The sequence below is a fragment of the Pseudoclavibacter sp. CFCC 13611 genome (assembly GCF_008831225.1).
Classification (GTDB): domain Bacteria; phylum Actinomycetota; class Actinomycetes; order Actinomycetales; family Microbacteriaceae; genus Pseudoclavibacter_A.
In genome coordinates this window covers 345,627-400,959 of record NZ_WBKE01000001.1, presented here as the reverse complement: position 1 = coordinate 400,959, position 55,333 = coordinate 345,627, and the positions used below count along the sequence as shown (strand labels likewise).

At 65.1% G+C, this 55,333-nt stretch carries 61 protein-coding genes (2 of these 61 only partly in view); 3 read left to right on the top strand and 58 right to left on the bottom strand.

Features of this window, described 5'->3' with window-relative positions:
- The 19 genes from F8O08_RS01775 to rplM all read right to left on the bottom strand — a co-directional run.
- A protein-coding gene (locus F8O08_RS01775; protein ID WP_158042380.1) for a sugar phosphate isomerase/epimerase family protein crosses the window boundary here: on the bottom strand, positions 1–478 show its 5' portion. Its footprint begins 401 nt before the window's first position; the window shows 478 of its 879 coding nt (coding positions 1–478); its start codon is at positions 476–478; its stop codon lies beyond the left edge, outside the window.
- A complete protein-coding gene (locus F8O08_RS01770; protein WP_158042379.1) occupies positions 475–1,506 on the bottom strand; it encodes a Gfo/Idh/MocA family oxidoreductase in 1,032 nt (343 codons plus the stop codon). The genes F8O08_RS01775 and F8O08_RS01770 overlap by 4 nt, the downstream gene beginning before the upstream one ends.
- Positions 1,503–2,285: an SDR family oxidoreductase gene (locus F8O08_RS01765; protein ID WP_158042378.1), complete on the bottom strand. Its 783-nt coding sequence runs from the start codon at positions 2,283–2,285 to the stop codon at positions 1,503–1,505. Before F8O08_RS01765 ends, F8O08_RS01770 begins: the two co-directional genes overlap by 4 nt.
- Positions 2,282–3,400 (bottom strand): Gfo/Idh/MocA family oxidoreductase, encoded by a 1,119-nt coding sequence (locus tag F8O08_RS01760; RefSeq protein WP_158042377.1) that lies wholly within the window; start codon positions 3,398–3,400, stop codon positions 2,282–2,284. The genes F8O08_RS01765 and F8O08_RS01760 overlap by 4 nt, the downstream gene beginning before the upstream one ends.
- Positions 3,393–4,409: an ATP-binding cassette domain-containing protein gene (locus F8O08_RS01755; RefSeq protein ID WP_158042376.1), complete on the bottom strand. Its 1,017-nt coding sequence runs from the start codon at positions 4,407–4,409 to the stop codon at positions 3,393–3,395. Before F8O08_RS01755 ends, F8O08_RS01760 begins: the two co-directional genes overlap by 8 nt.
- Positions 4,406–5,485 carry an ABC transporter permease gene (locus F8O08_RS01750; protein WP_158030780.1) on the bottom strand — a complete coding sequence of 360 codons (1,080 nt, stop codon included), beginning with the start codon at positions 5,483–5,485 and terminating at the stop codon, positions 4,406–4,408. The genes F8O08_RS01755 and F8O08_RS01750 overlap by 4 nt, the downstream gene beginning before the upstream one ends.
- A gap of 35 nt (positions 5,486–5,520) precedes the next feature.
- Positions 5,521–6,552, bottom strand: coding sequence for a substrate-binding domain-containing protein (locus F8O08_RS01745; RefSeq protein ID WP_158042375.1), 1,032 nt, complete (start codon positions 6,550–6,552; stop codon positions 5,521–5,523).
- Positions 6,553–6,693: 141 nt separating this feature from the next.
- Positions 6,694–7,644, bottom strand: a complete 951-nt coding sequence (locus F8O08_RS01740; protein ID WP_158042374.1) for an NAD(P)-dependent oxidoreductase — start codon at positions 7,642–7,644, stop codon at positions 6,694–6,696.
- Entirely contained in the window at positions 7,637–8,896 is a 1,260-nt protein-coding gene (locus F8O08_RS01735) for a Gfo/Idh/MocA family protein (RefSeq protein ID WP_158038429.1), read from the bottom strand. Before F8O08_RS01735 ends, F8O08_RS01740 begins: the two co-directional genes overlap by 8 nt.
- Positions 8,897–8,959: 63 nt before the next feature.
- Positions 8,960–9,721 (bottom strand): HpcH/HpaI aldolase family protein, encoded by a 762-nt coding sequence (locus tag F8O08_RS01730; RefSeq protein ID WP_225733154.1) that lies wholly within the window; start codon positions 9,719–9,721, stop codon positions 8,960–8,962.
- A gap of 26 nt (positions 9,722–9,747) precedes the next feature.
- Positions 9,748–11,718: a 3D-(3,5/4)-trihydroxycyclohexane-1,2-dione acylhydrolase (decyclizing) gene (iolD, locus tag F8O08_RS01725; RefSeq protein WP_158042373.1), complete on the bottom strand. Its 1,971-nt coding sequence runs from the start codon at positions 11,716–11,718 to the stop codon at positions 9,748–9,750.
- A 129-nt stretch (positions 11,719–11,847) separates the two neighbouring features.
- The gene (locus F8O08_RS01720) at positions 11,848–13,320 is read right to left on the bottom strand and encodes an aldehyde dehydrogenase family protein (protein WP_158042372.1); all 1,473 of its coding nucleotides are present in this window, start codon (positions 13,318–13,320) and stop codon (positions 11,848–11,850) included.
- Positions 13,321–14,228: 908 nt separating this feature from the next.
- Positions 14,229–15,374 carry a LacI family DNA-binding transcriptional regulator gene (locus tag F8O08_RS01715; RefSeq protein ID WP_192497680.1) on the bottom strand — a complete coding sequence of 382 codons (1,146 nt, stop codon included), beginning with the start codon at positions 15,372–15,374 and terminating at the stop codon, positions 14,229–14,231.
- 197 nt (positions 15,375–15,571) lie between these two features.
- Positions 15,572–16,510 (bottom strand): 5-deoxy-glucuronate isomerase, encoded by a 939-nt coding sequence (locus tag F8O08_RS01710; RefSeq protein WP_158042370.1) that lies wholly within the window; start codon positions 16,508–16,510, stop codon positions 15,572–15,574.
- Positions 16,507–17,481 (bottom strand): deoxyribose-phosphate aldolase, encoded by a 975-nt coding sequence (locus tag F8O08_RS01705; protein WP_192497679.1) that lies wholly within the window; start codon positions 17,479–17,481, stop codon positions 16,507–16,509. The genes F8O08_RS01710 and F8O08_RS01705 overlap by 4 nt, the downstream gene beginning before the upstream one ends.
- Positions 17,478–18,617, bottom strand: a complete 1,140-nt coding sequence (gene iolC / locus F8O08_RS01700; protein WP_158042369.1) for a 5-dehydro-2-deoxygluconokinase — start codon at positions 18,615–18,617, stop codon at positions 17,478–17,480. The genes F8O08_RS01705 and iolC overlap by 4 nt, the downstream gene beginning before the upstream one ends.
- A 174-nt stretch (positions 18,618–18,791) precedes the next feature.
- A complete protein-coding gene (glmM, locus tag F8O08_RS01695) occupies positions 18,792–20,153 on the bottom strand; it encodes a phosphoglucosamine mutase (RefSeq protein WP_158038435.1) in 1,362 nt (453 codons plus the stop codon).
- A 21-nt stretch (positions 20,154–20,174) separates the two neighbouring features.
- Positions 20,175–20,654 (bottom strand): 30S ribosomal protein S9, encoded by a 480-nt coding sequence (rpsI, locus tag F8O08_RS01690; protein ID WP_158030769.1) that lies wholly within the window; start codon positions 20,652–20,654, stop codon positions 20,175–20,177.
- 32 nt (positions 20,655–20,686) lie between these two features.
- Positions 20,687–21,133, bottom strand: a complete 447-nt coding sequence (gene rplM, locus F8O08_RS01685) for a 50S ribosomal protein L13 (RefSeq protein WP_158030768.1) — start codon at positions 21,131–21,133, stop codon at positions 20,687–20,689.
- Between the two features lie 434 nt (positions 21,134–21,567).
- On the opposite strand from rplM, the gene F8O08_RS01680 reads away from it, so the two are divergent.
- Together F8O08_RS01680 and F8O08_RS01675 are read left to right on the top strand one after the other, a co-directional pair.
- On the top strand, positions 21,568–23,919 hold the full coding sequence (locus F8O08_RS01680; protein ID WP_158038436.1) for a carbon starvation CstA family protein: 2,352 nt from the start codon (positions 21,568–21,570) through the stop codon (positions 23,917–23,919).
- Positions 23,916–24,131, top strand: coding sequence for a YbdD/YjiX family protein (locus F8O08_RS01675; protein WP_158038437.1), 216 nt, complete (start codon positions 23,916–23,918; stop codon positions 24,129–24,131). The genes F8O08_RS01680 and F8O08_RS01675 overlap by 4 nt, the downstream gene beginning before the upstream one ends.
- Positions 24,132–24,152: 21 nt before the next feature.
- Here the strand turns inward: F8O08_RS01675 and F8O08_RS01670 are convergent, their stop codons facing one another.
- The 31 genes from F8O08_RS01670 to F8O08_RS01520 form a co-directional block, all read right to left on the bottom strand.
- Entirely contained in the window at positions 24,153–25,130 is a 978-nt protein-coding gene (locus tag F8O08_RS01670) for a tRNA pseudouridine synthase A (RefSeq protein ID WP_158042368.1), read from the bottom strand.
- A 160-nt stretch (positions 25,131–25,290) separates the two neighbouring features.
- On the bottom strand, positions 25,291–25,884 hold the full coding sequence (gene rplQ, locus F8O08_RS01665) for a 50S ribosomal protein L17 (RefSeq protein WP_158030765.1): 594 nt from the start codon (positions 25,882–25,884) through the stop codon (positions 25,291–25,293).
- Between the two features lie 41 nt (positions 25,885–25,925).
- The gene (locus tag F8O08_RS01660; protein ID WP_158030764.1) at positions 25,926–26,918 is read right to left on the bottom strand and encodes a DNA-directed RNA polymerase subunit alpha; all 993 of its coding nucleotides are present in this window, start codon (positions 26,916–26,918) and stop codon (positions 25,926–25,928) included.
- 141 nt (positions 26,919–27,059) lie between these two features.
- Positions 27,060–27,461 carry a 30S ribosomal protein S11 gene (gene rpsK, locus F8O08_RS01655; RefSeq protein ID WP_158030763.1) on the bottom strand — a complete coding sequence of 134 codons (402 nt, stop codon included), beginning with the start codon at positions 27,459–27,461 and terminating at the stop codon, positions 27,060–27,062.
- A gap of 30 nt (positions 27,462–27,491) precedes the next feature.
- Positions 27,492–27,860, bottom strand: a complete 369-nt coding sequence (gene rpsM, locus F8O08_RS01650; protein ID WP_158030762.1) for a 30S ribosomal protein S13 — start codon at positions 27,858–27,860, stop codon at positions 27,492–27,494.
- Between the two features lie 144 nt (positions 27,861–28,004).
- Positions 28,005–28,226, bottom strand: coding sequence for a translation initiation factor IF-1 (gene infA, locus F8O08_RS01645; RefSeq protein WP_158030761.1), 222 nt, complete (start codon positions 28,224–28,226; stop codon positions 28,005–28,007).
- Between the two features lie 115 nt (positions 28,227–28,341).
- Positions 28,342–29,175, bottom strand: a complete 834-nt coding sequence (gene map / locus F8O08_RS01640) for a type I methionyl aminopeptidase (RefSeq protein WP_158038440.1) — start codon at positions 29,173–29,175, stop codon at positions 28,342–28,344.
- Positions 29,175–29,747 (bottom strand): adenylate kinase, encoded by a 573-nt coding sequence (locus tag F8O08_RS01635; RefSeq protein ID WP_158038441.1) that lies wholly within the window; start codon positions 29,745–29,747, stop codon positions 29,175–29,177. The genes map and F8O08_RS01635 overlap by 1 nt, the downstream gene beginning before the upstream one ends.
- Positions 29,744–31,060: a preprotein translocase subunit SecY gene (secY, locus tag F8O08_RS01630; protein WP_158038442.1), complete on the bottom strand. Its 1,317-nt coding sequence runs from the start codon at positions 31,058–31,060 to the stop codon at positions 29,744–29,746. Before secY ends, F8O08_RS01635 begins: the two co-directional genes overlap by 4 nt.
- 75 nt (positions 31,061–31,135) lie before the next feature.
- The gene (gene rplO / locus F8O08_RS01625; RefSeq protein WP_158038443.1) at positions 31,136–31,609 is read right to left on the bottom strand and encodes a 50S ribosomal protein L15; all 474 of its coding nucleotides are present in this window, start codon (positions 31,607–31,609) and stop codon (positions 31,136–31,138) included.
- A 2-nt stretch (positions 31,610–31,611) separates the two neighbouring features.
- Positions 31,612–31,794: a 50S ribosomal protein L30 gene (gene rpmD, locus F8O08_RS01620; RefSeq protein ID WP_158030756.1), complete on the bottom strand. Its 183-nt coding sequence runs from the start codon at positions 31,792–31,794 to the stop codon at positions 31,612–31,614.
- On the bottom strand, positions 31,794–32,441 hold the full coding sequence (gene rpsE, locus F8O08_RS01615) for a 30S ribosomal protein S5 (protein ID WP_158038444.1): 648 nt from the start codon (positions 32,439–32,441) through the stop codon (positions 31,794–31,796). Before rpsE ends, rpmD begins: the two co-directional genes overlap by 1 nt.
- 38 nt (positions 32,442–32,479) lie before the next feature.
- The gene (gene rplR / locus F8O08_RS01610; protein WP_158030754.1) at positions 32,480–32,845 is read right to left on the bottom strand and encodes a 50S ribosomal protein L18; all 366 of its coding nucleotides are present in this window, start codon (positions 32,843–32,845) and stop codon (positions 32,480–32,482) included.
- 2 nt (positions 32,846–32,847) lie between these two features.
- Positions 32,848–33,384 (bottom strand): 50S ribosomal protein L6, encoded by a 537-nt coding sequence (gene rplF, locus F8O08_RS01605; RefSeq protein ID WP_158030753.1) that lies wholly within the window; start codon positions 33,382–33,384, stop codon positions 32,848–32,850.
- Positions 33,385–33,390: 6 nt separating this feature from the next.
- Entirely contained in the window at positions 33,391–33,789 is a 399-nt protein-coding gene (gene rpsH, locus F8O08_RS01600) for a 30S ribosomal protein S8 (RefSeq protein ID WP_158038445.1), read from the bottom strand.
- Positions 33,790–33,859: 70 nt separating this feature from the next.
- A complete protein-coding gene (gene rplE, locus F8O08_RS01595; RefSeq protein ID WP_158030751.1) occupies positions 33,860–34,450 on the bottom strand; it encodes a 50S ribosomal protein L5 in 591 nt (196 codons plus the stop codon).
- The gene (gene rplX, locus F8O08_RS01590) at positions 34,450–34,800 is read right to left on the bottom strand and encodes a 50S ribosomal protein L24 (RefSeq protein WP_158030750.1); all 351 of its coding nucleotides are present in this window, start codon (positions 34,798–34,800) and stop codon (positions 34,450–34,452) included. The genes rplE and rplX overlap by 1 nt, the downstream gene beginning before the upstream one ends.
- Before the next feature lies 1 nt (position 34,801).
- Complete coding sequence (rplN, locus tag F8O08_RS01585; protein WP_158030749.1) at positions 34,802–35,170, bottom strand: 50S ribosomal protein L14; 369 nt, start codon at positions 35,168–35,170, stop codon at positions 34,802–34,804.
- Positions 35,171–35,197: 27 nt separating this feature from the next.
- Positions 35,198–35,485 carry a 30S ribosomal protein S17 gene (rpsQ, locus tag F8O08_RS01580; RefSeq protein WP_158030748.1) on the bottom strand — a complete coding sequence of 96 codons (288 nt, stop codon included), beginning with the start codon at positions 35,483–35,485 and terminating at the stop codon, positions 35,198–35,200.
- Complete coding sequence (gene rpmC / locus F8O08_RS01575) at positions 35,482–35,793, bottom strand: 50S ribosomal protein L29 (RefSeq protein ID WP_158030747.1); 312 nt, start codon at positions 35,791–35,793, stop codon at positions 35,482–35,484. The genes rpsQ and rpmC overlap by 4 nt, the downstream gene beginning before the upstream one ends.
- Entirely contained in the window at positions 35,793–36,212 is a 420-nt protein-coding gene (rplP, locus tag F8O08_RS01570) for a 50S ribosomal protein L16 (protein ID WP_158030746.1), read from the bottom strand. Before rplP ends, rpmC begins: the two co-directional genes overlap by 1 nt.
- A gap of 3 nt (positions 36,213–36,215) precedes the next feature.
- The gene (gene rpsC, locus F8O08_RS01565) at positions 36,216–36,974 is read right to left on the bottom strand and encodes a 30S ribosomal protein S3 (protein ID WP_158030745.1); all 759 of its coding nucleotides are present in this window, start codon (positions 36,972–36,974) and stop codon (positions 36,216–36,218) included.
- Positions 36,974–37,372, bottom strand: coding sequence for a 50S ribosomal protein L22 (gene rplV / locus F8O08_RS01560; protein WP_158031768.1), 399 nt, complete (start codon positions 37,370–37,372; stop codon positions 36,974–36,976). The genes rpsC and rplV overlap by 1 nt, the downstream gene beginning before the upstream one ends.
- Before the next feature lie 31 nt (positions 37,373–37,403).
- On the bottom strand, positions 37,404–37,685 hold the full coding sequence (gene rpsS, locus F8O08_RS01555) for a 30S ribosomal protein S19 (protein ID WP_158030744.1): 282 nt from the start codon (positions 37,683–37,685) through the stop codon (positions 37,404–37,406).
- Between the two features lie 13 nt (positions 37,686–37,698).
- The gene (rplB, locus tag F8O08_RS01550) at positions 37,699–38,538 is read right to left on the bottom strand and encodes a 50S ribosomal protein L2 (protein WP_158030743.1); all 840 of its coding nucleotides are present in this window, start codon (positions 38,536–38,538) and stop codon (positions 37,699–37,701) included.
- Positions 38,539–38,559: 21 nt separating this feature from the next.
- Complete coding sequence (rplW, locus tag F8O08_RS01545) at positions 38,560–38,859, bottom strand: 50S ribosomal protein L23 (protein ID WP_158030742.1); 300 nt, start codon at positions 38,857–38,859, stop codon at positions 38,560–38,562.
- The gene (gene rplD / locus F8O08_RS01540; protein WP_158042367.1) at positions 38,856–39,506 is read right to left on the bottom strand and encodes a 50S ribosomal protein L4; all 651 of its coding nucleotides are present in this window, start codon (positions 39,504–39,506) and stop codon (positions 38,856–38,858) included. Before rplD ends, rplW begins: the two co-directional genes overlap by 4 nt.
- Before the next feature lie 2 nt (positions 39,507–39,508).
- Positions 39,509–40,162, bottom strand: coding sequence for a 50S ribosomal protein L3 (gene rplC / locus F8O08_RS01535; protein WP_158030740.1), 654 nt, complete (start codon positions 40,160–40,162; stop codon positions 39,509–39,511).
- 13 nt (positions 40,163–40,175) lie between these two features.
- Positions 40,176–40,484, bottom strand: a complete 309-nt coding sequence (gene rpsJ, locus F8O08_RS01530) for a 30S ribosomal protein S10 (RefSeq protein ID WP_028245927.1) — start codon at positions 40,482–40,484, stop codon at positions 40,176–40,178.
- 544 nt (positions 40,485–41,028) lie between these two features.
- On the bottom strand, positions 41,029–41,811 hold the full coding sequence (gene hemQ / locus F8O08_RS01525; protein WP_158030739.1) for a hydrogen peroxide-dependent heme synthase: 783 nt from the start codon (positions 41,809–41,811) through the stop codon (positions 41,029–41,031).
- A 65-nt stretch (positions 41,812–41,876) separates the two neighbouring features.
- Positions 41,877–43,019, bottom strand: coding sequence for a ferrochelatase (locus tag F8O08_RS01520; RefSeq protein WP_225733528.1), 1,143 nt, complete (start codon positions 43,017–43,019; stop codon positions 41,877–41,879).
- Positions 43,020–43,155: 136 nt separating this feature from the next.
- Between F8O08_RS01520 and adhP the strand changes: the two genes are divergently transcribed.
- Positions 43,156–44,202, top strand: coding sequence for an alcohol dehydrogenase AdhP (gene adhP / locus F8O08_RS01515; protein ID WP_192496617.1), 1,047 nt, complete (start codon positions 43,156–43,158; stop codon positions 44,200–44,202).
- 167 nt (positions 44,203–44,369) lie between these two features.
- Here adhP and F8O08_RS01510 read toward each other — a convergent pair whose 3' ends face one another.
- The 8 genes from F8O08_RS01510 to F8O08_RS01475 all read right to left on the bottom strand — a co-directional run.
- Entirely contained in the window at positions 44,370–44,606 is a 237-nt protein-coding gene (locus tag F8O08_RS01510) for an antitoxin (protein WP_158038449.1), read from the bottom strand.
- 126 nt (positions 44,607–44,732) lie between these two features.
- Positions 44,733–45,923: an elongation factor Tu gene (tuf, locus tag F8O08_RS01505; protein ID WP_158030736.1), complete on the bottom strand. Its 1,191-nt coding sequence runs from the start codon at positions 45,921–45,923 to the stop codon at positions 44,733–44,735.
- Between the two features lie 147 nt (positions 45,924–46,070).
- Positions 46,071–48,173, bottom strand: a complete 2,103-nt coding sequence (gene fusA / locus F8O08_RS01500; protein WP_158042365.1) for an elongation factor G — start codon at positions 48,171–48,173, stop codon at positions 46,071–46,073.
- 99 nt (positions 48,174–48,272) lie between these two features.
- Entirely contained in the window at positions 48,273–48,743 is a 471-nt protein-coding gene (gene rpsG / locus F8O08_RS01495; protein ID WP_158030734.1) for a 30S ribosomal protein S7, read from the bottom strand.
- Entirely contained in the window at positions 48,743–49,117 is a 375-nt protein-coding gene (rpsL, locus tag F8O08_RS01490; RefSeq protein WP_158030733.1) for a 30S ribosomal protein S12, read from the bottom strand. Before rpsL ends, rpsG begins: the two co-directional genes overlap by 1 nt.
- 194 nt (positions 49,118–49,311) lie before the next feature.
- Positions 49,312–50,160 carry a polyphosphate kinase 2 gene (gene ppk2 / locus F8O08_RS01485; protein ID WP_158038451.1) on the bottom strand — a complete coding sequence of 283 codons (849 nt, stop codon included), beginning with the start codon at positions 50,158–50,160 and terminating at the stop codon, positions 49,312–49,314.
- Positions 50,161–50,280: 120 nt separating this feature from the next.
- Positions 50,281–52,347, bottom strand: coding sequence for an acyltransferase family protein (locus F8O08_RS01480; RefSeq protein WP_225733527.1), 2,067 nt, complete (start codon positions 52,345–52,347; stop codon positions 50,281–50,283).
- 982 nt (positions 52,348–53,329) lie between these two features.
- Positions 53,330–55,333 carry the 3' portion of a DNA-directed RNA polymerase subunit beta' gene (locus tag F8O08_RS01475; RefSeq protein WP_158038453.1) on the bottom strand. Its footprint extends 1,869 nt past the window's final position, so only the last 2,004 of its 3,873 coding nucleotides appear in the window; its start codon lies beyond the right edge, outside the window — the gene reads right to left on this strand; it ends in the stop codon at positions 53,330–53,332.

Here is a 55,333-nt window from a genome sequence, read left to right as displayed (position 1 = left end):
TCTCGATCAGCGTGCCGACGTGCGGATGCAGCGTCGCCGTGATGCCGCGCGACTCGGCGGCCTCACGAGCGCGGTCGAGGTTCGCGAAGAAGACGTCCCACTGATCGTCGTCGAGCTGCACGCGCTCGTCATAGCCGTCTTCGCCGCTCACCGCACTGTAGATGACGGTGGTGGCGCCGGCGGCGACGTAGGCGTCGAGCTCGGCCTCGATCTCGGGCAGCGGGTCGTGGTCGGCTTTGTGCAGCACCAGCGGGAAGAACCCGCCGACGGCCTTCAGCCCGCAGCCGCTCAACACCTGAGCCCGCTCTGCGGGAGCCTGCGGCAGAAAGCCCTCGGGGCCGAACTCAGTCGCTGCGACGCCCAGACGACGCATGTCGCCGAGCACTTGATCGGGGTTAAGCTGGTAGCCCCAGTCGGGCACTTCGCATACTCCCCATGAGATCGGGGCTGCGGCGATGCGGTCGGTGATGGTCGTCATTCTGGGTCTCCTGATTCGGGGGATGCTGTGGTGGCTGTAGTGGGGACGGCCTGCCAGCCGCCGGTTTCGCGCGAGCGCAGCACCGCTTCGGTGAGCCGAGCCGCGACGAGCCCGTCAGAGCTGCCGGGGCCGGCGACGGGGTGCTCCGGAGCGTCGCGAATCGCGTTCGCCCAGTGCTGCAGTTCGATGCGGTAGGCCTCGGCGAAACGGGGGCGCCAGTCTGCGGCGAGGTCATGCCGCACCCCGCCGCCTCGACGCTGCACTGCGGTGACCGGCGTGGTGAGTTCGAGGGTGCCGAGTTCGCCGACCGCTTCGCAGCGCACCTCGTAGCCGTAGACGGCGTTGGCCGTCACCTCGACGGTGACCAGTGCGCCGTTGCGCAGACGCAGCAGGGTCACCTGCGGGTCTGCGTAGTGCACTCTCGTCGATTCCCGCGCCGCGAGCCAGAGCACCTCGACAACCGGTGAGTCGAGCAGCCAGGGCATCACGTCGAGTTCGTGCACCAGCGAGTTCACGATGGTTGCGGTGGCGTCCCATCCCGCAGGCATCGACACGTTGCGGTGCACGGCGTGCGCGAGCAGGGCCGCCCCGATCTCGCCAGCGGCGATGCGCCGACGCAGGTCGGTGTATGACGGATCGAACCGTCGCATGAACCCCACCTGCACGAGGGGTCGTCCGGCCGCCTGCTCGGCAGCGACGATCGCCTCGCATTCGGCGACGGTCGGCGCCAGCGGCTTCTCGCAGAGCACCGGCAGCCCAGCGGCGATGGCCGCGAGCGTGAGCTCTGCATGGGTGCGATCGGCGGATGCGATGATGACCCCGTCAAGAGTTCCGCCTGCGATGAGGTCGAGTGCGTCGCCGCTCGCAACGGCTCCGATGGGTTCGGCCACCGCACTGGCGCGGTCGAGGTCGATGTCGGCGACCGCGGCGATGCGTGCCCCCGACACTGATTCGGTGATGGTCTTCACGTGATCGGCGCCCATGACCCCGGTTCCGATCACGCCGATTCGTAGTTGCTGATCGCTCATTCGTAGCCTCCGATGACGTTCTGATCCCAGTCGATGACCGACCCGGTCACGACCCCGCTGCGTTCGCTCAGCAGAAACACGATCGCATCTGCGATCTCGTCCGGCTGGCCGAGACGGCCCATCGGCTGCGCGGCTGCGGCACTCTTCTGCCAGCCCTCCTCACCACCGTGAAAGGCGCGCTGAATGGCGTCTTCGCCCGGAGTCTGCGCCCAGCCGATGTTCAGCCCGTTGATGCGAATGCGGTCGAACCGATGCGCGAACGCAGCGTTCTTCGTCGCCGCAGCCAGACCGCCCTTCGAAGCCACGTAGGGCGCGAGATAGGGCTGCCCCGCGTGGCTCGAGATCGAGATCACGTTCACGATCGTGCCTGGTTCGCCACGTCGACGCAGGTCGTCGATGGTGCGGGCCATCGCGAAGAACGGCGAGGCGAGGTTGAGCTGCAGATGCTGCTGCAGCAGCTCGTGTGTGGTGTCGGTGATCGTGCCGCGGGTGGTGAGCCCGGCTGCGTTCACCAGACTGTCGATCCGGCCCCAGCGTTCGATGGTCTCGGCCACCGAGCGCTCGGCTTCGCCCGGCTGCAGCAGATCTGCCGAAATCATCAGCGCCTCCGCGCCATGCCGTTCGATCTCGTCCAGCACTGGTTTGGCCTTCTCAGCGTGACGGCCCACGATGGCGACCCCGCGCGCTCCTTCGCGAGCGGCAGCCACGGCGGTCGCGCCGCCGATGCCCTGTGTGCCGCCGGTGACGAGGACGACTCTGTCCTGCAGCAGATTCTTCATACGTGTGCCTCTCTGGTGAGTGGGATGGGCCCGGCAGCATCAAGTTCAGAGGGGGCATCGACCTCAGCGGCGGGGTCCACTTCGTTGACGGTGACCACGCGGCCCTCTTCCAGGCTGCGCTGAGCGGCGACTGCGAGCGCGAGCGCCTGGCGTCCGTCGTCGAAGCCGGGCGAGAACGGCAGCCCCTCGCGTGCTGCGGTGACGAAGCTCTGCAGCTCGGCACGGTAGGCGGACTCATACCGAGTCAGAAAGAACTCCTCCCACGCCGAGCCCTGGTCGGTGCCCGCTGCAGTGTCGAGGCGCACCCGTGAGGTGCGGTGGTTCTCGACCCGAAGCGTGCCGTCTTGGCCGAAGACCTCGATGCGCTGGTCGTAGCCCGAGGCGCTGTGTCTCGAGTTCACGATCAGCACCTGCACGCCGCTGGCCGAGGTCAGTGTGGTCATCGCCGTGTCCAGATCACCGACCGCACGAGCGCCGTCGTCGAAGAGCGCACCTCCCGATGCACTGACCGAGACGATCTCACCCACCAGGTTCCGGGCCATGTCGAAGTCATGGATCGTCATGTCGCGAAAGATGCCTCCCGAAACCGCCAAGTACTCCTGCGGCGGCGGCGCAGGGTCGCGACTGGTGATCACGACCTGTTCGATGCGACCGATCTCTCCTGCTTCGGCACCCCCCATGCGGCGCCGAAGCTCGGCGAAGTCGGGGTCGAAGCGCCGGTTGAACCCGACCATCACACGGGCCGCAGCCGGCCCCAGGCGGCGCGCAGCGGCATCCACCGAGGCCAAATCGAGATGCAGCGGCTTCTCGCAGAGCACACGGCGACCGGTCTCGACCACACGCTCGATGAACTCCAGGTGCGTCGGCGTCGGCGTGCCGACCACGACCGCGTCGACGCCGTCGTCGGCCAGCACCTCTTCGAGAGTGCCCGCGGCACGGGCGCCGTTCGCCGCAGCGACCCGCTCGGCCGCGGCGGGCACGGCATCCTGCACCCACCGCAGCTCGATGTCGGGCAGGGCCGCCGCCGCTGCGGCGTGCACCTGACCGATGCGGCCGGCCCCGAGCACGGCCAGGCCGAGCGGTCGGCCCTGCTCGATGGCACGGGCCTCACCCATGACGACCGCCTTCTGCGCCGTGGCCGTGGTCGGCCGCAGCGGTCTGCGACTCGTCGATGATCGTCGTCGGGCGGGTCACGGTGAGATGCGGCACGTCGACCGTCGAGTCCTCTTCAATGTCGTCGCGAATCGTGCGCAGCACACCGGTGTCGGTGTCGGTCTGCGCCAGCTCGTGCACCAGCTCTTCGAGCTCGGCGCCGCCGGCCATCATGCTGGTCAGCTCGTCGAGGGTGACCTCGTTCTTGCGGTAGTAGCCGATGCTGCGGCCGCGCTTGAGCAGCAGGAACCGGTCGCCGACCGGGTAGGCGTGGTGCGGGTTGTGCGTGATGAAGACCACGCCAAGCCCGCGCTCGCGCGCCTGGATGATGTAGCGCAGCACCACACCCGACTGCTTGACGCCCAGGGCGGCCGTCGGCTCGTCGAGAATGAGCACCTTCGCACCGAAGTGCACGGCGCGGGCGATCGCGACGCACTGACGCTCGCCACCCGAAAGCGTGCCGATCGGCTGGTCGACGTCGCGCAGGTCGATGCCCATGTCGAGCAGCTCCTGCTTCGTCGTGCGCTTCATGTGCTCGACGTCGAGGCGGCGGAACGGCCCCCACCCCTTCGTGACCTCCGACCCGAGAAAGAAGTTGCGCCACACCGGCATGAGCGGCGCGACGGCCAGATCCTGGTAGACCGTGGCGATGCCGAGGTCGAGCGCTTGGCGCGGTGACGCCAAGTGCACCGGGTCACCTTCGACCGAGAAGACGCCGTCGTCGTGCTTGTGCAGCCCGGCGATGATCTTGATCAGCGTCGATTTGCCTGCGCCGTTGTCGCCCAGCACGCAGGTCACCTCGCCTGCGCCGACTTCGAGGTCGATGCCCTGCAGCGCGATGATGTTGCCATAGCGTTTGCCGACGTCTTCGAGCTTCACGAGCGGCGTGTGCCCGCCCGCCTGAGCGCGCGTGCCTGTCGCGGACGCGGTGGTCGCCGTGGTCGAGGCCGTGGTGGTTGCGGTCGTGTTCATTTCTTTCCTCCGCCTTTCGCAGCGCGACGCTGCAGCATGAGGTTCAGCACGGTGGCGCCGAGCAGCATGGCGCCGAGGAAGAACTTCAGCCAGTCTGGATTCCATTCGGCATACACGACGCCTTTGAGCGCCATGCCGTAGATCAGTGCGCCGATGGCGCCGCCGATGGCGCTGCCCGCACCACCGGTCATCAGGCAGCCGCCGACGACGGCCGCAATGATGTAGAGAAACTCGTTGCCGATGCCCTCACCCGACTGCACGGTCTTGAACGCGAACAGCTGGTGCATGCCCAGCAGCCAGGCGCAGAAGCCGACGCCCATGTAGAGCATGATCTTCGTGCGAGCGACCGGAACGCCGACCGCACGAGAGGCATCAGGTGCGCCACCGCTCGAGAAGATCCAGTTGCCGCCCTTGGTGCGCTTCAGCAGCCACGTGGCGACGACGACCAGCAGAATCCAGTAGAAGACCGTGATCTTCACGTTCACGCCGAAGACCGGAATGTCAGAGGCGAAGACCGCCTCGGCCGAGTCGAACCCCGGCAGGCCCTGCACCGACGGAGTGGCGACTCCGCCGGTGATGAGCCTGGTGACACCGAGGTTCAGACCGGTCAGCATGAAGAACGTGGCCAGCGTGATGATGAAGCTGGCCAGCTTCGTCTTGGTCAGCAGCCACCCGTTCAGGGCACCCACCGCCAGTGAGAAGACGAGGCCGAAGACGACGCCCAGCCAGACATTCGTGCCGAACCAGTAGGTGAACAGCGAGGCGCTGAGCGCACTGCTGATCACGCCGACGCCGGCCGACAGGTCGACCTCGCCGCCGATCATCAGCAGCGAGACTCCGACGGCCATGATGCCGACCGTCGAGGCGCCGTAGAGCACCGTGGCGATCGACGACGGCTGCGTGAACGTCTGAGAGACCGAGGCGAACAGGATGAACAGTACGACGGCTGCCGATCCGGCCCCGAACTCAGGCTTCGAGAAAATGCGTACGAACACGCTTGATCGGGCGACACGTTCGTCTTTGCCCGGGGTGGGGCCGGTCTTCGCCGGCCCCACCGCAGTGGTCGAGGTGGTCATGATGTGCTCCTCAGCTTCAGAATGAATCGGGCAGACTAGCGTGTGCCGTTCTTGGCGAACTCTGCGACTGCGTCGGCATCGTCCTTCGTCAGGATGTTCGGGCCGGTGTAGACCGGTTTGCCGCCGCCGATCGTGTTGCCATTGGTCTTCTGCAGCCAGATGTTCTCAACGCTCAAGTACCCCTGCAGGTACGGCTGCTGATCGACGATGAAGGCGAGTCGGCCGTCCTGCAGCGCGGTGATGGCGTCGGCGCTCATGTCGAAGGTCGCGACTTTGGCACTGCTGCCTGCGCTCTGCACGGAGTCCAGTGTGCTCATGGCGATCGGAGCGGCCAGGGCCATCACGTAGTCGATGTCGGTCGTGGTCTGCAGCTTCGAGGTGATGGTCGACGCAGAGCTGGCCATGTCGGCGATGTTCACGTAGATCTGTTCGACCTGCCCGGTGAACGTCGACTTCACGCCCTCACAGCGCTGTTCGAGAGCGATCTGCCCCTGCTCGTGCACGATGCAGAGCACCTTCTTGGCGCCGACCTCGTTGAGCTGCTTGCCCGCCGACTCACCAGCGAGAGTCTCGTTCTGCCCGAAGTGAGCCGAGATGCCCAGATCTGCGAACTGGTTCTCGCCCGCGTTGATCGACACCACGGGGATGCCTGCGGCCACAGCCTCTTTCACTGCGCCGCCCACAGCGTCTGGCTTCGACAGTGCCACGACGATGCCGTCAACTTTCTGGTCGACGGCCTGCTGCACCAGCTGGGCCTGTCGGCTGCCGTCAGGGTCTGACGAGTAGAGCAGTTCGACGTTGTCTTTCGCTGCGGCGGTGTCGCCGCCCTTGCGGACGATGTCCCAGAAGGTATCGCCGGGAGCGGCTGACGTCACCATGGCGATCTTCAGACGGGGTGTGTCGACGTTCGCGCTCTTGGCCCCTGCCGGGCCGGAACACGCCGCTAGGGACACACCGGCGATCACGGCGATCAGCAGCGCGAGCATCCTGCGGATGCCACTGCGTCGCCGACGAGGTGCGGTTGCAGTCGCGCCGGAACTGCCCGGCGTCGTTGTCGTGGTGTTCATGTTGTCCTCACTTCGTTGTGATTCGGTTTCTGTTGCGATTCGATATTCGATTGGTACTGCGGAGTTTCTGGTGTTTCTCGGTTCTGTGATGTCTCTCGGTTCCGTGCGGTGGTTCAGATGCCGTGTCTCACGTTCATGCGTTCACCGGCTGGCATCCACCAGTTCTGCGGCGTTCACCGCGAATTCCGGGCGACCGCCCGCGATCACGGCGGCGACGGCCTGCGCAGCCATGCGGAAGGTCGCTTCGCTGGCCGCGACCGAGAGGCCGGTGACGTGCGGGCTGACCAGCACGTTGTCGCGGTCGAAGACTGGATGATGCGGTGCCGGTTCGCTGGCGAAGACGTCGAGCCCGACGCCGCCGAGCACACCGGCTTCGAGAGCCTCGTCAAGCAGATCGATGTCGACCAGCCCGGCACGTGAGCAGTTGATCAGCACCTGCCCGGGCTTCGCGCTCCACAGCAGATCGCGGTCGAGCAGCGGCCGATCGGTCTCGGGCACATGCAGCGTGAGCACGTCGCTCTCGGCGACCAGCTCGGCGAGCGACCGGTTGGGCAGGTCGTCGGCCTGAATGTACGGGTCGTGCACGCTCACCTCAAAGCCGAGCGCCTGACCGAGCTGTGCGACGATGCGGCCGATACGACCGTAGCCGACCACGCCGAGGCGGCTGCCGAGCAGATCGCCGGGAGTCGGAATGGGTGCGGTGCCCCACTGTCCTGTGCTCACCAGGCGGTGCTCCTGCGGCACACGCTTGACGAGTGCGGCGGCAAGCGTGATCGCTCCCTCGGCCACTGCGCGGGCGTTGCTGCCCGGGGTGATCGCGACCGGGATGCCACGCTCGGTGGCCGCCGCGACATCCACCCGATCGACGCCGACGCCGGTGCGCGCGATGACCTTGAGCGCCGGCATCGCATCCAGCGCCGCACGGTCGACCACGTAGGCCGCACGCACGATCGCACCCTGCGCCTCGGCCAGATCGGCTGCGCTCGGATCGGTCACCAGGCGCACGTCGTCGCCCAGCCATTCGGTCACCAGCGCCGGATCGACCGGGCCGAGGCCCACGACGACCGGCTGCCCACCGTTGATGTCAGCCATGTCGCACCTGCTCTGGAGCGTTCGCGCGAACCGCGACGGTGGTGCTGCCCGCCTCGTCGGGAATCTGCTGCCAGCGGCCGTCGGCGGCGCTCTGCTCGGCGGCTGTGACGACCGAGTTCGCCGCGACCGCATCGTGGATGTTCGAGTTGGCCTGGCCTGCTCCGGTGACGGCCTCGAGGAACTTGCGCGCCTCGATCACTTTGAGGTCGTCGTAGCCCATGGCCGTGCCCGCGCCGGGCTGAAAGTGGCCGAAGTCGCCATAGCCGTCACCGGCGTAGACGGTGGTGTAGCCGAACTCTGCGGCACTACGCCCCAGAGCGACCTCGAGCTCGTTCATGCGCTGGAAGTCCCAGCGCACCGATCCCTCGGTGCCGTAGATCTCAAGGCCGTAGCTGGCGCGCGGACCGACGGCCACGCGAGAGGCCTCGAGTGTGCCGACCGCGTCTGCACCGGCCGCATCGCCGGCGAGGCGAATCAGCATGCCGGCGTAGTCCTCGTTCTCGACGGGCTTCATGACGCCGCCTTCGATCACGGCGAAATGCGTGGCCGAGCCCATCGGCAGCTCCGGGCGCTCTGTGTAGACCGTCTTGGTGACGGCGCTGACCTCGGCGACGGGGCCGACGGTGTAGTGCACCAGGTCGATGAGGTGCCCCATCAGGTCGCCGAGTACGCCCGAGCCGGCGAGACTGCGAATGAACCGCCACGACAGCGCGCCGTTGGGCTCGGCCGAGTAGTCGGCGAACATGCGACCGCGCACGTTGGTGATGCGGCCGAGGGTGCCGTCGGCGACCAGCTGGCGGATGTGCTCGACCACCGGTGCGTGACGGTAGTTGAAGCCGACCGAGGTCACGACGCCGGCGGCGTCTGCGGCCTCGGCCACGCTGCGGGTCTCGTCGACGTTGCGGCCGACCGGCTTCTCGATCCAGAACGGCTTGCCTGCCTTGGCCGCGGCGATGCCCATCTCGGCGTGCAAGAAGTTCGGCGCGCAGATCGAGACCACGTCGACCTCGGGATCGTTGAGCACGTCGTGATAGTCGGTGGTGAACTTCTCGTAGCCCAGCACGTCGTGTGCGTAGGCGGCGCGGTCGGCGGCGGTGTCTGCGGCGTGCACCAGGCGTGGCGAGATGCCGAGCTCCGGGTAGACCAGCGGCAGGTTGCGGTAGGCACGGCTGTGCAGCTTGCCCATCCATCCCACCGAGATCAGGCCGACGCCGATCTGTCGCGGAGGGTTCGTCGTTGGTGTGTCGGTCATTGGTGTGCTCCTCGTCTCTGAGTGCTCAGTGTTCGTCAAAACTGGGGGGGTGCGGGGGTCGGTTCAGCTCTGCTCCCGCAGCCCGGTCACGGTGTCGTGCACCGCTTGGGCCAGCAGAGTCGAGTCAGAGCCGATGGTCAGAAAGGTGAAACCGCGCCGCTGGTAGGCCCGCGCAGCTTCGAGATTCGCAGCGAGGATGCCGACCGAGACGCCGTGCTGTCGACCGGCCTCGAGCACCCGGTCGAGCGCCTCTTGAAACACCGGGGCGTCGAACTGACGCGGCACCCCGAGTGCGTAGCTGAGATCGAGCGGCCCGACGAAGAGCACGTCGACTCCGGGCTGCGCGGCGATCTCATCGACCGTCTCCAGCGCAGCGAGCGTCTCGATCTGCACCACCGTGATGGTGTCGTCGTTGGCGCGATCGAGCGCCTCGCGGTCCTGCCCCCAGCGGGCGGCCCGGTTGTACGAGGCCACCCCGCGAATTCCCTCAGGTGGGTAGAGCTGGCCGCGACGAGCCTCGGCGACCTGCTCGGCAGAGGTGATGCGCGGCAGCATCACGCCCGCCGCCCCCGAGTCGAGCACGCGACCGACGCGGATGCGCTCCGGTGTCTCGACCCGCACCAGGGTGGGCACGCCGTAGGCGGCCGCAGCGGTCACGATGTCGCCGATCTGCGACTCGTCGCCGCCACCGTGCTCGAGGTCGGCCAGCAGCCAGTCTGCGCCCGACGCGGCGACCACTTCGGCGGCCATCGTCGACCCCAGGCCGATGAACAGCCCGACGGTCGTCTCGCCGCGTGCGAAGCGCTGCTTGAGCTCTGCGTTCACCGTGAGGGGTGATACCCGAGCGGCGCTCATCCGTGCCACTTCTGATCTGCGCGGCCCTCGAGGTACTCGTCGTAGAGTTCCTCGACCACTTTGTCACCGCTGACCTCGGCGGGCGAGACGTCCCACCAGACCTCGGCACCCGGCAGGTCGACCTGCGGCACGGTGGCCACCACGATCACGACCGGGTGCGTGGCTCCGCGGGTGCTGTCAAGCGCCGCACGAAACTCGTCGGCGGTCTCGACATAGTGCGTCTCGGCACCGAGGCCGTGCGCGATCTCGATCAGGTCGATCTTCAGGTAGTCGCCCTCGAGTCGGCCCGGCTTGGTCTCGCCGACCTCTGTGACGGCCTGGTGCAGCGAGGCTCCGGACTCGTCGCGATAGCGAAACTCGTTGGCGAAGTGACGGCCGGTCTTGCCCATCTGCAGACGACGGATCACCTGGAAGCCGTGGTTCTCAGAGACCACCAGTGTGAACCCGATGCCCTCGGCGGCTGCCGTGACGATCTCGGTGGGCTGCATCAGGAAGGTGCCGTCGCCGATGAACGCGGTCACCCGGTGCTCCGGGTTCGGGTCGGCCAGGCGCACGCCGATCGCCGCAGGCAGCTCGTAGCCCATGCACGAGAAGCCGAACTCGAGGTGCGCATGGCGGCCGTCGGTCGCATCCCACACCTTCTGCAGGTCTCCCGGAGGGCTGCCCGCCGCCGCGATGATGGTGTCGCCGCTGCGTGCGTGCTCTTGCAGCACGCCGATCAGCTGCCCCTGCGTGATCACGGCGTTCGTGACCGGCGCATCCGGGTGATCGGCGCGAACGAACGCCCGATCGGGGTCGAGAGCCGCTGCTCGCTTCGGTGCCCAGGCATCCTGCTCACGGGCGATCTCTTCACGCCACGCCGCAGGGATGCTGTAGTCGCCCAGCTCGTCGGCCAGCGCCCGCAGCGCGAGCTGCGCGTCAGCGACCGCGGCGACCGCGCCCTCTTTGATCGCGTCGAACTCGCTGACGTTCACCGAGGCGAAACGCGCGTCAGCCGCGAAGAGCGACTGCGAGGCGGTGGCGAAGTCGGTCAGGCGGGTGCCGACGTGCACGATCAGGTCGGCATGCTGCGCCAGGTGATTCGTCGCCGGGGTGCCCTCGAGTCCGATGCCGCCGACCTGGAAGGGGCCCGGCTCGAGCACGGCGCCCTTGCCGCCGAAGGTCTCAGAGATCGGCAGGTCGGTCGAACGTCCGAGATCGGTGATCTCGCGCTGGGCGTCGGAGTAGATCACACCGCCGCCGGCGATCACCAGAGGGCGCTCGGCCCGACGAATCAGCTCGGCGATCTCGCCGATCTCGGCGGGGTCGGGCAGCGGACGACGGATCTTCCAGTCACGCGGTTCGAACATCTCGACGGGCCAGTCGTGTGCATGCGACTGGACGTCCTGCGGCAGCGAGAGAACGACGGCACCCGTCTCGACCGGGTTCGCCAGCACGCGGAACGCCTGCGGCAGCGCCGTCATCAGGTGCTCGGGGCGGCTGATGCGGTCGAAGAAGCGCGAAACGGGGCGGAAGGCGTCGTTCACCGTGGTGTCGGGCGCCGCGGGATTCTCGAGCTGCTGCAGCACCGGCCCCTGGCGACGGGTCGCGTAGGTGTCGCCGAGCAGCAGCAGCAGCGGCAGTCGGTTGACCGTGGCGAGGCCCGCTGCGGTGAGCGTGTTGGTCGCTCCCGGACCGATGGATGCGGTGACCGCGAGCGCCTGACGCCGCTTGGCCGCTTTGGCGTAGCCGACGGCGATGTGCCCGAGTGACTGTTCGTTGCGGCCCTGGATGAAGGGCAGCTGATCGAGGTTGGCGGCGAAGGCCTGCCCCAGCCCGGCGACATTGCCGTGGCCGAAGATGCCCAGAGCCGCGGGGATGAAGCGCTGCCGCTCGCCGTCGACCACGCTGTGCTGCGCGGTGATGTAGCGAACGATGGCCTGCGCGACGGTGAGCCGCACCGTCTTGCCGGATGCTCCGTGAACCATGTCGGGTTCCTCTCTGCGGGTTTCGTGTTTCTGAAGTCGTCTCGTTTCGAGCGGTGTCGAAGCGCGACGCTGGTCTGTTGGGGTGTGTGCGGGCGTCTGCCGTGCAGCCTGGTCAGCTGCGCAGCCTGGTCAGCCGTGCAGCACGATGGTTTTGACCTCGGTCATCTCGGCGACCGCGGCGCGTGGCCCCTCTTTGCCGATGCCGCTGGCTTTGAGCCCGCCGTAGGGCATCAGGTCTGCGCGCCACAGCGGCGTCCAGTTGATGTGCACCGAGCCCGCGTCGACCTCGCGAATGACCTTCGTGATCGTCGAGACGCTGCCGGTGAAGACGCCCGCTGCCAGGCCGTACGGGGTGCCGTTCGCCACAGCGAGGGCGTCGTCGAGGTCAGAGGCCTCGGTGATCGCGACTGCCGGGCCGAAGAGCTCCTGCTGCGAGAGCGGGTCTTCGAGCCGCACACCGTCCACGATCGCCGGCTGCACGACCGCACCGTCACGGTCGCCGCCGGTGACCAGTCGGGCGCCGTGTGAGACCGCATCCCGAATGCTGTCGTGCACGCGCTCGGCCTCGCCCTCGGTGATCAGCGTGCCGATGTCTGTCGACGCGCTCGACGGGTCGCCGGCCCGCAGCTGCGAGACCTTCGCGGCCAGGGCATCCACGAAATCGGCGTGCACGTCACGGTGCACGACCACGCGCTGCACCGAGATGCAGACCTGGCCCGCGTTCGCGTAGCCGCCCTTTGCGACTGCCTCGGCAGCACGCTCGAGGTCGGCATCCGGCAGCACCACGGTCGGCGACGAGGCTCCGAGTTCGAGCGAGAGCTTCTTGACACCGGCGATCTGAGTGATGCGCTCGCCCACTCCGGTCGAGCCGGTGAATGAGATCTTTCGGATGCGCGGGTCGCTCACGAGCAGGTCGCCGATCAGCGAGCCGGCACCGGTGAGCACGGAGAGCACGCCCTCGGGAAGCCCTGCGTCGACGAAGCACTGGGCCAATGCGAGCGCGGTGAGCGGTGTGGTGCGGGCGGGTTTGAGGATCACAGCGTTGCCCGCTGCGAGCGCCGGGGCGATCTTGTGCAGCACGAGCAGCGACGGGTAGTTGAAGGGGGTGATCGCGGCGACGATGCCGACGGGCTGGCGGACGGTAAATCCCACCTTCTCGAGGCCGGTGCCGGGATTCGCGTCGAGTGGCAGCGTCTCGCCGTAGAGCTGGGTGCCTTCGAAGGTGGCCAGGCGGATCAGCTCGCCGCTGCGCGAGCACTCGGCGGTGGCCTCGGCGAGCGTCTTGCCGTTCTCAGCCGAGAGGATCGCCGCAATGCGGTCGACGCGCTCATCGGCGAGCTCGGCAGCGCGAAACAGGATGCCCGAGCGCTCGTGTGCTGGAGTGCGACGCCAACGGGCGGCACCGGCTTCTGCGGCGCGGACGGCTTCTTCGACGTCTTCGGCTGCAGCGGCGGTGATCTCGGCTACGGTCTGGCCGGTGTAGGGATTGGTGACGGCCTCGACCGCGCTCTGAGCGCTCGCCGGCTGCCACTGGCTGCCGATGAGCAGCTGCCCTGCGTGTGCGAGTTCTGCCGCGCCCTGCGGGTTGTCTGCTGACGCCATTGTCACGATTCCTTCGCTTCACCGTTCGTTTCGAGCTTGTGGCCGCTGAAGGCCTTGCTGTCGGCTCTTCTGACGCCGGTGCTCGCGGCCTCGTCCGAAAGCAGTCTCGTCTGAAACTCGTTCATCTCGGTTTCTTCAGAGGCCGGGGCCGCTCAGCTTCATGCGGTCGTACTCGATTCGAGCCCAACCTCAGTGTTGGACCGGTCCAACTTTAGGCATAAGACCCAGGTGACTGACAAGTGCTGCGGCCCAGATATACGATCTGCGTCTCTCGTCGTGCGCCGGGCTGAACTTCTGTACCTGTACCGAGCCAGGCTTTGTTCTTGCGCCGACCTGGACTTCTGTACCTGTACCGAGCCAGGCTTTGTTCTTGCGCCGACCTAGGCTTCTGTACCTGTACCGACCTGGGTTTCTATTCGCGCGCCGGGACACTGACCCCCACTCTCAGCAAATCCTCGGCGAGACTGCCGTTGACTCACGTCGGCGCTCACTCTGGCTGCCCTGCGCATCGACTTCGCTGCACGCGGTTGCGCTGGCAGGTGCACGGTTCCGCTAAAATCCCCCTGATCTCAGCAGAACCGTGCACATCTCAGCAGAACCGTGCACACCTACAGAGCTGTCCACAGCCAGCGCCGCTCGGCACTCGATCACCGCCCCTAAGCCCCGCACATGACCCTGCGCACAGAATCTGGGCACGAGCCCTGCACACGAACCATGCACACAAAACCTACACATGCGCCCTGCACACGAAATCTGGACCTGAGCACCGCCCCTTAAACCCTGCACACGAGCCCTGCACACCGACCACTCCATATGGGCTCTTAAGTTCACGCCAACAGCAGATCAGCAGCTCTCCGCGCCGTCGCCTTCGCGCCGAGCGAGGCCGCTTCGCCGCGGTCAGGCAGGGGTCACGCAGCAGTCGAACCGCGCACGACAAGTCGCGGAATCACCAGCCGCTCGCGATGCCCCTCGAACGGCCCGTCGGCGTCGAGCAGCAGACGCACGGTCTCGTGCGAGATCTCCTCGTTGCGTGGATCGACCGTGGTGAGCGAGATGCGATCGATGCCCGAGAGCGCCGTGTCGTCATATCCGGTGACCGCGATGTCTTCGGGCACGCGCAGGCCGAGCTGTTCCACTGCGGTGATCACGCCGAGCGCCGCCAGATCGTTCACCGCCACGATCGCGGTGGGGCGTTCCCCAGCAGGGCGCAGAGTCAGATTCTCAATCGCCGAGGGGCGCACATCATCAGGATGCAGGGCCTGGGTCCCGATCGCAGCTCCCGTCCCAGCGGCTGTCGGCGCAGCATTCCTCACCGCAGCATCCCCCACCGCACCGGCTCGCCCGCCGGGATCTCCCGGCGAACGCGTCAGCAGACGACGCGTCGCCTCGATCGCGCGCTCCGTCGTGTAGTCAGAGAGTTCGATCTCGATGTGCTCGGCCAGTCGATGGCGACGCATCGCGCCTTCGTACGCGTCACGCCGATTGACAGCTGCGCCGCCGCCGGCGCCGCCGACGTGGGCGATGCGTCTATGCCCGCGCTCGACGAGATGATCGACGATCAGATCGATGCCGATGACGTCGTCGTTGCGCACCACATAGACGTGCTCGAGGTCATCGGCCGTACCGCTGGCCACCACCGTCGGAATGCGTTCCATGAGCGGCTGCACGATGTCGAGCGAGGGCACCGATCCGATGACCACCAGGCTGCTCGGGTGCATGTCACGCAGCACTGGCAGCACACGATCGTCGAACTCCCGGTTGCCACCGGCGTCGGTGAACAGTGCGCTCGACACGAGTGTGCGCTGCCCTGCACCGCGCAGCTCGGCGCGAATTCCCTCCAGAATCTCGGCGAAGATCGGGTTCGCGAGGTCGGGCACCATCACTCCAACGAAGTCTCCGTCGCCAGCCGCCAACGAACGCGCCATCCAGTTCGGTGAGAAGCCGAGCCGCTGCGCCGCATCGAGCACGAGCTTTCGACGCACATCGCTGACCCGCGGATCGTCATTGAACACCATCGAGACGAGAGACTTCGACACGCCGGCTTCGGCCGCCACGTCTCTGATCGTCGGCCCACTTCTTCGACCTTGCCCCATGATTCCCCCTTTGGTGCCACACTCATCATCGCAGCATTCGCCGCGCGTCGTGGCCCGCTCGATCTGCTCGATCTGCCCGCTTTACCCGGCACGCTCAATCCGCCCGATCTGCCCACTCTGCCCGCTCGGCCCGCTCGGCGCACTCGCGGCGTATCCCTTCACCCGCCGAAGGGCAGCCTCGCATCGATCTGCCCGGCATCCCAGGTCTCACGCAGCCATCCGTGCGCCGGGTCGTCCTGGATGAGCCACTCGCGGTCGCCCGCCCCGGCCATCACGTTCAGGTAGTACGCGTCGTAGCCTGGCGCGGCCGCCACCGGTCCGTGATAGCCGTACGGCACCAAGGCGATGTCGCCGGTGCGCACCATGGCGCTGATCTCGATCGGCCGACGATCTGACGGATACGTCGCGAACAGCGCGAACGGATCGGCTTCGTGGCCCGCCGGCTCCACTCCAGCGTCGACAGCCCGAGCTGAGGCATCGGCGACCCCGCCCAGCCCGCGCTCGACTTCGACCTCGAAGTAGTAGATCTCTTCGAGCGCCGTCTCGACGCCGGGCACGTCGCGGTCGTGCTTGTGCGTCGGGTACGACGACCAGCAGCCGCCGGGGGTGAGCACCTCGCACGCGATGATCGCCCCGGCACGCAGCCGGGCCGGCGTGCCGAAGTTGTGCACCTGTCGACTCATGTTGCCGCTGCCGCGCAGCTCGACCGGCACGCTCTCACGCCGAATCACCTCGACCGGCAGCCGCAGATCGGTGTACGCCTGCGACACCGACACCCGACCGTGCCCCGTGAGTGTGTACTCGGCGTCGATGGGCAGATAGAGCGCATCGGCCGGCCCGTCGAACACCGACGCCCGCCCGCGCAGCTCCACCGCCGCATCCGGCGCCGCGCCGGGCACGCTGTAGCGCACCTCGCACTCACCCGTCAGCGGCAGGATGATCGACTCACGCCCGCTCGCCCGCTCGCTGACCGGCCCCCGGTCGAGATCGGCGATGCGCAGCGCGGTGTGACGCCAGCCCGGAACACCGCGGTCGACCACGTCGCCCCAGCCGTCACGAGCGAGTTCGCCGGGTCGATAGGTCCATTTTCGGGTCATGCGGATGCTCCCCTCACGCCCGCGGCGTCAGCCGCCTCGGCAGGTGTCTCGCCGACAGGATTGCCGTGCACCAGTTCGACGGCACGAGCGACCGCACCATCGACATCGCCGTCGGGTGGGTAGAGCAGCGAGCGCCCCACGACCAAGCCGCGCACGCCCGGCAGCGCCAACGCGTCGGCCCAGCTTCGGAACGCCCCCTCTGGGTCGGCGCTGGTGTCGCCACCGAGCAGAAGCATCGGCAGAGTCGTCGCCGCCGCTACCGCGGCCATATCGTCGACCACCGGCACTTTGAGCCAGGTGCTGCGCGAAGACCCGCCGAGCCCAGATGCGATCGCCACCGAGCGCACGACGGCCTCGGTGCTGAGGTCGTTGACGACGCGCGTGCGCTGTCCCTGGGGCACGCGCCGGCTGATGAACGGCTCCAACAGGATCGGCACGTCTGCCTGCGCGAAGGCGCTCACCTCAGCCGCGATCGTCTCAAGGGTGCGCACGGTTCCCGGGTCGTCAAGGTCGATGCGCACGAGTGCCTTGCCCATGTCGAGTCGGTCGCGCAGAACATCGGCCAGTCGGTGTGCGGTGAGCCGGTCGTCCATTTCGAAGGATGCGCCCGCGAGCCCGCCTCGATTCAGCGACGCGATCGCCACGCGGCCGTCGAGCAGCCCGAGCAACGCGAGGTCGTCGAGCACATCGGGGGTGCCGAGCACTCCGTCGACTTCGTCGTTCTCGAGTGCAGCCGCCAGACGCCGCAGCAGGTCGTCTCGGCTCGACATGGCCATGGGGTCGTCGCCGATGCCGAGCGCTCCACGTGCCGGGTGATCGGCTGCCACGATGAGCAGACGGCCGTCATCCTGCAGCAGCGGCCGGCGAACGCGATCTGCATGTGACATGTCGATGCGGTGCGGCTCGCAGGCGCGCACCTCGCGGAGCTCGGCGAGCACTGCGGCGAAGTCGTCGTCAGGGATCGTACTCATGCGCGTACCTCACTGTGTGCGTCGTCTGCATGGTTCGCGGCACCCGCATGACCGGTCGAGCCGAGCATCGCATCCACCTCGAACTCGGTCGGCATCGCGGTCGAGCATTCGCGGCGCGATGCCACGATCGCTCCGGCGGCGTTCGCGAAGCGCAGAGTCCGTTCGAGCGGCCAGTCATTGAGCAGCCCGTGGATGAGTGCCCCGCCGAACGCGTCGCCGGCACCCAGCCCGTTCACCACCACGACCGGCGTCGGCGGAACCTCGACGCGTTCGGTCGCAGTGCGTGCGAGCACGCCTTTCGGGCCCTGTTTCACGATCGCGAGCCGCACACCGGTCGCCAGCAGCGCCTCCGCGGCGCGATCGGGATCGGTCTCTCCGACGGCGACTTCGCACTCTTCGCGATTGCCGACGGCCACGGTGACCTGCGGCAGGATCTGCGCGATGCGTTCGTGCGCCACGGCCGAGCTGGGCCAGAACTGCGCACGGTAGTCGAGGTCGAGCACGACAGTCGGCTCGTCCCCGCCGCCGCCTGCCCGTCGCAGGGCCTCGAGATGGGTGTCGAAGCTCGGCTGCTCACTGAGCCCGGTGGCGGTGAGCCAGACCAGACGTGGTCGCTTCAGCGATGTCGACTTCGACGACGCCTCGGGCAGCACTTCGACGAGCTGTTCGGGCAGCAGGCAGAGGTCGGGGGCTTTAGGCTCTCGGTAGAAGTAGAGGGGAAAGTCGTCGGGCGGAAAGATCTCGCAGAATGTGACTGGAGTCTGGTACTCAGCCACTGTGCGCACACCGGTCGAGTCGACGCCCAGGCGCTGAAGCTCGTGCCGCAGATATCGGCCGAAGGGGTCGTCGCCGACTCCCGAGATCAGCGCTGGGTGGTGCCCGTATCTGGCCGCCGCAACGGTGACGTTCGCGGCCGAGCCGCCGAGGTATTTGCCGAAACTGGTGACCTCTTCGAGACCCAGGCCGTTCTGCAGCGGGTAGACGTCGACGCCGAGGCGCCCGAGTGCGACGACGTCGGGAGTTGACGAGGCTGAGCCAGCTGGACGCGTTGTGCCGGCGCCGGTGTCTGCATCTGTGCCTCTGTGAGGGCTCGTGGGGGGAGCCGAGTCTCCGACCGAACTATTGGACCGTTCCAATTCTGTCTCCTTCAGTGCGCCTTTGCAGTGAGTAAGGGGTACTGACGAGACTAGCCCACCGAGACGACCGGCGTCGAACGTGACGGGCGATTCCGTGGAGGGCGAAGGTGCTCAGGAGGTGAGCTGGAGTGACGATCGGCTCGGCACGACGTGCTCTGCGATCTGCCTGCGGCGTTAGGCGGCTGCGACAGTGAGCTGCTCGCGCACGACGGCCGCAAGCTTCTCTGCCCAGTCGTGTGCGACACGCTCTGACGTCGCCTCGACCATCACGCGAACGAGCGGCTCAGTGCCGCTCGGCCGCAGCAGCACGCGACCTTGGTCACCCAGCTGGGCTTCGGCATCCGTCACCGCGTCTTTGATCACGGCGTTCGACGACAGTGCGGTCTTGTCGACGCCGCGCACGTTGATCAGGGTCTGCGGATACACCGTCATCGCCTCGTCGGCAAGAACCGAGAGCGGCTTGCCCGTCTCGGCCATAACCGAGAGCAGCTGCAGGCCGGTCAGCAGGCCGTCGCCTGTGGTGGCGTAGCGGCGAAAGATGACGTGCCCGGACTGCTCGCCGCCGAGACCGAGGTTCGACCGGTTGAGCTCTTCGAGCACGTAGCGGTCGCCCACTGCGGTCTGACGAACCTCGATGCCCGCCTTCTGCATGGCGAGGTGCAGGCCGAGGTTGCTCATCACAGTGCAGACGAGCGTGTTGCCGGGCAGCTGGCGCCGACGGTGCAGCGCAGTGGCGAGGATGGCCATGATCTGATCGCCGTCGATCACACGGCCGTTCTCGTCGACGGCCAGGCAGCGGTCTGCATCGCCGTCGTGGGCGATGCCGACCTGTGCACGATCTGCGATGACCGCCTCTCGCAGCTTCTCGAGATGCGTCGAACCGACGCCGTCGTTGATGTTGACCCCGTTGGGATCTGCACCGATGAGTCTGACGAGCTTGGCACCGGCGTCGGTGAACGCCTGGGGCGAGACACCGGCTGCTGCTCCGTTCGCGCAGTCGAGCGCCAGACGAATGCCGCCAAGTGAGTTGGGCACAGTGCCGAGCAGGTGCAGCAGGTACCGGTCTTCTGCGTCTGCGAACGTGGAGATGCGCCCCACGTCGACACCGGTTGGGGCAAGCTTCGGCTGGTCGAGTTCGACCTCGATCTTGTCTTCGACCTCGTCAGGCAGTTTGAGACCGCCCTTGGCGAAGAACTTGATGCCGTTGTCTGCCGCGGGGTTGTGCGATGCAGAGATCATCACGCCGAAGTCGGCCTGCAGATCCTGCACGAGGAACGCCGTCGCCGGCGTGGGCAGCACGCCCGCGTCATGCACGTCGACTCCCCCGCTGGCCAGCCCCGCCGCGACCGCAGCGCCGATGAACTCACCGGAGATGCGGGGGTCGCGACCGAGGACGGCCATGGGACGACGACCCGCCGCCCGCGCCTCAGCGCCGAGCACCCGCGCAGCGGCCTGAGCCAGCTGCAGCGAGAGTTCGACGGTGAGGTCGCGGTTGGCGAGTCCTCGCACCCCATCGGTGCCAAAAAGTCGAGGCATGACGTTCCCAGTTCGAGCGGTTTAGCGCTTCGAGTACTGAGGAGCCTTACGGGCTTTCTTGAGACCGGCCTTCTTGCGCTCTTTGATTCGGGCGTCACGGCTCAGGAAGCCGGCCTTCTTGAGCTCGGGTCGGTTGTTGTCGGCATCGATGCCGTTGAGTGCGCGGGCGATGGCCAGACGCAGTGCGCCTGCCTGGCCCGAGGGACCGCCGCCGTTGATGGTCGCGGTGATGTCATACGCGCTCTCGAGCCCGAGGAGCGTGAGCGGATCCTTGATCAGCTGCTGGTGCAGCTTGTTCGGGAAGTAGACATCGAGGGTACGGCCGTTGACCGTGATCTCGCCGCTGCCCGGAACCAGGCGCACGCGAGCGATGGCCTCTTTGCGACGGCCGACTGCGGCACCCGGCACGCTGAGGTTGCGCGGTGCGCGCTCTTCAACGGCCTCTGCGCCCTCAGGCGTCGAGGTGCTGTACGAAGTGAGGTTTTCTGTGTTCTCTGCCACGGTGTTCTCCTGTGAAAGTCTCTCGGCGCCGGTCACTGGGCGATCTGGCTGAAGGTGTACGGCACCGGCTTCTGCGCGGCGTGCGGGTGCTCGGCACCCTTGTAGACCTTGAGCTTGCCAAGCTGCTCGCGGCCGATGGTGTTCTTGGGAAGCATGCCGCGAACGGCCTTCTCGATGGCGCGCTCAGGGTTCTCGCGCAGCAGATCGCTGTACTTGACTCCCTTGATGCCGCCCGGGTAGTTCGAGTGGCGCCAGGCGATCTTCTTGTCGGCCTTGCCGTTGCTCAGCACGACCTTCTCGGCGTTGATGATGATGACGTAGTCGCCTGTGTCCAGGTGAGGAACGAAGGTGGGCTTGTTCTTGCCGCGCAGGATGGCGGCAGCGTGGCTGGCCAGTCGGCCGAGCACCACGTCGGTGGCGTCGATGATGACCCAGTTGCGCTTGATTTCGCCGGCTTTCGGCGAGTATGTGCGTGTCACTAGCTTCTCTCTCTCGATTTGAGGTGTTCGTGAATCCCACTCCGATGCGATTCCCGCGCGTCGAATGCACCCTCGCGCCCCCGCAGTCGACATCGTCCACGCGATGCGTGACCAGTCGAACGAGACGTTTGGAGCATCCTCAGTCGTGTGAATACAGACGGTGGAGGGCTCAAGTCGGGCAGCACAGCTGTTGCACAAGGCTCAGCCGCGCATACCAAAGAGAGATTCTAGTCGAATGCGCGCAGCCACAGCAACCTGTGTGGCGCTGGGTCCAGGGTGCGGCCGTCGATGCCGCCAGACCCCCGCCCGACGCGCCCACGCTGTCACAACCAGCTGTGAATGTCCGAGGAATCCCCTATCATTCTGCGTACCGGTGGCACGGCATGTGCTCGCGTGACATTGGTACCACTGAGACATTCAAAGGAGAATGCCCCATGTCCACGACGACACCCTCAGGACGGCCGACTGCAGGCGGGCAGCCTGCGGCATCCGCCGCAACACCGCCCCCAGAGTGGGATGAGTCGAAGCTCGTCTCAGACCCTGCACTGCCGCCCACGGCGGTAGACCCCAAACTTCTCGACAAACCGAAGTGGACCCCAGCCAAGGTCATCACCTGGATTCTCATCGCTGCCGTCGGCGCGATCGGGTGGACGATTCTCGCGGTCAGCCGCGGTGAGACCATCAACGGCATCTGGTTCGTCTTCGCCGGCGTCGCCTCATACCTCATCGCCTACCGGTTCTACAGCAAATACGTCGAGCGCAAGCTGCTGCGTCCGAACGACCGCCGCGCCACACCCGCCGAGTACTCGGCGAACGGCAAAGACTACGTCGCGACCGACCGCCGTGTGCTCTTCGGCCACCACTTCGCCGCGATCGCCGGCGCCGGCCCGCTGGTCGGCCCCGTTCTCGCCGCGCAGATGGGCTACCTGCCGGGCACGCTCTGGATCATTCTCGGAGTGATCTTCGCCGGAGCCGTCCAGGACTACGTCGTGCTCTTCGTCTCGACACGTCGGAACGGCCGTTCGCTCGGCCAGATGGCTCGCGAAGACCTCGGCCGCATCGGCGGCACGGCGGCCATCATCGCGACTCTGACAATCATGATCATCATCGTCGCGATTCTCGCGCTCGTCGTGGTCAACGCCCTCGGCGAGAGCGCCTGGGGCGTGTTCAGCGTCGGCATGACGATTCCGATCGCCCTGTTCATGGGGGTGTACCTGCGCTACCTGCGCCCGGGCAAGATCATGGAGGTGTCGGTGATCGGCATCGTCCTGCTGCTGGCTGCGATCATCGGCGGAGGCTGGGTCTCGAACACCGATTGGGGCCAGTCGATCTTCCACATGGATCGCATCGCCATCGCCTGGGCGATCATCATCTACGGGTTCGTCGCCGCGGTTCTGCCGGTCTGGCTGCTGCTGACCCCGCGCGACTACCTCTCGACCTTCATGAAGATCGGCGTGATCCTGCTGCTCGCCGTCTCGATCGTGGTGGTGCGCCCCGAGCTGAACGTCCCGGCGTTCAGCGAGTACGCCTCACGCTCTGACGGCCCGGTGTTCAGCGGCCCGCTCTTCCCGTTCCTCTTCGTGACCATCGCATGCGGCGCGCTCTCCGGCTTCCACGCGCTGATCGCCTCAGGCACCACCCCGAAGATGGTGCACAAAGAGCGGCAGACTCGATTCATCGGCTACGGCGGCATGCTCATGGAGTCGCTCGTCGCTCTGATGGCCTTCGTCGCTGCCCTCTCGATCGACCGAGGCATCTACTTCGCGATGAACTCCTCGGCCGCGGCGACCGGAGGCACGGTCGAGGGCGCAGCCAAGTTCGTCAACTCGCTGGGTCTCAACGGCGTGCACGTCGAGGGCAGCATGCTGCAGCAGGTCGCCGACGACGTGGGCGAGCACTCGATCGTCTCGCGCACCGGCGGTGCCCCGACCCTGGCCGTCGGCATCGCCGAGATCATGCACAACATCACGCCCGGGCTGAAGGCGTTCTGGTACCACTTCGCAATCATGTTCGAGGCGCTGTTCATCCTGACCGCGGTCGACGCCGGCACGCGCGTCGCACGATTCCAGCTGCAGGAGGCCGTCGGCAACTTCTGGCCACGGTTCAAAGACAACAACTGGCGACCGGGAGTGTGGCTGGCAACCGCGATCATGGTCGCCGGCTGGGGCTACATCCTGATCTTGGGTGTGACCGATCCGTTGGGCGGCATCAACACGTTCTTCCCGCTCTTCGGCGTGGCCAACCAGCTGCTCGCCGCGATCGCCCTCGCCGTCGCAACCGCCATCTTCGCGAAGAAGGGCCGCAAGTACTTCAAGTACCTGTGGATCACCGGAATCCCATTGGTCTTCGATCTCGTCGTCACGCTGACCGGTTCGTGGTACAAGATCTTCTCGTCGAACGCCACGATCGGCTATTGGGCCAATCACTTTGCGACACGGGGCAAGCTCGCCGAGCTGCGCGAGTCTGGCACGGTCGCGGGCGTCGCCATCGCCGAAGAGAAGGTCGCCGCGCAGATCACCAGCTTCGAGGCGACGATCCGCAACACCGCAGTGCAAGGTTCGCTGTCTATTCTCTTCGCCGTGCTGACCGTCATCGTGATCGTCGCGGCGCTGACCAAGATCGTGCAGGCCTGGCGAGGCAACGGGCTGCCGACGACCGAACCGGCGCCGGTCGCCAGCGAGACCTACGCACCGTCGGGGCTGATCGCGTCACGCGAAGAGAGCGATCTGAATCACGAATGGGAGCAGGTCTCCCCCGAGAAGCTGAAAGTGCACGTGAGCGGATGAGCAGCGCAACGTCACACACGACGAACGCCGTGCTCGTCTGGCTCAACGGCATCCGCCGTCTGCTGCGGGGCATGCTCGGGGCGAACGCGTACAACGACTACGTCGCGCACCGTCAGCGGGTGCACCCCGGCAAGCCAGTGATGAGCGAACGCGAGTTCTGGCGCGAGCAGGCACGCGAACAGGAGGCCAACCCGGGGGCGCGCTGCTGCTGAGCCACCAGACCTTTCGACCCCTCAGTCGCTGAACGACTCGGACCCGCCAGGATGCACCCCGTCTCGGCGGGCCCGAGTCTGTTCGGCCCGCACCGCCAGCTCCGCGTCAGCAGGATACCCGACCTCTGCGAGCACCAGCCCGTGGCCCGGCACCATCTTGTATTCGGTACCGCGGCTGCCTCGGTCACGCAGGCGCACGAGGTCGTCGATCTCGAGATCTCCTGCGCCGACGGCGAGCGTCGCCCCGACGAGACAGCGCACCATATGGTGGCAGAATGCGTCAGCCTGCACCGTCGCGATCAGGATGCCGTTCGGCGTCGCCGCAGACGTCACGGCAGGGGCTCTGGCTGCGTCGCGACGCCACTCGAAACGCTGCAGCTCGCGAATGGTCGTCGCTCCCTCACGCGGACGGCAGTACGCCGCCCAGTCATGCAGCCCGAGCAGAGTCTGCGCCGCACGATTCATGCGTTCGACGTCGACGCGCTGCGGCCATGCCAGCACGTGTCGTCGCAGCAGCGGGTCGCGCGTGCCCCAGTCGTCACTGACCCGGTACTCATAGCGTCGCCAGATCGGAGAGAAGCGGGCGTCGAAGCCAGGTGCAGCCGTGCGCACACTGCGGACGAGCAGGTCGGGCACCCGTCCGAGAACGCTGCGCAGCCGAGAACACAGCACAAGTGCCGCGCGCTCCGGCAGCGGTTCGCCCACGTCGCACGACGCCTCGGCTCGGCGTGCGCTTCGCTTCGCATGGTCGGCGCGCGCGAGCTGTTCGAGTGCACCGACCGGCACGTCGACGTGCACCACCTGACCGGTCGCATGCACTCCGGAGTCGGTACGTCCCGCGACCACAGTGCGAACGGGCTCACGCAGGATCAGCGCCAGGGCATCCTCGAGCACACCCTGCACTGTGCGCCGCCCCGGCTGCGCGGCCCAGCCCTGAAAGTCGGTGCCGTCGTAGGCGAGGTCGATGCGCACCCGGGTGCTGTCGCCTCGGTCGCTCATGGTGCTCCTGTCTTCGTCAGTTCCTGGCTCAGCCATGTCCGGCTGCCTCGTTGCTTCATCCGTCGGTGCTGCCGACACCATGCTGCCACTCCCGCAGACGACGAAAAACCCGCCGAACCGGATCACCGGAACGACGGGCTTCTCAGATCAGTCTGATCGACTACTTGTCGTCAGCCTTCTTGGTCTCATCAGCCTCGATGGCCTCGTCGACCTGCTCAGCGGCCTCGGCGACCTCAGCCTCGGCCTGAGCCTCAGCCTCGATCTGCGACTCTGAGCCCTGCACCTGAGTGTCGGGCTCGACGGCGACGGTCTCTTCTTTGATCTGCTCGTCGACGTCGGCTGCGACCTCGACGGCCTCGTCAGCCGCGTGCTTGCCGCCGCGGTTCTTCTTGACGACAGGCTCGAGCACCAGCTCGATACGCGCCAGGGGCGCATTGTCACCCTTGCGGTAGCCGAGCTTGACGATGCGAGTGTAGCCGCCCTCACGGTCGGCAACCTGCGGCGCGATCTCAGTGAAGAGCTCGTGCACGACAGACTTGTCGCGGATGATCGCGAGCACCTTGCGGCGCGACTTCAGGTCGCCGCGCTTCGCGAACGTCACCAGACGCTCGGCGAACGGACGCAGTCGCTTGGCACGGGTCTCAGTGGTGGTGATGGCCTTGTGCTCGAACAGCTGCATCGACAGGTTCGCCAGCATGAGCCGCTCGTGTGCGGGGCTGCCTCCGAGACGCGGGCCTTTAGCGGGCTTCGGCATGATTGTGGTCTCCTTCTTCGGTCAGAAAGTTATAAGTGTGGTCAGGCCTGCGTGTCGTCTTCGAAGCCCGTGTAAAAGTGGGCGCCGTCGAAGCCGGGCACTGCATCCTTCAGCGAGAGGCCGAGCTCTTCGAGCTTGTCCTTGACCTCGTCGACGGATTTCTGACCGATGTTTCGGATGTTCATCAGCTGCTGCTCGCTCAGAGCCACCAACTCGTTGACGTAGTTGATGTTCTCGCGCTTCAGGCAGTTGTACGAGCGCACTGAGAGATCGAGATCTTCGATCGGCGTCGACAGCTCGGTGGGAGCCACCACGTCTGCCGGTGCCGGACCGATCTCGATGCCCTCTGACTCGGTGTTCAGATCGCGGGCCAGGCCGAAGAGCTCGACGAGCGTGCTGCCGGCCGAAGCCACAGCGTCGCGGGGCGAAATCGAGGGTTTGGTCTCGACGTCGATGACCAGCTGGTCGAAGTCGGTGCGCTCACCGGCACGAGTCGCCTCGACGCGGTAGGTGACCTTCATGACCGGAGAGTAGATCGAATCGACCGGGATCTGACCGACCTCGGCGTACTCGCTGCGGTTCTGCTGCGCCGTGACATAGCCGCGGCCGCGCTCGATGACCAGCTCGATGTCGAGCTTCGCGTTGGCGTTCAGCGTGGCGATCACCAGATCGGGGTTGTAGACCTCGACGCCGGCCGGCACGGTGATGTCGGCAGCTGTGACCTCACCTGCACCCTGCTTGCGCAGGAACGCGGTGATGGGCTCATCGTGGTCGCTCGAGACGACGAGCTCCTTGATGTTCAGAATGATGTCTGAGACATCTTCGACCACACCGGGAACCGTGGTGAACTCGTGCAGCACGCCGTCGATGCGGATGCTGGTGACGGCCGCGCCCGGAATCGACGAGAGCAGCGTGCGGCGCATGGAGTTGCCGAGCGTGTAGCCGAACCCCGGCTCCAGCGGCTCGATGACGAACCGCGAGCGGTTCTCTGAGACGACTTCTTCAGTGAGTGTGGGTCGCTGTGCAATCAGCACGTGTGTTTCCTTTCGGCGAATCGACCGCCATATGACGACTCGCGTGTTCTGGGAATCCTCCCAGGACCGGTATTTGGGATGATGACCACGAAACCGGCGACGTTAGGGCGAACGCCGCCGGTGACGCGAACGTGCAGCGATTCAGACCCGGCGACGCTTCGGCGGGCGGCACCCGTTGTGCGTCTGCGGAGTGACGTCGTTGATCGACCCGACCTCGAGGCCGGCGGCCTGCAGCGAACGGATCGCGGTCTCGCGACCCGACCCCGGGCCCTTCACGAAGACGTCGACCTTCTTGACGCCGTGATCCTGAGCGCGCTTCGCAGCGTGCTCAGCCGCCTGCTGTGCGGCGAAGGGCGTCGACTTGCGGCTGCCCTTGTAACCGACCTCACCGGCAGATGCCCAGGCGATGACCGCCCCGGTGGTGTCGGTGATGGTGATGATGGTGTTGTTGAACGTCGACTTGATGTGTGCCTGGCCGACGGCGATGTTCTTGCGGTCTTTGCGGCGTGGCTTACGAGCCACGGCTGACTTCGGTGCTGCCATTGTTGTGCTCTGTCTCCTGAATCCTGTGGACTACTTCTTCTTGCCTGCGACGGTGCGCTTCGGACCCTTGCGCGTACGCGCGTTGGTCTTGGTGCGCTGACCGTGCACGGGCAGGCCACGACGGTGGCGGAGACCCTGGTAGCTGCCGATCTCGACCTTGCGGCGGATGTCGGCGGCAACCTCACGGCGAAGGTCACCCTCGGTCTTGTAGTTGTGCTCGATGAAATCGCGCAGTGCGACGAGCTGATCGTCGGTCAGATCCTTGACGCGGATGTCACCGCTGATCTCGGTGGCCTCCAGAATCTTGAGCGCGCTCGTGCGCCCGATGCCGAAGATGTAGGTGAGTGCGATCTCCACGCGCTTCTCGCGAGGCAGATCGACGCCTGCTAGACGTGCCATGCGGCTGCTCCTTATGGTGCATTGGAGGTGTCGGGCAGCATCTCCGTGAGTCCACCTGATCGCTCAGACGATTCCACGGCCCCAGCCTCCGACTAGGGGTGTGCTGACTCTCGTCAGCGATGCTGCTTATTGTGGTGCTTCGGCCTACTTGTAGCGGTAGACGATGCGTCCGCGGCTGAGATCGTAGGGGCTGAGCTCGACGACCACGCGGTCTTCGGGCAGAATGCGGATGTAGTGCTGACGCATCTTGCCTGAAATGTGCGCGAGCACCAGGTGCCCGTTGGTCAGCTCGACGCGGAACGTGGCGTTGGGGAGGGCCTCGACGACTGAACCTTCAATCTCGATGACACCGTCTTTTTTCGCCATGTATGCCTTACCGCCTTGATCTCTAGAGTGGATACACCGATGCCAAAAGACACCAGTTAAACATCTTATGGCTTTTTTTGATGGTTGTACAGACCGGGCGTGTCGCGAATGCGACCTAGGCTGTCAGCGGAGTCGGCACGACGCCGAACGGCGCCAGCCCTGCCGCACCGCCATCTGCGTAGCTCAGCGCCCAGATGCCGCGATCGGTCACGGCAACCTGCACCTCCCAGTGTGCGCCGTCAGACCCGTCGGCAGACGAGATCGCCCATCCGTCGGGAGCGATGACGGTTTCTTCGGTGCCGGCGGTCAGCATCGGCTCGATGCAGATGACCAGCCCGGGCTGCACCTTCGCACCGCGGCCCGAGATGTGGTAGTTGAACACCGGCGGATCTTCGTGCATCTCGCGACCGATGCCGTGCCCGATGTACTCGCGCAGGATGCCATAGTCGCCCTGACCGAGGATGTAGTCCTCGATCGCCGTGCCGACCTGGTTCACATGCTTCGCCGAAGCCAGAGCTGCGGCCCCTGCCCACATCGACTGCTCAGTGACGCGGCTGAGCTCAGCCCGACGTGCACTGACTTCGGGGTCTCCCCCGGGAACGAGCACGGTGACGGCCGAATCGCCGTTCCATCCGTTCAGCAGTGCTCCGGCATCCACTGAGACCAGGTCGCCGGGCTCGATGACACGGTCGCCGGGGATGCCGTGGACGATCTGTTCGTTGATCGAGACGCAGATCGCGTCGACGTAGTCGTCTTCGAGAGCGAAGTTGGCAGTGGCGCCGTCGGATGCGAGCGTGCGCAGTGCGACGTCGTCCAGATGTCGCGTGGTCGCTCCCGGCTGAATCGCCTTCGTGACCTCGTCGAGCACATGACGAGTGGCCATCGCCGCATCACGCAGCTGCAGAATCTGCTGCGGAGTCTTGTAGTCGAAAGTGGGTCGACGAAACATCACTTCGCGCCGAGACCGGCGAGGATGCGATCGGTGACCTCGTCGACCGCGCCGAGACCGTCGACCGTCACGAGCAGGCCGCGTTCGCGGTAGGTGTCGATCAGCGGAGCCGTCTGCTCTGCGTAGACCTCAAGACGGTGACGAATGACGTCTTCGGTGTCATCCGAACGACCCTGCTCGACGGCGCGCTTGTGCAGCCGCTCGACGAGCTCGTTCTGATCGGCTTCGATGAGCACGACCGAGTCGAGCGCCTTTCCGGCGTCACCGAGGATGTCATCGAGCTCTTTGACCTGCTCGGCCGTGCGCGGGTAGCCGTCGAGCAGAAACCCTTCGGCTGCGTCTGCCTCGTTGAGGCGTGAGCGCACGAGCGCATTCGTCAGAGAGTCGGGAACATACTCGCCGGCGTCCATGTAGCGCTTCGCCTCTTTGCCCAGCTCAGTCTGGTTCTTGACGTTCTCGCGGAAGATGTCTCCGGTCGAGATCGCCGGAACACCGAGACTCTTCGTCAGACGTGCGGCCTGCGTACCCTTGCCGGCTCCTGGCGGACCGATGAGAAGCAGTCGTTTGCTCATTTGAGTAGCCCTTCGTAGTGACGTTGTTGCAGTTGCGAGTTTATCTGCTTGACCGTCTCAAGGCCGACGCCGACGATGATCAGAATCGACGTACCGCCGAAGGCGAAGTTCTGGCCGACGCCGAGGCCGCCCAGAACGATCAGCGGCAGCAGCGCAACGATGCCAAGGTAGATCGAGCCGGGGAACGTGATGCGGCTGAGCACGTAGTTGAGGAAGTCAGCGGTCGGGCGTCCGGCGCGGATGCCCGGAATGAAGCCGCCGTACTTCTTCAGGTTCTCGGCCTGCTCCTCGGGGTTGAACGTGATGGCGACGTAGAAGTATGTGAAGCCGACGATCAGCAGGAAGTACAGCGCCATGTAGAGGGGGTGGTCGCCACGAGTGAGGTAGTTCGAGATGAACTGCACCCAGGCTGGTGGCTCCTGTGACCCGTCGCCCTGGTTGAACTGTGCGATCAGTGCGGGCAGGTAGAGCAGCGACGAGGCGAAGATGACGGGCACGACACCGGCCATGTTCACCTTGATCGGAATGTACGTGGTGTTGCCGCCGTAGGTGCGGCGCCCCACGACCCGTTTGGCGTACTGAACGGGAACGCGACGCTGGGACTGCTCGACGAAGACCACGGCCACAACGAGCACCAATGCGAGGATCAGTACAAAGAAGAAGTTACGAGGCCCGCCGTTGCCGTTCCAGATGGCACCCATCTGGCTGGGGAACTGCGCGGCGATCGAAGTGAAGATCAGCAGTGACATGCCGTTGCCGATGCCACGCTCGGTGATGAGCTCGCCGAACCACATGATCAGGCCAGTGCCGGCGGTCATGGTCAGCACCATGAGCACGATCGTGTACCACTGGTCGTTGACGATGAGCGACTCGCTGCAGGCTGTGCCGTACAGTGCGCCGGTTCGTGCGACGGTGACGAGTGTGGTGGCCTGGAGCAGACCGAGGCCAAGTGCGAGGTAACGGGTGTACTGCGTCATCTTGGCGCGACCCGACTCGCCCTCTTTGTGCAGCTCTTCAAAACGCGGGATGACCACACGCAGCAGCTGGACGATGATCGAGGCCGTGATGTAGGGCATGATGCCCATTGCGAACACCGAGAGCTGCAGCAGCGCACCGCCGCTGAACAGATTCACGAGCTCGTACAGACCCGAGGTCTGCGATGTCTGATTGATGCACTGTTTGACAGCGCTGTAATCGACGTAGGGGGTGGGAACGAAGGAGCCCAAGCGGAACAGCAGAACGATGAATAACGTGAAACCAATCTTCTTTCGAAGATCAGGCGTCTTCAAGATACGGACGACGGCGTTCGACAAACCTCAGGCTCCTGTCAAGTTGAGACGTCTCTCGACCGTGACGTACGCCACGGTCGAGAGACGACACATTCTTTACTACTCTACCGAACCACCGGCAGCAAGAATCTTCTCGCTTGCCGAGGCCGAGATCTTGTCAACGCGAACATCGAGTTTGACGGTGATCTCACCGGTTCCCAGCACCTTGACAGGCTCGCCGGCGCGCACGGCGCCCTTTGCGACGAGATCGTCAACGGTGACCTGGCCACCCTGGGGGTAGAGTGCCGCGAGGCGAACCAGGTTCACGACCTGGTACTCGACGCGAGCCGGGTTCTTGAAGCCACGCAGCTTCGGGGTGCGCATATGCAGCGGCATCTGCCCGCCTTCGAAGCCGGGACGCACCTGGTAACGAGCCTTGGTGCCCTTGGTGCCGCGACCTGCGGTCTTGCCCTTCGACGCCTCACCGCGACCCACGCGGGTGCGATCCTTCTTGGCACCAGGAGCGGGGCGAAGGTGATGAACCTTGAGCAGGCTCACTTTCGCCTCTTCCTGTGGCGCTTTCTTGTCAGCCATGCTCAAATCTCCTCAACCTTGATCAGGTGACGAACCGCGTTGACATACCCGCGGTTCACCTGGTTGTCATCCTTGATGACTGTCTGACCGATGCGGCGCAGGCCGAGTGAGCGAAGCGTGTCTCGCTGCTCGGGCCGTGCCCCGTACTTGCTCTTGACCTGGGTGACCTTCAGCTGGCTGGCCATCACTCACTCACCTTCTCGTCAGCCTTGAGCAGCGCCGCGGGTGCGACCTCGTCGAGAGGCAGACCACGACGTGCTGCCACGGCCTGCGGCTCCTCGAGCTGCTTGAGTGCGGCAACGGTGGCACGCACGATGTTGATCGTATTCGACGACCCCAGCGACTTGCTGAGCACGTCGTGCACGCCGGCGCACTCGAGCACGGCGCGCACCGGGCCACCGGCGATAACACCGGTACCGGCTGACGCCGGACGCAGCAGGACGACGCCGGCTGAGTCCTCGCCCTGCACAGGGTGCGGAATCGACTTGAGGATGCGCGGCACGCGGAAGAAGTTGCGCTTGGCCTCTTCAACACCCTTGGCAATCGCGGCCGGAACCTCTTTGGCCTTGCCATAGCCGACTCCGACGAGTCCGTCGCCGTCGCCCACGACGACCAGCGCCGTGAAGCTGAAGCGACGACCGCCCTTGACGACCTTCGACACACGGTTGATGGTCACGACGCGTTCGAGGAACGGGCTCTCTTTGTCACGGCCGCCGCGATCGCCGCGATCGCGACCGGGCTGGCGCTCGCGCGACCCGTGACGACGCTCGCGCTCGTTGGGGTCGGTGGCCTGCTGGCTCTTGCCCTGGCCTTCAGCTGAGGTTGCGCTCACCTGCTGCTCCTTTGATGCTTCGGTCTTCGTCTGTTCGCTCACAGTGTCAGCCCACCTTCGCGTGCGCCGTCAGCGACTGCTGCGACTCGACCGGCGTACTGATTGCCGCCGCGGTCGAAGACGACTGCCTCGACACCGGCCGCCTTGGCGCGGTCGGCAACGAGCTGGCCCACCTTCTTGGCCTTCGCCGTCTTATCACCGTCGAAGACACGCAGGTCTGCTTCGAGAGTCGACGCGCTTGCGACGGTCACGCCGCGGGTGTCGTCGACGACCTGCACGAAGACGTGGCGAGCCGAGCGGTTCACCACGAGACGGGGCCGCTGAGCGGTGCCGCTGAGGTGCTTGCGCACACGGACATGACGACGCTGACGCGCTGCCTGCCTGCTCTTGTTGCGTGAAGCCATGATTACTTACCAGCCTTTCCAGCCTTGCGCCGCACGTGCTCGCCTTCGTACCGCACGCCTTTGCCCTTGTACGGCTCGGGAAGGCGCAGCTTGCGCAGCTTCGCGGCGGTCTCGCCGACAGACTGCTTGTCAATGCCCTTGACGATGACCTTGTTCTGGCCTTCGACCTCGAACGAGATGCCCTCGGGCGGGTCGACCACGATGGTGTGCGAGTAACCGAGCGAGAACTCCACCGAGCTGCCCTTGGCGACGGCGCGATAGCCGGTGCCGACGATCTCGAGGCGCTTCGAATAGCCCTCGGTGACGCCGATGATGTTGTTGTGGATCAGCGTGCGGCTGAGCCCGTGAAGCGAACGCGACTCGCGCTCTTCGTCCGGACGCGCGACGATGACCTGGCTGCCGTCGACCGAAGCCGTGATCGGCTTCGGCAGTGACAGTTCGAGCTGACCCTTCGGGCCCTTCACTGCGACGTGCTGACCGTCGATCTTGACGTCGACGCCTGCAGGAATCTCAATGGGAAGCTTACCGATACGTGACATGTTCGATCACCACACGTAGGCGAGGACTTCCCCACCCACGCCCTTCGCCTTGGCCTCACGGTCAGTCAGCAGACCCGAGGAGGTGGACAGAATCGCGATGCCCAGGCCGCCGAGGACCTTGGGCAGCTCGGTCGACTTCGCGTAGACGCGCAGACCGGGCTTGGAGACTCGCTTGATGCCTTCGATCGCACGCTGGCGATCGGAGCCGTACTTCAGATCGATGGTGAGCGTGTTGCCCACGCGAGCGGGCTCCTCGCTGACCTCGCCGACATAGCCCTCACGCTTGAGGATCTCAGCGACGCTGCGCTTCAGCTTGCTGGAAGGCAGCGCGACGCGCTCGATGTGCGCGTTGTTCGCGTTGCGGATCCGCGTCAGCAGGTCGGCAACGGGGTCTGACATTGTCATGTGCAGTGTTTCCTGTTCTCGCCAGGTATCCCCGCCCCGTACACGGAGCGGGGACCTTCGGCAATCGGTGTTACTTGGTGGTCTTGGTCTTGAAGGGGAAGCCCAGGGCACGCAGCAGCGAGCGACCCTGATCATCGTTGTCAGCCGACGTCACGATCGTGATGTCGAAGCCGCGCACGTGATCGGTCTGGTCCTGATCGACTTCGTGGAAGACCGACTGCTCGGTCAGACCGAAGGTGTAGTTGCCGTTGCCGTCGAACTGGCGGTCGCTCAGACCGCGGAAGTCGCGAATACGCGGCAGCGACAGGCTGATCAGACGATCCAGGAACTCCCATGCGCGGTCGCCGCGAAGCGTGACGTGCGCACCGATGGCCTGGCCCTCGCGCAGCTTGAACTGAGCGATCGACTTGCGAGCGTGGTTGACATGGGGCTTCTGACCGGTGATGGCCGCGAGGTCGTGCACAGCACCCTCGATGAGCTTGCCATCGCGGGCAGCCTCACCGACACCGGTGTTCACGACGACCTTGACGATCTTCGGAACCTGATGCAGGTTCGTGAAGCCGAACTCCTTCTCAAGAGCCGGAATGATCTCTTCGCGGTACTTGACCTTGAGGCGAGGGGTCACCTTCTCAACCGTGGTGGTCTCTGCAGTCTCAGTCATCAGATGTCCTTACCCGACTTCTTGGCGTAGCGAACGCGGACGGTGCGCTTCACGCCATTGGTCTCAACTTCTTCGACTCGGAAGCCGACACGGGTCGGCTTCTTGGTCTCGGGATCGACGATCGCGACGTTCGAGACGTGAATCGGAGCCTCGAACTCCTTGATGCCGCCCTGCTCGCCGTTCACACCGGCGCGCACGTGACGCTTCACGATGTTCACGCCTTCGACGACGACGCGGTCAGTCTCGGGAATGACGCGCAGAACAGTTCCCTGCTTGCCTCGGTCACCGCCGCGATCCTGGCTCGCGCCCGAGATCACCTCGACGAGGTCTCCCTTGCGAATCTTCGCCATCTCAAATCACCTCCGGTGCCAGTGAAACGATCTTCATGAACTTCTTGTCGCGCAGCTCACGGCCGACGGGGCCGAAGATACGCGTACCACGAGGCTCGCCGTCGCCCTTGAGGAGCACTGCGGCGTTCTCGTCGAACTTGATGTACGAGCCGTCCGGACGACGCGTCTCTTTGACAGTGCGAACGATGACGGCCTTGACGACCTCACCCTTCTTCACACCGCCACCGGGGATCGCATCCTTGACGGTCGCCACGATGGTGTCGCCGAGACCTGCATACCGACGGTTCGAACCGCCCAGCACACGAATCGTCAGCAACTCCTTGGCGCCGGTGTTATCGGCAACCTTCAGTCGCGATTCGTTCTGAATCATGTGAATTCTCCTTGGGTAGGTTCAGGCCTACTTGGCCTTCTCCAGAATCTCAACCAGGCGCCAGCGCTTGGTGGCGGACAGCGGACGGGTCTCGTCGATGCGAACGAGGTCGCCAACACCAGCGGCGTTCTCTTCGTCGTGCACGCGAACCTTCGACGACTTGCGCATGACCTTGCCGTAGAGGGCGTGCTTGACACGATCCTCGACGACCACGGTGATGGTCTTGTCGCCCTTGTCGCTCACCACGTAGCCGCGACGGCTCTTGCGGTACCCGCGCTCCTCGGCGACAGGCGACTCCTGCTTGTTCTCGCTCATGCCTGAGCCTCCTCGTCAGTCTTGGCGGCCTTCTTCGACGTCTTGGCCTTGGCTTTCGACGCCTTCTCGGCCGGAGCCGGGGCGGGCTGCTGGCGGATGCCGAGCTCGCGCTCACGGATGATGGTGTAGATGCGTGCGATGTCGCGCTTGACGGCGCGAACACGCGATCCCGAAGCGAGCTGACCGGTGGCCGACTGGAAGCGCAGGTTGAACAGCTCTTCTTTGGCCTTCTTCAGCTCGGCTGCCAGGGCAGCCTCTTCGAGCGTCTCGAGCTTGTCGACAGCGAGGTCTTTGGATCCGATCGGCATTATGCGTCACCCTCCTCGCGCTTGATGATGCGCGCCTTGACTGGAAGTTTGTAGATGGCACGAGTGAGCGCTTCGCGAGCGATCTCATCGCTAACACCGCTCAGCTCGAAGAGCACACGCCCGGGCTTGACGTTGGCGACCCAGAACTCGGGCGAGCCCTTACCAGAACCCATTCGGGTTCCGATCGGCTTCTGCGAGAGCGGGCGATCCGGGAAGATGTTGATCCAGACCTTGCCACCACGCTTGATGTAACGCGTCATGGCGATACGAGCGGCCTCGATCTGACGGTTGGTGATGTAGGCGGGGCCGAGAGCCTGAACGCCGTATTCGCCGAATGCCAGTTCGTTGCCACCCTTCGAACGCCCTGAGCGCTTGGGGTGGTGCTGCTTGCGGTACTTGACCTTACGTGGGATGAGCATGTTCTACGCCTCCGCTCCTGCTGCCACCGGAGCATCCTTCTGCTGGCCGTGCTGGCCGCGAGGGGCTCGGCGGGAACGATCACCGCGGCTGGGACGCGAAGCCTCGAGGCTCGCCAGCTCACGATCGGTGATCTCGCCTTTATAAATCCAGACCTTCACGCCGATGCGGCCGAAGGTGGTACGTGCCTCGTAGAAGCCGTAGTCGATGTTCGCACGCAGCGTGTGCAGCGGCACACGACCCTCGCGGTAGAACTCGGAACGGCTCATCTCGGCGCCGCCCAGACGACCGGCCACCTGGATGCGAACACCCTTGGCGCCTGCGCGCATGGCGCCCTGCAGGCCCTTGCGCATGGCACGACGGAACGCGACGCGAGCAGCGAGCTGCTCTGCGACACCCTGAGCGACCAGCTGAGCCGATGCCTCGGGGTTCTTGACCTCGAGAATGTTCAGCTGAATCTGCTTGCCGGTGAGCTTCTCGAGATCGCCGCGGATGCGCTCAGCCTCAGCGCCGCGACGCCCGATGACGATACCAGGGCGCGCGGTGTGGATGTCCACTCGCACGCGATCCTTGGTGCGCTCCAGGTTGATCTTCGCGATGCCGGCGCGGTCAAGGTTCTCTGTCAGGAAGTGACGGATCTTGACGTCCTCGGCGACATAGTCCTTGTAACGCTGACCAGGCTTGTTCGAGTCGGAGAACCACCGTGACACGTGGTCAGTGGTGATGCCCAGACGGAAGCCGTAAGGGTTGACTTTCTGACCCATCAGTTGCTCTCCTTCTTCGCTGATGCCTCGGTTGCCCCAGCTGCCTCTTCAGGCGTGGCGACGACCACAGTGATGTGGCTCGTACGCTTCAGCACCCGATAGGCACGGCCCTGAGCGCGGGGACGGATGCGCTTGAGGGTCGGGCCCTCGTCGACATACGCCTCGGCGATGTAGAGCTCGTCCTCGTCGAGGAAGCTGTTCGAAGCCTCTGCCTTGACTCGCGCATTGGCGACGGCCGATGCGACGAGCTTGTAGACCGGCTCCGAAGCACCCTGCGGGGCGAACTTCAGAATTCCCAGAGCCTCGTTGACCTGCTTGCCGCGAACCAAGTTGACGACGCGACGGGCCTTCTGAGGCGTAACACGGATATGACGCAGACGCGCGGTTGCTTCTACCATCATGACCTCTCTTTCAGGAGCTGCCGACGCCTCAGCGTCGGCGGCCCTTCTTGTCGTCCTTCTCGTGACCGCGGAAGGTGCGCGTCGGCGCGAACTCGCCGAGCTTGTGGCCGACCTGCGCCTCGGTGATGAACACCGGGACGTGCTTGCGACCGTCGTGAACGGCGATCGTGTGGCCGAGGAACGCCGGAATGATCAGCGAACGGCGTGACCAGGTCTTGATCACATTCTTCGTGCCGGCCTCGTTCTGAGCGAGAACTTTGCGAAGCAGGTGCTCGTCAACGAAGGGGCCCTTTTTCAGACTGCGTGGCATTCTTGTCTATCTCCTACTTGCGCTTCTTGCTCGACGGGCGACGACGCACGATGAGCTTGTCGCTGGCTTTGTTCGGCTTGCGGGTACGGCCTTCAGGCTGACCCCACGGGCTGACCGGGTGACGACCACCCGAAGTGCGACCCTCGCCACCACCGTGCGGGTGGTCGACCGGGTTCATCACGACACCACGAACCGTCGGGCGGATGCCCTTCCAGCGGTTACGACCAGCTTTGCCCCAGTTGATGTTCGACTGCTCGGCGTTGCCGACCTCGCCGATCGTGGCACGGCAGCGGGCGTCGACGTTGCGGATCTCACCGCTGGGCAGACGCAGCTGTGCGTAGGCGCCGTCCTTCGCGACCAGACGAACGCTCGAACCGGCCGAACGGGCCAGCTTGGCTCCGCCGCCGGGACGCAGCTCGATGGCGTGCACCACGGTACCGGTCGGGATGTTCTTCAGCGGCAGGTTGTTGCCGGGCTTGATGTCGGCGCTGGCGCCGGACTCAATGACGTCGCCCTGCTTGACCTTGTTCGGAGCCAGGATGTAGCGCTTGGTTCCATCGATGAAGTGCAGCAGCGCGATACGTGCGGTGCGGTTGGGGTCGTACTCGATGTGAGCGACCTTGGCAACGACGCCGTCTTTGTCCGCGCGACGGAAGTCGATCACGCGGTACTGGCGCTTGTGTCCGCCACCGTGATGACGCGTCGTGATGCGACCGGTCGAGTTACGACCGCCGGTCTTCGAGAGCGGCCGCAGCAGCGACTTCTCGGGCGTCGAGCGGGTGATCTCGGCGAAGTCAGCCACCGATGAACCGCGACGACCCGGGGTCGTGGGCTTGTACTTGCGAATAGCCATGATTCTTAGCCTTTCCCCGACCTAGTTCGCTGCCGAGAAGATGTCGATGGAACCCGACTTCAGCGACACGATGGCACGCTTGGTGTCTTTGCGCTTGCCGGTTCCGGTGCGGGTGCGACGGGTCTTGCCCTGACGGTTGAGGGTGCGAACCTGATCGACCTCGACGTTGAAGATGGCCTCGATGGCCTGCTTGATCTCGGTCTTGTTGGCGTCAGGAGCGACCTCGAACGTGTACTTGCCCTGGTCGATGAGGTTGTAGCTCTTCTCAGAGACGATGGGCTTGATCACCACGTCGTGTGTGTGCTTGTTGAGCTCAGTCATGCTGCATCACCTTTCTGCGCGGCGCGGCCGACGAACTGCTCGAAGGCCTGCTTGGTGAAGACGACGTCGTCGGCGACCAGCACGTCATAGGCGTTGAGCTGGCCGGCGTCGAGGCTGTTCACGTTCTGCAGGTTGCGCACGCTTTTGATCGTGAGCTCATCGGTGCGATCGACGACGAGCAGGATGTTTGCGTCGGCGGCGAACTGTGCGAGCACAGCCTTCGCTGCCTTCGTCGACGGTGTCTCGCCTGAGACGACGTCGGTGATCACATGCACGCGGCCGTTGCGAGCACGGTCGCTGAGCGAACCGCGCAGAGCTGCGGCGATCATCTTCTTCGGGGTGCGCTGCGTGTAGTCGCGCGGCACCGGCCCGTGGACGATGCCACCGCCGGTCATGTGCGGAGCACGGATCGAACCCTGTCGGGCGTTACCTGTGCCCTTCTGCTTGAACGGCTTGCGGCCTGCGCCTGAGACCTCGCCACGGTTCTTCACCTTGGCGGTGCCCTGACGGGCGGCGGCCAGCTGTGCGACGACGACCTGGTGGATCAGCGGCACGTTGGGCTGCACGTCGAAGAGATCGGCGGGCAGCTCGACACTGCCGGACTTCTTGCCCTCGGCGGTCAGCACATCGATCTTGGTGGCAGCCATGGTCAGGCCCCCTTCACAGCGTTGCGGACGAACACGACCTGGCCCTTGGGGCCGGGGATTGCGCCCTTGATGAGCAGCAGGTTGTTCTCGGCGTCGATGGCCTGCACCTTGAGGTTCTGAACGCTCACGCGCTCGGCTCCCATGCGGCCAGCCATCTTGAGGCCCTTGTAGACGCGCGACGGCGTCGAGGCCTCACCGATCGAACCCGGCTTGCGGTGGTTGCGGTGCGCACCGTGCGATGCGTTGTCACCACGGAAGTTGTGCAGCTTCATCACACCTGCGAGGCCCTTGCCCTTGCTGGTGCCGACGACGTCGACCTTCTGGCCGGCTTCGAACTGCTCGACGGTGAGCTCCTGACCGATGCTGTACTGATCGGTGTCGTTGGTGCGCACCTCGACGAGGTGGCGACGCGGGGTCACGCCTGCCTTGGCGAAGTGACCGCCAGCAGGCTTGGTGACCTTACGCGGGTCGATCTGCCCGTAGGCGATCTGGACGGCCTGGTAGCCGTCGCGCTCGGCGTCGCGAATCTGGGTCACGACGTTGGTCGTGGCCTCGACGACGGTGACGGGCACGAGGTTGTTCTCCTCGTCCCACACCTGGGTCATGCCGAGCTTGATGCCCAGCAGGCCCTTGCGGGTCTTGGTTTCAGTAGTCATTCTCTCGTGTTCCTCAGAGCTTGATCTCGATGTTCACGTCAGCAGGAAGGTCGAGACGCATCAGCGAGTCGACAGCCTTCGGCGTCGGATCGACGATGTCGATCAGGCGCTTGTGGGTGCGCTTCTCGAAGTGCTCACGGCTGTCCTTGTATTTGTGCGGCGAACGGATCACAGCGATCACGTTCTTCTCAGTGGGGAGCGGCACCGGGCCGACCACTGTCGCACCGGCACGGGTCACCGTGTCGACGATCTTGCGTGCAGAGGAATCGATCACCTCGTGGTCATACGACTTCAGTCGAATGCGGATCTTCTGTCCCGCCATCGCTGACTCCCATCTTCATTCCAAGGCAATACTGCCTTCATCGTTTCGGCAATTGTGCCGACCTTGCTTCCGAGGTCTCGACGTCTCGCCGACACTGTTCTGTGTCTGCCTGACGCCTTGACTCCGTCAGGACGCTTGTGAGCTCTCGCTCATTCACGCACCACTGTTCTTCTGTCAAAGCTGCGTCCACTGCCTGTGTGAACTCCCCCACAACGACCGAGGGGCGGGCACGCAGGCACCCGAACTCTTGTCGTGTTGTGAGGTCTCAACGGCAAAAACCGCATCACTGCCGTTGTTCACGGCTGGACGCACTGTTCTTACCGACGTGTTCTGCTGCAAGCGGCCGAATCTCAGATCCGACACATACTGGCAGTGATCCGCGCGAACGCGGAATTTCTGGAACTGAACAAGTTTGCCACAGAGTTGGACCATTAAGCAACCCGGGCGTGTCGCCCTAGGCGAGTCGCTGCGGGCGCCTTCCCGACGCCCTGGAACCGGCACCCGGGCTTCGCGCCGTCACCCCGCCGGCGGACGCCCTTCACGCTCAGCGACCGGTGGCCACCAGCCCGGCCCACTGTTCGAGCTCGACGCGGGGGCCGGTGAAGAACGGCGTCTCTTCTCGCACATGCAGACGTGCCTTCGTGCCGCGCATATGACGCATCAGATCGACGATGCGGTGCAGCTCGTCGGCCTCGAACGCCAGAATCCACTCGTAGTCACCGAGCCCGAACGACGCGATGGTGTTCGCACGCACGTCGGGGTAGTCGACCGCATACTGCCCGTGCTCGCGCAGAATCGTCGAGCGCTCCTCATCGGGCAGCAGGTACCACTCGTAGGAGCGCACGAACGGGTACACACAGAGGTAGTCGCGGGGCTGCTCCCCTGCCAGGAACGCCGGGATGTGCCGCGGATTGAACTCCGCCTGACGATGCACGGCGACGTTCGACCAGTACGGCGACAGGTGCTGTCCGAGCGGCGTGGTGAGAAAGCGGTGATAGGCGCGCTGCACCGTCTCAGGGCTCTCGGCGTACCACCAGCACATCAGGTCGGCTTCAGCACGGTATCCGGCGACGTCATAGAACCCACGCACAGTGAGGCCCTCGATCTCGTCGAGCGCCTCCAGCGTCTCACGCGCGGCAGCCGCACGCACAGCAGCATCCTCGTCGAACGGCTCATCGACGGTGAACACCGCCCACTGTGTGTAGGTCACAGTCGAGTTGATGCGCTCGGCCTTCTGCGCGAAGCTCTCGGGCTTCGCCACGTTCGGGCGTTCCACCTTGGCGGTGGCGTTGTTCGTCGTGCTCTGGTTCGCATTGTCTGCGGTCATCGTTCTCAGTGCCTCTTCTGCTCTGTGCCTCGTGGATGTCTGTGCTCAGTGTGCGACCGGTCGCGTCAGTCGTCGTCGCCCGCGACGACCGGCAGACCGGTGACCACGCCGGCGCGCTGACGGCAGCTGTTCGGCGGTGCCACATCAGGCGTCATCGGATGCGATCCGATGACCGGACGTCGTGTGCCATGGCCGCGTTCGACCGCTGCGCGCTCGATCATCAGCTCGGCGAGGCCCTCGACGAACTCGGGGCGATGTCCTGCCGTGGTCGCACGACGCATCTCGAGGCCGATCTCGTCGGCGTGCGCTGCGGCCTCGGTGTCGAGGTCGAAGACGACCTCCATGTGGTCTGCGATGAAGCCGATGGGTGCGATCACGACGTTCTGCACGCCTTGCGCTTTGAGCTCGTCGAGCCGATCGCTGATGTCGGGAGCGAGCCACGGCTGGTGCGGACTGCCCGACCGCGAGCAGAACGACAGCGAGGTGCCGAGCAGACGGTCGCCCAACTCGCCTTCGACCGCCCGAGTGACTTCGGCGGCGACCAGCTGGTGCTGCTCAAGGTAGGTCGGTCCTGTGGCGCCGCTGGCCTCGTTCATCGTCTCAGGGATGCTGTGGGTCACATAGGCGATGTGCAGCGGCTGGCCGACGGGCAGTTCGCTGGCTGCCTCGCGCACTGCGTTGACGTTGGCGTCGACGAAGGCCTGATCGTTGTAGAACGCACGCAGGATGTCGACGTCGAGTCGCACACCCGTCTCGGCTTCGAGCGCGGCGATCGTCTCAGCCAGGTGCTCACGGTACTGTCGCGAACCCGAGTACGAGATGTACGCGGCGGTGATGACCACCAGGATGCGACGGGCACCGTAGGCGATTGCGGTGCGCAGCGTGTCGACCGTGTAGGGATTCCAGTGGCGGTTGCCGAAGAGAATCGGGGTGTCGATGTCTCGGCGGTCGAGGGCGGCGCGCAGATCGGCGATGAGTCTGAGGTTCTCGCCGTTGATCGGGCTGCGGCCGCCGAAGAGACGATAGTGCTCGCCGACCACTTCGAGCCGCGAGTCCGGGATGTTCTTTCCAGAGACCACGTCGCGCAGAAACGGGAGGACGTCCTCCTGTTTGTTCGGGCCGCCGTACGAGAGCAGCAGGATGGCGTCGTACGGGCTGAGTGCGCTGTCTGCGAGGGTATCTGAACTTGAGGAATTCTGGGCGGTCACAAGCCAAAGAATATCATCAGACGTTTCACTTGCCACATTGAGGAGACCATTCATAGGCTGGCCGAATCTTGTGGTTCGCCACGAGAATGCGGCGCCTCCAGCGGGGCGACGACAACCACACAAGAAGGAGCCACACATGTCTGACACCATGCTCGCTGCCGTCCAACACAACTTCGGAGACCGTCTCAGCATCGAAGAGGTGCCGATTCCGGAACCCGGTCAGTATCAGGCCCTGGTCAAAGTCGACTACACGGGCGTCTGCCACACCGATCTGCACGCGGTCGAGGGTGACTGGCCGGTCAAGCCCAATCTCCCGCTCATCCCCGGTCATGAAGGCCACGGCACGGTCGTGTCGGTCGGGCCCGACGTCACGAACGTGAAGGTCGGCGATCGCGTCGGCAACGCATGGCTGTGGAGCGCCTGCGGCGAGTGCAAGTACTGCCTCGCGGGCGACGAGAACCTGTGCCCCGACGTCGTCAACGGCGGCTACGCGGTGGCCGGCAGCTTCGCCGAGTACATGATCGTCGACTCACGCTACGTCGGCAAGATCCCAGATGGGGTCGATCCGATCGAGATCGCCCCGATTCTCTGCGCCGGCGTGACCGTCTACCGCGGCCTGAAGTCGACGGATGCGAAGGCCGGCGACTGGGTGACCATCAGCGGCATCGGCGGCCTGGGTCACCTCGCCGTACAGTACGCGGTCGCCATGGGCTTCAACGTGGCTGCGGTCGACGTCGGCGACGACAAGCTCAAGCTGGCGAAGGAGCTCGGCGCCTCGATCACGGTCAATGCCCGCGAGCAGAATCCGGTCGAGGTGCTGCAGAACGAGCTGGGCGGCACCCAGGGCGTGCTCGTCACCGCACCGAGCAACATCGCGTTCGAGCAGGCCATGCACATCGTGGGTCGAGGAGGCACCGTCGCGATCAACGGTCTGCCCGTCGGCGACTTCCCGGTGAACATCTTCGACACCGTGCTGCGCGGCATCACTCTGCGTGGCTCGATCGTCGGCACGCGCCTCGATCTCGCCAACGCGCTGGACTTCGCCGCGCGCGACAAGGTGCACACGATCGCGACCGAGCGACCGCTCAGCGAGATCAACGAGGTGTTCGACGAGATGCGCGCAGGCAAGATCACCGGCCGCGTCGTGCTCAACGTCAAGGACGCTCGAGCGCAGCTCAAGTAGTCTCCACGCAGTCCGCGTCCGACACACTGTGTCTGTGGCAGGACGCATGAAGGCGGGAACCCATGAGTGGGTTCCCGCCTTCATGCTCGCGCCCTGCTGCCGACGACTCGTGTCGACACATCAGAAGAGAGCTCTGTCAGACGCTCGATTCGTTCACGGGCGACAGGTCACTCGTTGCCGATCGTCTTGTCCGCGGCGTCACGGGCCTGCTGCACCTGATCCGAGAACTTCTCGCCGGTGACCTTGTTCGCCAGATCGGCCGCCTTGTCGAGCAGCGAGTCTGAGATCTCTTCGGCCTTGTCGCTCTGCATCGCCTGCTTCGCCTTGTCGGCAAGCCCTCCGGCCTGCCCCGCGACGCCGCCAGCAGCGTTCTTCGCCTTGTTCACCAGATCTTCGAGTCCCATGGCGGATCCCTTTCTCGTTGGGCCTCACCGGTAGGGGCCCGTTGCAGACAACTCTACAGATTCGCCCGAACACGCAGAAAGACCCCGGATCTCTCCGGGGTCTTTCAGACAAGCGGTCTGTGAGGACTACTTGATGATCTTGGTCACCGTGCCGGCGCCAACGGTGCGTCCACCCTCACGGATGGCGAAGCGCAGGCCCTCTTCCATGGCGACAGGCTGAATCAGATCAACCTTCATGTCGGTGGTGTCACCGGGCATGACCATCTCGGTGCCCTCAGGCAGCGTGATGACGCCGGTGACGTCCGTGGTGCGGAAGTAGAACTGCGGACGGTAGTTCGAGTAGAACGGGTTGTGGCGGCCGCCCTCATCCTTGGTCAGGATGTAGGCGCTGCCCTCGAACTCCTTGTGCGGGGTAACCGAACCGGGCTTGGCCACAACCTGGCCGCGCTCGACGTCCTCGCGCTTGGTGCCACGAAGCAGCAGGCCGACGTTCTCGCCCGCACGACCCTCGTCGAGCAGCTTGCGGAACATCTCGATGCCGGTGACGGTGGTCTTCTGAGTGACCTCCTGGATGCCGACGATCTCGACGTCCTCGTTGATGTGGATGATGCCACGCTCAACACGGCCGGTGACGACGGTGCCACGACCGGTGATCGTGAAGACGTCCTCGATCGGCATCAGGAACGGCTTCTCGGTGTCGCGCACCGGATCCGGGATGTACTCGTCAACTTTGTCCATGAGGTCGGCCACAGTGGCAGCCCACTTCTCGTCGCCCTCAAGCGCCTTCAGCGCCGAGACGCGCACGACAGGAGCGTCACGATCGTAGTCCTGGCTCTCGAGGAGGTCGCGGACCTCTTCCTCGACGAGCTCGAGGATCTCTTCGTCGTCAACCATATCGGTCTTGTTCAGAGCGACGAGGATCGACGGCACGCCCACCTGGCGAGCGAGCAGCACGTGCTCGCGAGTCTGGGGCATGGGGCCGTCGGTCGCAGCGACCACGAGGATCGCGCCGTCCATCTGAGCAGCACCGGTGATCATGTTCTTGATGTAGTCGGCGTGGCCGGGGGCGTCAACGTGTGCGTAGTGACGCTTCTCGGTCTGGTACTCGACGTGCGAGATGTTGATCGTGATGCCGCGCTGGCGCTCTTCAGGAGCGTTGTCGATCTGATCGAATGGGGTGAACGGGTTGAGATCGGGGTACTTATCGTGCAGCACCTTGGTGATCGCCGCCGTCAACGTGGTCTTACCATGGTCGACGTGACCAAGCGTGCCAATGTTGACGTGGGGCTTTGTCCGTTCGAACTTTGCCTTCGCCACTGTGGGTCCTCCTCAGGACTCTCATGTAGTTGGCTCAACCCGATTCTGTCTCGGAGAGTTACCTACGATTTGATTCTTGCGTACTTACCTATCTTACAGCCTACGGCACGGTGCCGTAACCAGCACCGTGCCGCGAGACCCCAAGCTTTATTCGCCCTTTGACTTCTGGACGATCTCGTCTGCCACGGCGCGAGGCACCTCGGCATACGTCTCGAACTGCATCGAGTACATCGCACGACCCTGGGTCTTCGACCGCAGGTCGCCGACGTAGCCGAACATCTCAGAGAGCGGAACGTTCGCTTTGATGACCTTGACGCCGGTGGCGTCCTCCATCGACTGGATCTGGCCGCGACGTGAGTTCAGGTCACCGATGACATCGCCCATGTACTCCTCGGGCGTGCGCACCTCGACAGCCATGACGGGCTCGAGCAGAACCGGCTTGGCCAGCTTTGCCGCCTCGCGGAAGGCCATCGAACCGGCGATCTTGAACGCCATCTCAGACGAGTCGACGTCGTGGTACTGGCCGTCGAGCAGCGAGGCCTTGACACCGACGACCGGGTAACCGGCGATGATGCCCGACGCCATGGCGTCCTGGATGCCCGCGTCGACTGAGGGGATGTACTCGCGAGGAACGCGTCCGCCGGTGACGGCGTTCACGAACTCGTACGTGTTGTCGCCCTCGACCTCCATAGGCTCGAGCTTGATCTGCACCTTGGCGAACTGACCTGAACCACCGGTCTGCTTCTTGTGGGTGTAGTCGTACTTCTCGACGGTCTTGCGAATCGTCTCGCGGTAGGCGACCTGAGGCTTGCCCACGTTCGCCTCGACTTTGAACTCGCGCTTCATGCGGTCGACCAGAATGTCGAGGTGCAGCTCACCCATGCCGCCGATCTCGGTCTGACCGGTCTCGGGGTTGAGGCTGACCTTGAACGTCGGGTCTTCTTCGGCGAGCTTCTGAATCGCGATGCCGAGCTTCTCCTGGTCGGCCTTCGTCTTGGGCTCGATGGCCACGAAGATGACCGGATCCGGGAAGGTCATCGACTCGAGCACGACCGGGTTGTGGATGTCGCTCAGCGTGTCGCCGGTGGTGGTGTCTTTCAGACCGATCGCCGCGTAGATGTGTCCGGCAGTGATCTCTTCGACCGGGTTCTCTTTGTTGGCGTGCATCTGGAAGAGCTTGCCGATGCGCTCTTTGCGCCCCTTGGTCGAGTTGAGCACCTGCTCGCCCGACTTGGCATGCCCCGAGTAGACGCGGATGTAGGTGAGACGACCGTAGAACGGGTGCGCCACGACCTTGAACGCCAGCGCCGCGAACGGCTCGGAGGCCTCAGGCTTGCGAGTGATCTGCTCGTCTTCATGGCCGGGAACATAGCCGACCATGTCGGGCACATCGAGCGGCGACGGCAGGTAGTCGACCACCGCGTCGAGCATGGGCTGGACGCCCTTGTTCTTGAACGCCGAGCCGGCGAGCACGGGGTAGGCCTGGCTCGAGATCGTCAGCTTGCGAATGCCTGCCTTGATCTCGGAGATGGTGAGCTCTTCGCCGCTGAGGAACTTCTCGAGCAGCGCATCGTCGGTCTCGGCCACGGCCTCGACCAGCTCTTCGCGGTATTTGGTGGCCTTCTCTTTGAGATCGTCGGGGATCTCTTCGATCTCGTAGTGCGTGCCGAGCTCGACATCGCCGCGCCAGGTCAGAGCACGGTTCTCGACCAGGTCGACGACGCCCTCGAAGGTGCTCTCGGCACCGATCGGCAGCTGAATCACGAGCGGACGAGCACCGAGACGATCTTTGATGGTCTGCACGGTGTAGTAGAAGTCAGCGCCGAGCTTGTCCATCTTGTTGACGAAGCAGATGCGCGGCACGTCGTACTTGTCAGCCTGACGCCACACGGTCTCAGACTGCGGCTCGACGCCTTCCTTGCCGTCGAAGACGGCGACGGCGCCGTCGAGCACGCGCAGCGAACGCTCGACCTCGACGGTGAAGTCGACGTGTCCGGGGGTGTCGATGATGTTGATCTGGTTGTCGTGCCAGAAGCACGTGGTCGCGGCAGACGTGATGGTGATGCCGCGCTCCTGCTCCTGATCCATCCAGTCCATCTGAGAAGCGCCATCGTGAGTCTCACCGATCTTGTGGGTGATACCGGTGTAGTACAGGATGCGTTCCGTGGTGGTGGTCTTACCGGCATCGATGTGAGCCATGATGCCGATGTTGCGAACCTTCTTGAGATCCGTGAGCACTTCGAGCGCCACGATGGTTCCTTCCGAGAGAGTGTGTGAAGAGTGTTTGATGTCGAGAGCAATGATCTGTCGGCGGCCGAGACTCCATGCCTCGGCCGCCGACAGCCATGATCACCAGCGGTAGTGTGCGAAGGCCTTGTTCGACTCGGCCATCTTGTGCGTGTCTTCACGGCGCTTGACCGCGGCACCGAGACCGTTCGACGCATCGAGGATCTCGTTGGTCAGGCGCTCGGTGATGGTCTTCTCGCGGCGGAGGCGAGCGTAGGTCACGAGCCAGCGCAGAGCCAGCGTGTTGGCGCGGTGAGGCTTGACCTCGACCGGCACCTGGTAGGTCGAACCGCCGACGCGGCGTGAACGAACCTCAAGCGTGGGGCGCACGTTGTCGAGCGCCTTCTTCAGCGTGGCGACCGGATCTTCGCCGTTCTTCTCACGCGTGCCTTCGAGAGCGGCGTAGACGATGTTCTCGGCGAGGCCCTTCTTGCCGTCGAGCAGGATCTTGTTGACCAGCTGCGTGACGACGGGAGCGCCGTAGACCGGATCGGCGACGACGGGACGTTTGGGAGCGGGACCCTTACGTGGCATTACTTCTTCTCTCTCTTCGCTCCGTAGCGGCTGCGAGCCTGCTGACGGTCTTTGACTGCCTGGGTGTCGAGCGCACCGCGGACGATCTTGTAACGGACGCCGGGGAGGTCTTTCACACGACCGCCGCGGACGAGCACCATCGAGTGCTCCTGGAGGTTGTGGCCTTCACCCGGGATGTACGCGGTGACCTCGATGCCGTTGCTGAGCTTGACACGTGCGACCTTACGCAGTGCCGAGTTCGGCTTCTTCGGGGTGGTCGTGTACACACGAGTGCACACGCCGCGCTGCTGCGGGTTCGACTTCAGGGCCGGAGCCTTGGTCTTGGTCACCTTCGGCTTGCGCCCCTTGCGAACCAACTGCTGAATTGTTGGCACAACTTCTCCTTGTATTCGTTGCTCTCTACGTCTGACGCGCACTGCGGCGCAAACTCTGTCGAGTCGACATCTTCACGATGCGGCGAGTCCGGCATTCACTGCTGACCCGCGCGAACATCTGAACTCTCTTGGCACACCACTAATGCGCCATCGACTGAGCTTAGTCAATACACCCTAGGCGCGTCAAATGTCGGTCATTTGTCTTTGCCGGTGTGTTTCTTGCCCGATGACTCGTTCTCAGCCCGGTCGACGAGCGTCTGGGCGAAGTCCGGAACATAGATGTTCTCTTCGCGCGGAGGCCGCTCGTAGCCGGCTCGCTCAGGCCGATCGGGAATCACGATCTGCTTCGGCTCCTGCACCGTGTAGGGAATCGAGCTGAGCAGGTGGTGGATCACATTGAGTCTCGAGCGCTTCTTGTCCTCGCTCTCGACCGTGTACCAGTGTGCCTCGGGGATGTCGGTGTGCACGAACATCTCGTCTTTGGCACGCGAGTAGTCCTCCCACCGAGTGATCGACTGCAGGTCCATGTCAGAGAGCTTCCAGCGACGCATCGGGTCGTTGAGCCTCGAGCGGAACCGCTTCTCCTGCTCCACGTCGCTGACCGAGAACCAGTATTTGAAGAGCAGAATGCCGTCTTCGACGAGCAGTCGCTCGAAGATGGGCGTCTGGTGCAGGAACCGACGGTACTCCTCAGAAGTGCAGAAGCCCATCACGCGTTCGACGCCGGCACGGTTGTACCACGACCGGTCGAAGAGCACGATCTCACCGGCGGCGGGCAGATGCTCGATGTAGCGCTGAAAGTACCACTGCGTCTGCTCACGCTCGCTCGGAGCCGGCAGTGCCACCACGCGCGCCGAGCGCGGGTTGAGGTATTCGGTGATGCGCTTGATCGCAGACCCCTTGCCTGCGGCGTCACGCCCCTCGAAGATGATCAGCACGCGCGCACCGGTCGTCTTCACCCACTGCTGCAGGTTCACGAGCTCGGCCTGCAGACGACGCAGCTCTGACTCATAGACCTTCTTCGGCAGTTTGCCCTTGCTCATTCTTCCCCTTGCTCGTGACTCTGGTGCGGCGCTGAGAATGCGCCACTGCTCAGTATCCCACCTAGCGGCACTCGACGCATGGCGAGCAGTTGGGCCGGCCCCAGTGTCGCGGCCGCCCGATCAGCCGACGACGGTCACACCCAGCCGGCCGAGCGCATCCGTCACCGATGCGACGTACCTGCCGGCGGCGGCATCCCCGGGATGGATCTGATCACCGGCCAGCTCGTCGACGTGGTCTTGGACGGCCGCGTGCCAGTGGGCCACGGCGACCGTCTGCGGATGCTGCGCCGCGACCGACTCCAGCGTCGCGTTGCCGGGCTGCTCCCAGCTGCGCGCCGCGAAGATGTCGACCAGCACGATGCGCCGGTTCGGCCCGGCCCAGGTCACGAGGTCTTCGAGCGCGCCGGCGTCGATGCCTCCGTTGGTACCGGCATGCACGACGAGCACGCGACGATCTGGGTTGTCGGCGAGCAGTTGACGGGCGGCGTGGAAGGTGTCTCCGCTCTGCCTGGCCACCTGAGCGTCGATGAGGATGCCTGGGTAGCTCTCGGTGATCTGACGCGCGCTGGCGAGCATCACTGAGTCTCCGGCGGCGATCATGTCGGTGCCGTGAATCTGCGCGATGGGCTGTGTCGAGGGGAAGAGCGGCTCGGCTGGCGGCGCACCGTGAGGATCGATCGCAGGCGCTTTCGCCGAAGCGGCGTTGGCGTATACGGCCCCGTCCTCCACATACTGCTGGGCCGTCGACCGGTCAGGCGCGCTGATCAGAGAGACGACACAGAGAACGCTGACGATCGCCGCCGCACCGATCGGCACGACGTGCCGACGCATCCCCCCGGTCTCGACCAGGCGGGCGTGCACAGCTTTGACGGACTGTCGAAAGCCGAGCCGCAGAATCGGCTGCTCGACGAAGCGGTAGCTGAGCCAGCTGGCGAGCGTCGTCAGACCGAGGCTGATCACGACGACCAGGGCGGTTGGCAGCGGCTCTCCCCTGCCGCCGACGAGATGACGCACCATGATGATGACCGGCCAGTGCCACAGGTACATGCCATACGACAGCCGGCCGATCAGGCGGCACGGTGCCGTCTGCAGCACCTTGGTGACGACCGATCGCTGGTCGCCGAGCGTAGCGATGGCGACCACGACGAGCGCTGAGACCAAGAAGATGCCACCTTGATAGGTGAACGGGAGCTGGTCGCCGAGCAGTGCGAAGGCGAGGCCGAGCACGGCGAGCGATACGAGCGCGATGACATTGACGACGCCCGCCGCCAGCGGACGCCTCGCCCCGAGCTGGCCCAGCCCTCTGGTGCTGTAGAGGGGTCGCGCGAAGGCGAACGCGGCTCCGAGCATCAGCCCGAAGAGGTGAGTGAATGTGCCGAAGTAGACGGGGCTCGGATCGGCGCCGGGAACGTACATGAGCGCCATGCCCGCCCCTGATGCGATGGCCAGTGCGAGGGCGACGGTCACTCGGCCCGCGCGGCGCACCGCAAGCACGCCGAAGAGCAGCAGCGGCCACACCAGGTAGAACTGCTCTTCGATCGCGAGCGACCAGAGGTGAACGAAGGCGAGCGGCGTGTCTTTGGCGAAGTATGAGTCGTGTGCGCCGATCGACAGCCAGTTCGACGTGTAGGTGAACGCACCGAGAAGCTGCCTGCCGAGCGCGGCGCGCAGGTCGGGCGGAAACAGAGCGAGCGCCGCCGTACAGACGAGCACCATCGCCCAGAGAGCGGGGATCAGCCGCCGAAGGCGCCGCACCCAGAATCTGCCCAGGCTGATGCCGTCTCGGTCGTCGTGGTCGCGAACGAGACCCGAGGTGATGAGAAAGCCGCTGAGCACGAAGAACACGTCGACGCCGAGATATCCGCCCGGCAGCCACGAGGTGTCGAGGTGATAGACGATGACCGCGAGCACGGCGATCGCGCGAAGTCCGTCAAGGGCTCCGAGGCGTCGTCTGGGAGCGGGCTGCGGCTGATCTGCCTCTGGACGCTGTGTCTGAGCCTTCTGACTCTGAGTCTTCTTGTTCTGAGTCTTCTGGCCCTGAGTCTTCTGGTGCTGGCCCTTTGGCGATTGGGCCCGCTGAAGGCTGCTCTGCCGGGGGCTGCTCTGCGGCGTCGGCGTTTGAGACGGCGAGACATGAGTCTTCCGCGCTCGGGCAGCGGCTTGCGCTGCCGGCAGCGTCGGGCGCATCGGCGTCTGAGGTGCCGACGGTGTGTGGGGAGCTGGTGGCTGAGCCCGCGGAACAGGCGGCTGTGGCTGTGGGTCCGGGCCCGACAGCGGCTGCGGCTGCGGCTGCGGCTGCGGCTGCGGCTGCGCGGATGCTGTGCGGTGCGGTGCGGTCTGCGCCTGCCGCTCGGCCGGTGCTGAAGGTCGTGGTACGGCCGGTGCAGGCCGCTGAGCGGCTGGGGCGCGGCTCTTCACCGGAGCGGGACGCCAATGCTGCGGTTCGATTTCGTGCCTGCGTGCGGGTGCGGTTACGGGCCCGGTCTTCTGGGCTGGGCTCTTCGTCGAGGATGATTTCGACTCTGCAGACTTCGGCGCCGCATCCGGTGCACCGGTCGGCCGTTGGACGCGACGAGAGGAGGGCTTTCTCACCGGTTTCGCCGAGGTCTGGGACGAAGCAGAAATGGTCGAGGGAGCAGACGGCCGCCGCGGTGCCGATGCCGAATGCACAGTCGCTCGTGCGGCGGAGCTCTGCGTTCCGCTTCGCCGGACGTCAGCTGTGTTCGCCGATCCCGAGTCGGGCGTCTTTGCCGGTGTGCTCTGTTCCCTCTTGGTCATGATCATCTACAGCGTAGTGCCGAGTTCTCATGGCGTCGGCTGGCGCGGCGGGTGTCGGCGTTCTGTCTCGCGGGATGCTCTCCCGGCATCCTTCTTCACGCTCCTTGCTGCACGGTCTGCGCCCCCACCTCGCCTCAGGCGTTCCCGCAGCGACGGCACTGCTGCGACACCGACAGCGCTGTTCAGGCAAACAGTGCGCGATCGTGGCGGCACCATGCCGCACTTGGTCCAACAGCGCTGCGGGACAGAACGAGACGGGCCGAAAGACGAAGAGGGCCGCATGCAGAAGAACTGCATGCGGCCCTCTTCGTCACGGCGCATTACCGAGCCGTCTCAGTCGACCGCCCGGGGTGGGCAGCGGCGACGAGACAACCGATCGAGCCGGTATCGCCTAGTTGTACGTTCCGGGCTCGAAGTTCCCGAAGTCTTCGAGATCGGTGAAGCCCAGATCGCCCTGGCTGAAATCGACCGAATCGTTGAACAGACGGTTCGGGTAACGCTCGGCACGAGCCTCTTCGGTCGGCTCGACTTTGACGTCGCGGTAGACGTTCAGGCCAGTGCCGGCCGGGATCAGCTTGCCGATGATCACGTTCTCTTTCAGGCCCACCAGCGGGTCGGCCTTGCCATCGAGCGCGGCCTGCGTGAGCACGCGGGTCGTCTCCTGGAAAGAGGCCGCAGACAGCCACGAGTCGGTCGCCAGCGAAGCCTTCGTGATGCCCATGACCTCACGACGGCCGGTTGCCGGCTGCTTCTTCTCGACGACCGTCTGACGGTTGACCTTGTTGTAGGCATCGACGTCGACGACCTCGCCGGGCAGGAAGTTGGTTGCTCCATGCTCGACGACAGTGACCTTGCGCAGCATCTGCCGCACGATGACCTCGATGTGCTTGTCGTGAATCGGCACACCCTGTGACCGGTAGACGCCCTGCACCCCTTCGACCAGCAGACGCTGGACGGCACGGATGCCGCTGACGCGCAGGACCTCTTTCGGATCGAGCGAGCCGGCCTGCAGCTGTTCGCCGAGCGAGACGTGCTGCCCCTCTTCGACCAGCAGGTTGGCACGCTTCAGCACCGGGTACACGAACTCGTCGTCACCGTTGTCGGGGGTCACGATGACGCGACGACCCTTCTCGGTGTCTTCGATGTGCACACGACCGTCGGCCTCGGAGATCGGCGACGAGTTCTTCGGGGTACGCGCCTCGAAGAGCTCGGTCACACGAGGAAGACCCTGAGTGATGTCGTCGGCCGAAGCCGATCCGCCGGTGTGGAAGGTGCGCATCGTCAGCTGCGTACCGGGCTCACCGATCGACTGCGCTGCGATGATGCCCACGGCCTCGCCGATGTCGGCGAGCTTGCCGGTGGCCAGCGAACGACCATAGCAGGCCTGGCAGACACCGACCGCAGACTCACAGGTCAGCACTGAGCGAACCTTGACCTGCGTGATGCCGGCCTGGATCAGCTCGTCGATCAGCACGTCGCCGACGTCAGCGCCACGCTTGGCGACCACCGTTCCGTCAGCCGCAACGGCGTCCGTCGCCAGCGTGCGCGAGTACACCGAGTTCTCGACGTTCTCGTCACGCACCAGCGTGCCGTCGACGTCGTTGGCAATGGTGACGTCGATGCCCTTCTTCGTACCGCAGTCGGCCTCGCGGATGATGACATCCTGTGCCACGTCGACCAGACGACGAGTCAGGTAGCCCGAGTCAGCCGTTCGCAGAGCGGTGTCGGCGAGGCCCTTTCGAGCGCCGTGCGTGGCGATGAAGTACTCGAGGTTCGACAGACCCTCTCGGTAGCTCGAGAGAATCGGGCGGGGGTAGATATCACCCTTCGCGTCGTTCACCAGACCACGGATGCCTGCGATGTTACGGATCTGCAGCCAGTTGCCTCGTGCACCCGAGGTGACCATGCGGTTGATGTTGTTCTCGCGCGGGAACGAGGCCTTCATCGCGTCGGCCACCTTGTCGGTCGCCTCCGTCCACACCTTGATCAGATCGGCGCGACGCTCCATCTCGGTCGTCAGACCCAGATCGAACTGTTCCTGAACCTCTGTCGCCTTCTTCTCGTACTCGGCGATGATCTTCGGCTTCTCGGCCGGAGTCACCACGTCGCTCAGCGCCACGGTGACGCCCGAACGAGCGGCCCAGTGGAAGCCGGCGTCCTTGATCTTGTCGAGGGTCTCGGCGACGATCACCTTCGGGTAGCGCTCGGCGAGGTTCGTGACGATCTGCGCCAGCTCGCCCTTGCCCGCCTGTGCCTCGAAGTAGGGGTAGTCGTCGGGCAGCAGCTCGTTGAAGATCGCGCGCCCCAGCGTGGTCTCGAGCAGGAACGGCTTGTCGGCCTCGAAGCCCTCCGGCTCCTTCCCCGGCTCGAACGCGATGTTCTCAAGGCGAATGTG

What these genes read in the sequence shown, in the direction of transcription:
- F8O08_RS01675 (WP_158038437.1), top strand. Translation starts at nt 23,916, where the DNA reads ATGAGCAGCGCAACGTCACACACGACGAACGCCGTGCTCGTCTGGCTC.
- glmM (WP_158038435.1), bottom strand. Translation starts at nt 20,153, where the DNA reads ATGCCTCGACTTTTTGGCACCGATGGGGTGCGAGGACTCGCCAACCGC.
- F8O08_RS01765 (WP_158042378.1), bottom strand. Translation starts at nt 2,285, where the DNA reads ATGAAGAATCTGCTGCAGGACAGAGTCGTCCTCGTCACCGGCGGCACA.
- F8O08_RS01720 (WP_158042372.1), bottom strand. Translation starts at nt 13,320, where the DNA reads ATGGCGTCAGCAGACAACCCGCAGGGCGCGGCAGAACTCGCACACGCA.
- rplD (WP_158042367.1), bottom strand. Translation starts at nt 39,506, where the DNA reads ATGGCTGCCACCAAGATCGATGTGCTGACCGCCGAGGGCAAGAAGTCC.
- F8O08_RS01670 (WP_158042368.1), bottom strand. Translation starts at nt 25,130, where the DNA reads ATGAGCGACCGAGGCGACAGCACCCGGGTGCGCATCGACCTCGCCTAC.
- rpsC (WP_158030745.1), bottom strand. Translation starts at nt 36,974, where the DNA reads ATGGGTCAGAAAGTCAACCCTTACGGCTTCCGTCTGGGCATCACCACT.
- F8O08_RS01745 (WP_158042375.1), bottom strand. Translation starts at nt 6,552, where the DNA reads ATGAACACCACGACAACGACGCCGGGCAGTTCCGGCGCGACTGCAACC.
- rpsM (WP_158030762.1), bottom strand. Translation starts at nt 27,860, where the DNA reads ATGGCACGTCTAGCAGGCGTCGATCTGCCTCGCGAGAAGCGCGTGGAG.
- F8O08_RS01635 (WP_158038441.1), bottom strand. Translation starts at nt 29,747, where the DNA reads ATGAGCAAACGACTGCTTCTCATCGGTCCGCCAGGAGCCGGCAAGGGT.
- F8O08_RS01755 (WP_158042376.1), bottom strand. Translation starts at nt 4,409, where the DNA reads ATGAACACGACCGCAACCACCACGGCCTCGACCACGGCGACCACCGCG.
- infA (WP_158030761.1), bottom strand. Translation starts at nt 28,226, where the DNA reads ATGGCGAAAAAAGACGGTGTCATCGAGATTGAAGGTTCAGTCGTCGAG.
- rplE (WP_158030751.1), bottom strand. Translation starts at nt 34,450, where the DNA reads ATGACTGAGACTGCAGAGACCACCACGGTTGAGAAGGTGACCCCTCGC.
- ppk2 (WP_158038451.1), bottom strand. Translation starts at nt 50,160, where the DNA reads ATGAGCAAGGGCAAACTGCCGAAGAAGGTCTATGAGTCAGAGCTGCGT.
- rplB (WP_158030743.1), bottom strand. Translation starts at nt 38,538, where the DNA reads ATGGCTATTCGCAAGTACAAGCCCACGACCCCGGGTCGTCGCGGTTCA.
- rplX (WP_158030750.1), bottom strand. Translation starts at nt 34,800, where the DNA reads ATGGCGAAGATTCGCAAGGGAGACCTCGTCGAGGTGATCTCGGGCGCG.
- rpsG (WP_158030734.1), bottom strand. Translation starts at nt 48,743, where the DNA reads ATGCCACGTAAGGGTCCCGCTCCCAAACGTCCCGTCGTCGCCGATCCG.
- F8O08_RS01740 (WP_158042374.1), bottom strand. Translation starts at nt 7,644, where the DNA reads ATGGCTGACATCAACGGTGGGCAGCCGGTCGTCGTGGGCCTCGGCCCG.
- rpmD (WP_158030756.1), bottom strand. Translation starts at nt 31,794, where the DNA reads ATGGCCAGCCAGCTGAAGGTCACCCAGGTCAAGAGCAAGTACGGGGCA.
- F8O08_RS01770 (WP_158042379.1), bottom strand. Translation starts at nt 1,506, where the DNA reads ATGAGCGATCAGCAACTACGAATCGGCGTGATCGGAACCGGGGTCATG.
- rpsJ (WP_028245927.1), bottom strand. Translation starts at nt 40,484, where the DNA reads ATGGCGGGACAGAAGATCCGCATTCGACTGAAGTCGTATGACCACGAG.
- rplV (WP_158031768.1), bottom strand. Translation starts at nt 37,372, where the DNA reads ATGGTAGAAGCAACCGCGCGTCTGCGTCATATCCGTGTTACGCCTCAG.
- rplC (WP_158030740.1), bottom strand. Translation starts at nt 40,162, where the DNA reads ATGACTACTGAAACCAAGACCCGCAAGGGCCTGCTGGGCATCAAGCTC.
- F8O08_RS01705 (WP_192497679.1), bottom strand. Translation starts at nt 17,481, where the DNA reads ATGAGTACGATCCCTGACGACGACTTCGCCGCAGTGCTCGCCGAGCTC.
- rplN (WP_158030749.1), bottom strand. Translation starts at nt 35,170, where the DNA reads ATGATTCAGAACGAATCGCGACTGAAGGTTGCCGATAACACCGGCGCC.
- rplF (WP_158030753.1), bottom strand. Translation starts at nt 33,384, where the DNA reads ATGTCACGTATCGGTAAGCTTCCCATTGAGATTCCTGCAGGCGTCGAC.
- rplW (WP_158030742.1), bottom strand. Translation starts at nt 38,859, where the DNA reads ATGACTGAGCTCAACAAGCACACACACGACGTGGTGATCAAGCCCATC.
- F8O08_RS01710 (WP_158042370.1), bottom strand. Translation starts at nt 16,510, where the DNA reads ATGACCCGAAAATGGACCTATCGACCCGGCGAACTCGCTCGTGACGGC.
- rpsS (WP_158030744.1), bottom strand. Translation starts at nt 37,685, where the DNA reads ATGCCACGCAGTCTGAAAAAGGGCCCCTTCGTTGACGAGCACCTGCTT.
- F8O08_RS01750 (WP_158030780.1), bottom strand. Translation starts at nt 5,485, where the DNA reads ATGACCACCTCGACCACTGCGGTGGGGCCGGCGAAGACCGGCCCCACC.
- map (WP_158038440.1), bottom strand. Translation starts at nt 29,175, where the DNA reads ATGTTTCGTCGACCCACTTTCGACTACAAGACTCCGCAGCAGATTCTG.
- iolD (WP_158042373.1), bottom strand. Translation starts at nt 11,718, where the DNA reads ATGGTTCACGGAGCATCCGGCAAGACGGTGCGGCTCACCGTCGCGCAG.
- F8O08_RS01480 (WP_225733527.1), bottom strand. Translation starts at nt 52,347, where the DNA reads ATGCGCCCGACGCTGCCGGCAGCGCAAGCCGCTGCCCGAGCGCGGAAG.
- rplP (WP_158030746.1), bottom strand. Translation starts at nt 36,212, where the DNA reads ATGCTCATCCCACGTAAGGTCAAGTACCGCAAGCAGCACCACCCCAAG.
- rpsH (WP_158038445.1), bottom strand. Translation starts at nt 33,789, where the DNA reads ATGACAATGTCAGACCCCGTTGCCGACCTGCTGACGCGGATCCGCAAC.
- rpsK (WP_158030763.1), bottom strand. Translation starts at nt 27,461, where the DNA reads ATGGCAGCACCGAAGTCAGCCGTGGCTCGTAAGCCACGCCGCAAAGAC.
- rpmC (WP_158030747.1), bottom strand. Translation starts at nt 35,793, where the DNA reads ATGCCGATCGGATCCAAAGACCTCGCTGTCGACAAGCTCGAGACGCTC.
- rpsQ (WP_158030748.1), bottom strand. Translation starts at nt 35,485, where the DNA reads ATGAGCGAGAACAAGCAGGAGTCGCCTGTCGCCGAGGAGCGCGGGTAC.
- F8O08_RS01510 (WP_158038449.1), bottom strand. Translation starts at nt 44,606, where the DNA reads ATGGGACTCGAAGATCTGGTGAACAAGGCGAAGAACGCTGCTGGCGGC.
- rplR (WP_158030754.1), bottom strand. Translation starts at nt 32,845, where the DNA reads ATGGCTTCACGCAACAAGAGCAGGCAGGCAGCGCGTCAGCGTCGTCAT.
- adhP (WP_192496617.1), top strand. Translation starts at nt 43,156, where the DNA reads ATGTCTGACACCATGCTCGCTGCCGTCCAACACAACTTCGGAGACCGT.
- rplO (WP_158038443.1), bottom strand. Translation starts at nt 31,609, where the DNA reads ATGGCTGACAAGAAAGCGCCACAGGAAGAGGCGAAAGTGAGCCTGCTC.
- hemQ (WP_158030739.1), bottom strand. Translation starts at nt 41,811, where the DNA reads ATGACCGCAGACAATGCGAACCAGAGCACGACGAACAACGCCACCGCC.
- F8O08_RS01735 (WP_158038429.1), bottom strand. Translation starts at nt 8,896, where the DNA reads ATGACCGACACACCAACGACGAACCCTCCGCGACAGATCGGCGTCGGC.
- F8O08_RS01680 (WP_158038436.1), top strand. Translation starts at nt 21,568, where the DNA reads ATGTCCACGACGACACCCTCAGGACGGCCGACTGCAGGCGGGCAGCCT.
- F8O08_RS01760 (WP_158042377.1), bottom strand. Translation starts at nt 3,400, where the DNA reads ATGGGTGAGGCCCGTGCCATCGAGCAGGGCCGACCGCTCGGCCTGGCC.
- rplQ (WP_158030765.1), bottom strand. Translation starts at nt 25,884, where the DNA reads ATGCCGAAGCCCGCTAAAGGCCCGCGTCTCGGAGGCAGCCCCGCACAC.